Source organism: Klenkia taihuensis (assembly GCF_900112525.1).
In the GTDB taxonomy this organism is placed as follows: Bacteria; Actinomycetota; Actinomycetes; order Mycobacteriales; family Geodermatophilaceae; genus Klenkia; species Klenkia taihuensis.
The window spans coordinates 451,041-504,896 of the sequence record NZ_FOMD01000002.1 but is presented as its reverse complement, the minus strand read 5'-3'; the positions used below and the strand labels follow the sequence as shown (position 1 = coordinate 504,896).

General features: G+C 76.5%; 65 protein-coding genes and 1 riboswitch (2 of these 66 running past the window's edge). Of the genes, 32 read left to right on the top strand and 33 right to left on the bottom strand.

The window, feature by feature from the left end:
• A protein-coding gene (gene bagA / locus BM158_RS10420; protein WP_207506374.1) for an ATPase BagA crosses the window boundary here: on the bottom strand, window positions 1–562 show its 5' portion. Its footprint begins 410 nt before the window's first position; 562 of the gene's 972 nt are visible here — the first part of the coding sequence; it begins with the start codon at window positions 560–562; its stop codon lies off the left edge, out of view.
• A 68-nt stretch (window positions 563–630) separates the two neighbouring features.
• On the opposite strand from bagA, the gene sp36 reads away from it, so the two are divergent.
• From sp36 to BM158_RS10405, 3 genes are read left to right on the top strand one after another with little or no spacing between them, the layout of a single operon-like run.
• Window positions 631–798, top strand: coding sequence for a Sp36 family protein (gene sp36 / locus BM158_RS21770; RefSeq protein WP_091058056.1), 168 nt, complete (start codon window positions 631–633; stop codon window positions 796–798).
• On the top strand, window positions 795–1,262 hold the full coding sequence (locus BM158_RS10410; protein WP_091557616.1) for a RidA family protein: 468 nt from the start codon (window positions 795–797) through the stop codon (window positions 1,260–1,262). The genes sp36 and BM158_RS10410 overlap by 4 nt, the downstream gene beginning before the upstream one ends.
• Before the next feature lie 5 nt (window positions 1,263–1,267).
• Window positions 1,268–2,083: an NUDIX hydrolase gene (locus BM158_RS10405; RefSeq protein WP_091557615.1), complete on the top strand. Its 816-nt coding sequence runs from the start codon at window positions 1,268–1,270 to the stop codon at window positions 2,081–2,083.
• Between the two features lie 51 nt (window positions 2,084–2,134).
• Here BM158_RS10405 and BM158_RS10400 read toward each other — a convergent pair whose 3' ends face one another.
• Window positions 2,135–2,809, bottom strand: a complete 675-nt coding sequence (locus BM158_RS10400; protein ID WP_091557612.1) for a Crp/Fnr family transcriptional regulator — start codon at window positions 2,807–2,809, stop codon at window positions 2,135–2,137.
• A gap of 127 nt (window positions 2,810–2,936) precedes the next feature.
• Window positions 2,937–3,194, bottom strand: coding sequence for a hypothetical protein (locus tag BM158_RS10395; protein ID WP_091557609.1), 258 nt, complete (start codon window positions 3,192–3,194; stop codon window positions 2,937–2,939).
• A gap of 114 nt (window positions 3,195–3,308) precedes the next feature.
• Here BM158_RS10395 and nth point away from each other — a divergent pair, with 114 nt between their 5' ends.
• The 5 genes from nth to BM158_RS10370 are packed head-to-tail and all read left to right on the top strand — an operon-like array spanning window position 3,309 to window position 7,061.
• The gene (gene nth / locus BM158_RS10390) at window positions 3,309–4,088 is read left to right on the top strand and encodes an endonuclease III (protein WP_229827703.1); all 780 of its coding nucleotides are present in this window, start codon (window positions 3,309–3,311) and stop codon (window positions 4,086–4,088) included.
• Window positions 4,085–4,666 (top strand): TlpA family protein disulfide reductase, encoded by a 582-nt coding sequence (locus BM158_RS10385; RefSeq protein WP_091557607.1) that lies wholly within the window; start codon window positions 4,085–4,087, stop codon window positions 4,664–4,666. Before nth ends, BM158_RS10385 begins: the two co-directional genes overlap by 4 nt.
• Window positions 4,663–5,412, top strand: a complete 750-nt coding sequence (locus BM158_RS10380; RefSeq protein ID WP_229827704.1) for an NUDIX hydrolase — start codon at window positions 4,663–4,665, stop codon at window positions 5,410–5,412. The genes BM158_RS10385 and BM158_RS10380 overlap by 4 nt, the downstream gene beginning before the upstream one ends.
• Window positions 5,409–5,876: a plastocyanin/azurin family copper-binding protein gene (locus tag BM158_RS10375; protein WP_091557604.1), complete on the top strand. Its 468-nt coding sequence runs from the start codon at window positions 5,409–5,411 to the stop codon at window positions 5,874–5,876. The genes BM158_RS10380 and BM158_RS10375 overlap by 4 nt, the downstream gene beginning before the upstream one ends.
• 3 nt (window positions 5,877–5,879) lie before the next feature.
• A complete protein-coding gene (locus BM158_RS10370; protein ID WP_091557600.1) occupies window positions 5,880–7,061 on the top strand; it encodes a MarP family serine protease in 1,182 nt (393 codons plus the stop codon).
• On the opposite strand, the gene BM158_RS10365 is transcribed toward BM158_RS10370, so the two are convergent.
• The 5 genes from BM158_RS10365 to BM158_RS10345 all read right to left on the bottom strand — a co-directional run bounded on the left by BM158_RS10365 (window position 7,062) and on the right by BM158_RS10345 (window position 11,746).
• Entirely contained in the window at window positions 7,062–7,973 is a 912-nt protein-coding gene (locus tag BM158_RS10365; protein WP_091557597.1) for an alpha/beta fold hydrolase, read from the bottom strand.
• Window positions 7,970–8,473 carry a phage holin family protein gene (locus BM158_RS10360; protein ID WP_229827705.1) on the bottom strand — a complete coding sequence of 168 codons (504 nt, stop codon included), beginning with the start codon at window positions 8,471–8,473 and terminating at the stop codon, window positions 7,970–7,972. The genes BM158_RS10365 and BM158_RS10360 overlap by 4 nt, the downstream gene beginning before the upstream one ends.
• 124 nt (window positions 8,474–8,597) lie before the next feature.
• Complete coding sequence (gene acs, locus BM158_RS10355; RefSeq protein ID WP_091557591.1) at window positions 8,598–10,559, bottom strand: acetate--CoA ligase; 1,962 nt, start codon at window positions 10,557–10,559, stop codon at window positions 8,598–8,600.
• Window positions 10,560–10,701: 142 nt separating this feature from the next.
• Window positions 10,702–11,166, bottom strand: a complete 465-nt coding sequence (locus tag BM158_RS10350; protein WP_091557588.1) for a hypothetical protein — start codon at window positions 11,164–11,166, stop codon at window positions 10,702–10,704.
• Window positions 11,167–11,170: 4 nt separating this feature from the next.
• Window positions 11,171–11,746 carry a hypothetical protein gene (locus tag BM158_RS10345; protein WP_091557584.1) on the bottom strand — a complete coding sequence of 192 codons (576 nt, stop codon included), beginning with the start codon at window positions 11,744–11,746 and terminating at the stop codon, window positions 11,171–11,173.
• Between the two features lie 163 nt (window positions 11,747–11,909).
• Here BM158_RS10345 and BM158_RS10340 point away from each other — a divergent pair, with 163 nt between their 5' ends.
• Both BM158_RS10340 and BM158_RS10335 read left to right on the top strand, forming a co-directional pair.
• Window positions 11,910–12,755 carry a hypothetical protein gene (locus tag BM158_RS10340; RefSeq protein WP_091557581.1) on the top strand — a complete coding sequence of 282 codons (846 nt, stop codon included), beginning with the start codon at window positions 11,910–11,912 and terminating at the stop codon, window positions 12,753–12,755.
• Window positions 12,739–13,362, top strand: a complete 624-nt coding sequence (locus BM158_RS10335) for a class F sortase (protein WP_165628887.1) — start codon at window positions 12,739–12,741, stop codon at window positions 13,360–13,362. The genes BM158_RS10340 and BM158_RS10335 overlap by 17 nt, the downstream gene beginning before the upstream one ends.
• On the opposite strand, the gene cobA is transcribed toward BM158_RS10335, so the two are convergent.
• The 7 genes from cobA to BM158_RS10300 all read right to left on the bottom strand — a co-directional run bounded on the left by cobA (window position 13,359) and on the right by BM158_RS10300 (window position 21,107).
• On the bottom strand, window positions 13,359–14,594 hold the full coding sequence (gene cobA, locus BM158_RS10330; protein WP_091557576.1) for a uroporphyrinogen-III C-methyltransferase: 1,236 nt from the start codon (window positions 14,592–14,594) through the stop codon (window positions 13,359–13,361). The two genes, BM158_RS10335 and cobA, sit on opposite strands and share 4 nt — an antisense overlap.
• Complete coding sequence (cobT, locus tag BM158_RS10325; RefSeq protein ID WP_091557573.1) at window positions 14,594–15,646, bottom strand: nicotinate-nucleotide--dimethylbenzimidazole phosphoribosyltransferase; 1,053 nt, start codon at window positions 15,644–15,646, stop codon at window positions 14,594–14,596. The genes cobA and cobT overlap by 1 nt, the downstream gene beginning before the upstream one ends.
• Window positions 15,643–16,647, bottom strand: coding sequence for an Rv2231c family histidinol phosphate aminotransferase CobC (gene cobC, locus BM158_RS10320; RefSeq protein WP_191328691.1), 1,005 nt, complete (start codon window positions 16,645–16,647; stop codon window positions 15,643–15,645). The genes cobT and cobC overlap by 4 nt, the downstream gene beginning before the upstream one ends.
• Complete coding sequence (locus tag BM158_RS10315) at window positions 16,644–16,985, bottom strand: cobalamin biosynthesis protein (RefSeq protein ID WP_091557569.1); 342 nt, start codon at window positions 16,983–16,985, stop codon at window positions 16,644–16,646. Before BM158_RS10315 ends, cobC begins: the two co-directional genes overlap by 4 nt.
• 110 nt (window positions 16,986–17,095) lie before the next feature.
• Complete coding sequence (locus BM158_RS10310) at window positions 17,096–18,466, bottom strand: cobyrinic acid a,c-diamide synthase CobB (RefSeq protein ID WP_091557566.1); 1,371 nt, start codon at window positions 18,464–18,466, stop codon at window positions 17,096–17,098.
• Entirely contained in the window at window positions 18,463–19,077 is a 615-nt protein-coding gene (gene cobO / locus BM158_RS10305) for a cob(I)yrinic acid a,c-diamide adenosyltransferase (protein WP_091557563.1), read from the bottom strand. The genes BM158_RS10310 and cobO overlap by 4 nt, the downstream gene beginning before the upstream one ends.
• Entirely contained in the window at window positions 19,077–21,107 is a 2,031-nt protein-coding gene (locus tag BM158_RS10300; RefSeq protein ID WP_091557561.1) for a putative cobaltochelatase, read from the bottom strand. The genes cobO and BM158_RS10300 overlap by 1 nt, the downstream gene beginning before the upstream one ends.
• A gap of 32 nt (window positions 21,108–21,139) precedes the next feature.
• A riboswitch (cobalamin riboswitch) is annotated at window positions 21,140–21,268 on the bottom strand.
• Window positions 21,269–21,306: 38 nt separating this feature from the next.
• Between BM158_RS10300 and BM158_RS10295 the strand changes: the two genes are divergently transcribed.
• Genes BM158_RS10295 through BM158_RS10285 form a run of 3 tightly spaced genes read left to right on the top strand, consistent with a single transcriptional unit; the run spans window position 21,307 to window position 22,471 of the window.
• Window positions 21,307–21,759 (top strand): hypothetical protein, encoded by a 453-nt coding sequence (locus tag BM158_RS10295; RefSeq protein WP_091557557.1) that lies wholly within the window; start codon window positions 21,307–21,309, stop codon window positions 21,757–21,759.
• Window positions 21,756–22,181: a hypothetical protein gene (locus BM158_RS10290; protein ID WP_091557554.1), complete on the top strand. Its 426-nt coding sequence runs from the start codon at window positions 21,756–21,758 to the stop codon at window positions 22,179–22,181. The genes BM158_RS10295 and BM158_RS10290 overlap by 4 nt, the downstream gene beginning before the upstream one ends.
• A complete protein-coding gene (locus BM158_RS10285; RefSeq protein ID WP_091557550.1) occupies window positions 22,178–22,471 on the top strand; it encodes a transcriptional regulator in 294 nt (97 codons plus the stop codon). The genes BM158_RS10290 and BM158_RS10285 overlap by 4 nt, the downstream gene beginning before the upstream one ends.
• Here the strand turns inward: BM158_RS10285 and BM158_RS10280 are convergent.
• Window positions 22,428–22,964: a DUF1990 family protein gene (locus BM158_RS10280; RefSeq protein WP_091558764.1), complete on the bottom strand. Its 537-nt coding sequence runs from the start codon at window positions 22,962–22,964 to the stop codon at window positions 22,428–22,430. The genes BM158_RS10285 and BM158_RS10280 overlap by 44 nt on opposite strands.
• A gap of 52 nt (window positions 22,965–23,016) precedes the next feature.
• On the opposite strand from BM158_RS10280, the gene BM158_RS10275 reads away from it, so the two are divergent.
• The 3 genes from BM158_RS10275 to BM158_RS10265 all read left to right on the top strand — a co-directional run bounded on the left by BM158_RS10275 (window position 23,017) and on the right by BM158_RS10265 (window position 25,320).
• Window positions 23,017–24,060: an AbrB family transcriptional regulator gene (locus tag BM158_RS10275; RefSeq protein WP_091557546.1), complete on the top strand. Its 1,044-nt coding sequence runs from the start codon at window positions 23,017–23,019 to the stop codon at window positions 24,058–24,060.
• Window positions 24,061–24,160: 100 nt separating this feature from the next.
• Window positions 24,161–24,604 carry a DUF2243 domain-containing protein gene (locus tag BM158_RS10270; RefSeq protein ID WP_091557542.1) on the top strand — a complete coding sequence of 148 codons (444 nt, stop codon included), beginning with the start codon at window positions 24,161–24,163 and terminating at the stop codon, window positions 24,602–24,604.
• Window positions 24,601–25,320, top strand: coding sequence for a cytochrome c oxidase assembly protein (locus BM158_RS10265; protein WP_165628886.1), 720 nt, complete (start codon window positions 24,601–24,603; stop codon window positions 25,318–25,320). The genes BM158_RS10270 and BM158_RS10265 overlap by 4 nt, the downstream gene beginning before the upstream one ends.
• Window positions 25,321–25,324: 4 nt before the next feature.
• Here the strand turns inward: BM158_RS10265 and BM158_RS10260 are convergent, their stop codons facing one another.
• Window positions 25,325–25,891: a type II toxin-antitoxin system PemK/MazF family toxin gene (locus BM158_RS10260; protein ID WP_229827707.1), complete on the bottom strand. Its 567-nt coding sequence runs from the start codon at window positions 25,889–25,891 to the stop codon at window positions 25,325–25,327.
• Window positions 25,892–26,062: 171 nt separating this feature from the next.
• Here BM158_RS10260 and BM158_RS10255 point away from each other — a divergent pair, with 171 nt between their 5' ends.
• Window positions 26,063–26,284: a hypothetical protein gene (locus BM158_RS10255; protein ID WP_091557530.1), complete on the top strand. Its 222-nt coding sequence runs from the start codon at window positions 26,063–26,065 to the stop codon at window positions 26,282–26,284.
• Here BM158_RS10255 and BM158_RS10250 read toward each other — a convergent pair.
• The gene (locus BM158_RS10250; protein WP_091557527.1) at window positions 26,277–26,702 is read right to left on the bottom strand and encodes a VOC family protein; all 426 of its coding nucleotides are present in this window, start codon (window positions 26,700–26,702) and stop codon (window positions 26,277–26,279) included. The genes BM158_RS10255 and BM158_RS10250 overlap by 8 nt on opposite strands.
• A 67-nt stretch (window positions 26,703–26,769) precedes the next feature.
• Here BM158_RS10250 and BM158_RS10245 point away from each other — a divergent pair, with 67 nt between their 5' ends.
• On the top strand, window positions 26,770–27,279 hold the full coding sequence (locus BM158_RS10245) for a class I SAM-dependent methyltransferase (RefSeq protein ID WP_091557523.1): 510 nt from the start codon (window positions 26,770–26,772) through the stop codon (window positions 27,277–27,279).
• Here the strand turns inward: BM158_RS10245 and BM158_RS10240 are convergent.
• The gene (locus BM158_RS10240) at window positions 27,276–27,866 is read right to left on the bottom strand and encodes an MSMEG_1061 family FMN-dependent PPOX-type flavoprotein (protein WP_091557520.1); all 591 of its coding nucleotides are present in this window, start codon (window positions 27,864–27,866) and stop codon (window positions 27,276–27,278) included. The two genes, BM158_RS10245 and BM158_RS10240, sit on opposite strands and share 4 nt — an antisense overlap.
• Window positions 27,867–27,895: 29 nt before the next feature.
• Between BM158_RS10240 and BM158_RS10235 the strand changes: the two genes are divergently transcribed.
• Together BM158_RS10235 and BM158_RS10230 are read left to right on the top strand one after the other, a co-directional pair.
• Window positions 27,896–28,279, top strand: coding sequence for an acyl-CoA thioesterase (locus BM158_RS10235; RefSeq protein ID WP_091557517.1), 384 nt, complete (start codon window positions 27,896–27,898; stop codon window positions 28,277–28,279).
• Window positions 28,280–28,428: 149 nt separating this feature from the next.
• The gene (locus BM158_RS10230; RefSeq protein ID WP_091557514.1) at window positions 28,429–30,930 is read left to right on the top strand and encodes a lamin tail domain-containing protein; all 2,502 of its coding nucleotides are present in this window, start codon (window positions 28,429–28,431) and stop codon (window positions 30,928–30,930) included.
• 87 nt (window positions 30,931–31,017) lie between these two features.
• Here the strand turns inward: BM158_RS10230 and BM158_RS10225 are convergent, their stop codons facing one another.
• The 4 genes from BM158_RS10225 to yczR all read right to left on the bottom strand — a co-directional run bounded on the left by BM158_RS10225 (window position 31,018) and on the right by yczR (window position 35,076).
• Window positions 31,018–31,425 carry a DUF1810 domain-containing protein gene (locus BM158_RS10225; RefSeq protein WP_091557510.1) on the bottom strand — a complete coding sequence of 136 codons (408 nt, stop codon included), beginning with the start codon at window positions 31,423–31,425 and terminating at the stop codon, window positions 31,018–31,020.
• Window positions 31,422–32,918 carry a cobyric acid synthase gene (locus BM158_RS10220; protein ID WP_229827708.1) on the bottom strand — a complete coding sequence of 499 codons (1,497 nt, stop codon included), beginning with the start codon at window positions 32,916–32,918 and terminating at the stop codon, window positions 31,422–31,424. Before BM158_RS10220 ends, BM158_RS10225 begins: the two co-directional genes overlap by 4 nt.
• Window positions 32,915–33,559, bottom strand: coding sequence for a lysophospholipid acyltransferase family protein (locus BM158_RS10215; protein WP_091557506.1), 645 nt, complete (start codon window positions 33,557–33,559; stop codon window positions 32,915–32,917). Before BM158_RS10215 ends, BM158_RS10220 begins: the two co-directional genes overlap by 4 nt.
• Window positions 33,560–33,633: 74 nt before the next feature.
• Entirely contained in the window at window positions 33,634–35,076 is a 1,443-nt protein-coding gene (gene yczR / locus BM158_RS10210) for a MocR-like transcription factor YczR (RefSeq protein ID WP_091558756.1), read from the bottom strand.
• Window positions 35,077–35,137: 61 nt separating this feature from the next.
• Here yczR and BM158_RS10205 point away from each other — a divergent pair, with 61 nt between their 5' ends.
• On the top strand, window positions 35,138–35,362 hold the full coding sequence (locus BM158_RS10205) for a hypothetical protein (protein ID WP_131802015.1): 225 nt from the start codon (window positions 35,138–35,140) through the stop codon (window positions 35,360–35,362).
• A 114-nt stretch (window positions 35,363–35,476) separates the two neighbouring features.
• On the opposite strand, the gene BM158_RS10200 is transcribed toward BM158_RS10205, so the two are convergent.
• Complete coding sequence (locus tag BM158_RS10200) at window positions 35,477–36,382, bottom strand: cobalamin biosynthesis protein (RefSeq protein ID WP_091557499.1); 906 nt, start codon at window positions 36,380–36,382, stop codon at window positions 35,477–35,479.
• A gap of 33 nt (window positions 36,383–36,415) precedes the next feature.
• Between BM158_RS10200 and def the strand changes: the two genes are divergently transcribed.
• The 6 genes from def to BM158_RS10170 all read left to right on the top strand — a co-directional run bounded on the left by def (window position 36,416) and on the right by BM158_RS10170 (window position 40,957).
• The gene (gene def, locus BM158_RS10195) at window positions 36,416–36,973 is read left to right on the top strand and encodes a peptide deformylase (protein WP_091557496.1); all 558 of its coding nucleotides are present in this window, start codon (window positions 36,416–36,418) and stop codon (window positions 36,971–36,973) included.
• Window positions 36,970–38,163, top strand: a complete 1,194-nt coding sequence (gene cbiE, locus BM158_RS10190; RefSeq protein ID WP_091557493.1) for a precorrin-6y C5,15-methyltransferase (decarboxylating) subunit CbiE — start codon at window positions 36,970–36,972, stop codon at window positions 38,161–38,163. The genes def and cbiE overlap by 4 nt, the downstream gene beginning before the upstream one ends.
• A complete protein-coding gene (cobM, locus tag BM158_RS10185; protein WP_091557490.1) occupies window positions 38,160–38,900 on the top strand; it encodes a precorrin-4 C(11)-methyltransferase in 741 nt (246 codons plus the stop codon). Before cbiE ends, cobM begins: the two co-directional genes overlap by 4 nt.
• On the top strand, window positions 38,897–39,607 hold the full coding sequence (locus BM158_RS10180; protein ID WP_091557487.1) for a cobalt-precorrin-6A reductase: 711 nt from the start codon (window positions 38,897–38,899) through the stop codon (window positions 39,605–39,607). Before cobM ends, BM158_RS10180 begins: the two co-directional genes overlap by 4 nt.
• Window positions 39,595–40,242 carry an HAD hydrolase-like protein gene (locus BM158_RS10175; RefSeq protein WP_091557485.1) on the top strand — a complete coding sequence of 216 codons (648 nt, stop codon included), beginning with the start codon at window positions 39,595–39,597 and terminating at the stop codon, window positions 40,240–40,242. The genes BM158_RS10180 and BM158_RS10175 overlap by 13 nt, the downstream gene beginning before the upstream one ends.
• Window positions 40,243–40,348: 106 nt before the next feature.
• Window positions 40,349–40,957, top strand: a complete 609-nt coding sequence (locus BM158_RS10170; protein WP_131802014.1) for a PilZ domain-containing protein — start codon at window positions 40,349–40,351, stop codon at window positions 40,955–40,957.
• Here BM158_RS10170 and BM158_RS10165 read toward each other — a convergent pair.
• Window positions 40,944–42,140, bottom strand: coding sequence for an MFS transporter (locus tag BM158_RS10165; protein WP_091557478.1), 1,197 nt, complete (start codon window positions 42,138–42,140; stop codon window positions 40,944–40,946). The genes BM158_RS10170 and BM158_RS10165 overlap by 14 nt on opposite strands.
• Window positions 42,141–42,323: 183 nt before the next feature.
• On the opposite strand from BM158_RS10165, the gene BM158_RS10160 reads away from it, so the two are divergent.
• Window positions 42,324–43,265 carry a hypothetical protein gene (locus BM158_RS10160; protein WP_229827709.1) on the top strand — a complete coding sequence of 314 codons (942 nt, stop codon included), beginning with the start codon at window positions 42,324–42,326 and terminating at the stop codon, window positions 43,263–43,265.
• A gap of 55 nt (window positions 43,266–43,320) precedes the next feature.
• Here the strand turns inward: BM158_RS10160 and BM158_RS10155 are convergent, their stop codons facing one another.
• Genes BM158_RS10155 through cobG form a run of 3 tightly spaced genes read right to left on the bottom strand, consistent with a single transcriptional unit; the run spans window position 43,321 to window position 46,618 of the window.
• On the bottom strand, window positions 43,321–44,853 hold the full coding sequence (locus BM158_RS10155) for a precorrin-2 C(20)-methyltransferase (RefSeq protein WP_091557475.1): 1,533 nt from the start codon (window positions 44,851–44,853) through the stop codon (window positions 43,321–43,323).
• The gene (locus tag BM158_RS10150) at window positions 44,850–45,473 is read right to left on the bottom strand and encodes a precorrin-8X methylmutase (RefSeq protein WP_091557472.1); all 624 of its coding nucleotides are present in this window, start codon (window positions 45,471–45,473) and stop codon (window positions 44,850–44,852) included. The genes BM158_RS10155 and BM158_RS10150 overlap by 4 nt, the downstream gene beginning before the upstream one ends.
• A complete protein-coding gene (cobG, locus tag BM158_RS10145) occupies window positions 45,470–46,618 on the bottom strand; it encodes a precorrin-3B synthase (RefSeq protein WP_091557470.1) in 1,149 nt (382 codons plus the stop codon). The genes BM158_RS10150 and cobG overlap by 4 nt, the downstream gene beginning before the upstream one ends.
• Window positions 46,619–46,743: 125 nt before the next feature.
• Between cobG and BM158_RS10140 the strand changes: the two genes are divergently transcribed.
• Entirely contained in the window at window positions 46,744–47,067 is a 324-nt protein-coding gene (locus BM158_RS10140) for a tetratricopeptide repeat protein (protein ID WP_091557467.1), read from the top strand.
• A 1-nt stretch (window position 47,068) separates the two neighbouring features.
• Here BM158_RS10140 and BM158_RS10135 read toward each other — a convergent pair whose 3' ends face one another.
• Window positions 47,069–47,611 (bottom strand): TIGR03086 family metal-binding protein, encoded by a 543-nt coding sequence (locus tag BM158_RS10135; RefSeq protein WP_091557465.1) that lies wholly within the window; start codon window positions 47,609–47,611, stop codon window positions 47,069–47,071.
• A 38-nt stretch (window positions 47,612–47,649) separates the two neighbouring features.
• Here BM158_RS10135 and BM158_RS10130 point away from each other — a divergent pair, with 38 nt between their 5' ends.
• Complete coding sequence (locus BM158_RS10130) at window positions 47,650–48,480, top strand: helix-turn-helix domain-containing protein (protein ID WP_091557462.1); 831 nt, start codon at window positions 47,650–47,652, stop codon at window positions 48,478–48,480.
• On the opposite strand, the gene BM158_RS10125 is transcribed toward BM158_RS10130, so the two are convergent.
• Together BM158_RS10125 and BM158_RS21765 are read right to left on the bottom strand one after the other, a co-directional pair.
• Window positions 48,481–48,768 carry a hypothetical protein gene (locus BM158_RS10125; protein ID WP_091557458.1) on the bottom strand — a complete coding sequence of 96 codons (288 nt, stop codon included), beginning with the start codon at window positions 48,766–48,768 and terminating at the stop codon, window positions 48,481–48,483.
• 124 nt (window positions 48,769–48,892) lie between these two features.
• Window positions 48,893–50,539, bottom strand: coding sequence for a SigE family RNA polymerase sigma factor (locus BM158_RS21765; RefSeq protein ID WP_091557455.1), 1,647 nt, complete (start codon window positions 50,537–50,539; stop codon window positions 48,893–48,895).
• A 68-nt stretch (window positions 50,540–50,607) separates the two neighbouring features.
• Here BM158_RS21765 and BM158_RS10115 point away from each other — a divergent pair, with 68 nt between their 5' ends.
• Together BM158_RS10115 and BM158_RS10110 are read left to right on the top strand one after the other, a co-directional pair.
• The gene (locus BM158_RS10115; protein ID WP_165628884.1) at window positions 50,608–51,978 is read left to right on the top strand and encodes a DUF2254 domain-containing protein; all 1,371 of its coding nucleotides are present in this window, start codon (window positions 50,608–50,610) and stop codon (window positions 51,976–51,978) included.
• Window positions 51,975–52,724: a putative protein N(5)-glutamine methyltransferase gene (locus BM158_RS10110; RefSeq protein WP_091557449.1), complete on the top strand. Its 750-nt coding sequence runs from the start codon at window positions 51,975–51,977 to the stop codon at window positions 52,722–52,724. The genes BM158_RS10115 and BM158_RS10110 overlap by 4 nt, the downstream gene beginning before the upstream one ends.
• Here the strand turns inward: BM158_RS10110 and BM158_RS10105 are convergent.
• Together BM158_RS10105 and BM158_RS10100 are read right to left on the bottom strand one after the other, a co-directional pair.
• The gene (locus BM158_RS10105) at window positions 52,711–53,622 is read right to left on the bottom strand and encodes an NAD(P)/FAD-dependent oxidoreductase (RefSeq protein ID WP_091558741.1); all 912 of its coding nucleotides are present in this window, start codon (window positions 53,620–53,622) and stop codon (window positions 52,711–52,713) included. The genes BM158_RS10110 and BM158_RS10105 overlap by 14 nt on opposite strands.
• A gap of 74 nt (window positions 53,623–53,696) precedes the next feature.
• On the bottom strand, window positions 53,697–53,856 hold the end of the coding sequence (locus tag BM158_RS10100; protein WP_091557445.1) for an acyl-CoA dehydrogenase family protein. The gene runs 1,076 nt beyond the window's last position; the window shows 160 of its 1,236 coding nt (coding positions 1,077–1,236); the start codon falls outside the window, past its right edge; its stop codon occupies window positions 53,697–53,699.

Genomic DNA, 53,856 nt, shown 5'->3' with positions numbered 1-53,856 from the left:
GCGGCGAGCGCAGCACGGCCATCACGCCGTCGCTCTGCGCCTTGATCGGGCCGGAGCGGGCCAGCCCGGCCACCTCGTCGGTGACGTTGAGGAAGCGGGTGATGCGCCCGGTGGGCGGGGCGTCGACGACGACGGCGTCGTAGACCCGGCGGCCGTCGACCTTCCGGGTGACCGCCTCCTTGATCTTCCCGGTGAGCAGCACGTCGCGCAGGCCCGGGGCGATGGTGGTGGCGAAGTCGATGGCGCCCATCCTCCGCAGCGCCCGGCCGGCGCGCTTCATGGAGTAGAAGAGCTCCAGGTACTCCAGCAGCGCCTCGTCCAGGTCGATGGCCAGCGCCTTGACCTCGCCGCCGCCGCGGGCGACGGCGACCCGGCGCTCCTCGTAGGGCAGCGGCGGGGTGTCGAACAGCTGGGCGATGCCCTGCCGTCCCTCGGTCTCCACCAGCAGGGTGGTCCTGCCCTCGGCGGCCAGGGCGAGGGCGAGGGCGGCGGCGACCGTGGTCTTGCCCGTGCCCCCCTTGCCGGTGACGACGTGGCAGCGCACGGGCGGGTCGGACGTCACGGGGACGAGCCTACGAGCGCGGGGGCCGTCCGGGCACGTCGCGGGCAGGGAGGCTAGCGTCCCGGGCCATGAGCGAACGGACCACGTGGGAGTACGCGACCATCCCGCTGCTGACGCACAACACCAAGGCCATCCTCGACTCCTGGGGCGTCGACGGCTGGGAGCTGGTCACCGTGCTGCCCGGCCCCGGGGGCGGCGACCAGCTGGTCGCCTACCTGAAGCGGCCCTCGGCGTGAGCGAGCCGCAGAGCTGGCACGCCCGCCTGGCGGAGCTGGGCCTGCGGCTGCCGCCGGTGGCCGCGCCGGTCGCCTCCTACGTCCCCGCCGTGCGCATCGGCAACCTGGTGATGACCAGCGGTCAGCTGCCCTTCGTCGACGGCGGCCTGCGCCGCACCGGCAAGGTCGGCGGCTCGGTCGAGGCCGAGGACGCCGCGCACGACGCCAAGGTCTGCGCGCTCAACGCGCTCGCCGCCGTCGACGACCTGGTCGGCCTGGACTCCGTCGCCCGGGTGGTCCGGGTGGTGGGCTACGTGGCCTCCGCGGAGGGCTTCACCGGCCAGCCGCGGGTGATCAACGGCGCCTCGGAGCTGATCGGCAAGGTCTTCGGCAAGGACGGCGAGCACGCGCGGTCCGCGGTCGGCGTGGCCGAGCTGCCGCTGGGCGCGCCGGTCGAGGTCGAGCTCACCGTCGAGCTGCGCTGACCCCGGTGGCGCCGGCCGGGCAGACCCCCGCGCAGCCGCGCCAGGCGGCCACCGTGCTGCTGCTGCGCGACGGCGCCGACGGCGTCGAGGTGCACCTGCAGCGGCGCACCCGCGGCATGCCCTTCGCCGGAGGGATGACCGCCTACATCGGCGGCGGCGTCGACCCGCGCGACGGCGGGGCCGACCTGGACTGGGTCGGGCCCGGGCCGGCCGACTGGGCGCGCACCTGGGGCTGCGACGAGCCCACCGCCCGGCAGCTGGTCTGCGCCGCGGTCCGGGAGACCTTCGAGGAGGCCGGTGTGCTGCTGGCCGGGCCGGCGTCCGGCGGCGTGGTCCCCGACGTGTCGGGGCCGGCGTGGGAGGCCCAGCGCCGGGCGCTGGTGACCCGCGAGCTGGCCCTCTCGGAGCTGCTGGCCGACCGCGGGCTGGCGCTGCGGTCGGACCTGCTGCGGCCCTTCGCGCACTGGATCACCCCGCCGGTGGAGCCCCGGCGCTACGACACCAAGTTCTTCGCCGCGGCGCTGCCGGTGGGCCAGGAGGCCCAGGACGTCTCCGGCGAGGCCGACGAGGCGGGCTGGTCCACCCCCGCCGCCGCGCTGGCCGAGCACGAGGCCGGGCTGCGGCCGATGCTGCCGCCGACGATCCACACGCTGGGCCAGCTCGCCGCGTTCCCCGACGTCGCGGCGGTGCTGGCCGGGTGCCCGCCGGCCCCGCTGGAGCCGATCAGCCCGACGTTCGCCGAGGACGCCGACGGCCAGAAGTGGGCGCTGCTGCCCGACGGCACGCGCATCCGCGTCGTCGTCCCGCTGCCCGGGGTGTGAACGCAGGAGGCCCAGGACCCGACGGGTCCTGGGCCTCCTGCGTACCGGGGGTCAGCGCGCGCGACGGCGCAGCCGGTCCTCGTCGAGGACGACGACGGACTTGCCCTGCAGCTGGATCCAGCCGCGGTGCACGAAGTCGGCCAGCGCCTTGTTCACCGTCTCGCGGGAGGCGCCGACCAGCTGGGCCAGCTCCTCCTGGGTGAGGTCGTGCTTGACGCGCAGGCCGTCGTTCTCCCGCGACCCGAAGCGGTCGGCCATCTGCAGCAGCGCCTTGGCCACGCGGCCGGGGACGTCGGTGAAGATCAGGTCGGCGACGGAGTCGTTGGTGCGGCGCAGCCGGCGGGCCAGCACCTGCAGCAGGCGCTCGCCGACCTCGGGGTGCGCCTCGATCCAGGGCCGCAGCATCTGCTGGGGCATCTTGGCCAGCCGGACGTCGGTCACCGCGGTGGCGGTCGCCGTGCGCGGGCCGGGGTCGAACACCGAGAGCTCGCCGAACTGGTCGGAGGGGCCCATCACGGCCAGCACGTTCTCGCGGCCGTCGGGGGAGCGGCGGGAGAGCTTGATCTTGCCGGACAGCACCACGTACAGGCTGTCACCGGGCTCGCCCTCGTTGAAGACCACCCGCCCGCGGGGCAGGCTCACGGTCTCCAGGCCGCTCGCCGTGGGCTCCGCGGCTTCGGCCGACAGCCCCTGGAACAGACCGGACTGGGCAAGGACCTCGTCCACCAGTGCACCTCTCGTACGACGTCATGGCGGGTGCAGTGATCACCCACGTCCGGGGCGAGTCTAGGGCCTGTGGGCAGACCCACAATGCGGAGCGTCACCGGACTGCCCACGACGGGTGGGCCGGGGGTCAGTCCGACGAGCGCTGCGCGGTGACCGCCTCGGTGCTGCGGACCACCCGGCCGGAGCGGCGCCCGCGCCAGCGGTCCATCGCCCGGCGGATGCCCGACGTGGCCAGCGCGTCGACGTCCCCCGGGGTGGCGGTGGCGAGGAACTCCTCGACCTGGCGCTGCGAGGTCGGCCGCCGCAGCGGCTCCTCGACCCGCTCCATGACCAGCAGGAACGCGATCACCAGCGGGGGGAACAGGATGACGATGAGGGCGACCACCCAGCACCTCCTCGGATCGGGACGGCGGGCCCACCCAGTCGGTGTGACGGAAGGGCCCGGTGGGTCAAGGATGACAGAACCGCGCTGTCGGTGCCCCCGCCTACCCTCGACCGCGTGTCCGCACCCGCTCCTCCCGTGCCGTCCCGGCCGGCCCGCGCCGTCCGGCTGGGCCTGTCCCCGTACGACGACGGCGAGACCCCGCTGGGCCGTACCCGGCGGGCCCGGCGGATGGCGCGGGAGCTGGCGCTGATCCACCCCGACGCGCACTGCGAGCTCGACTTCACCACGCCGCTGGAGCTGCTGGTGGCCACGGTGCTGTCCGCGCAGACCACCGACCGCACCGTCAACACCGTGACGCCGACGCTGTTCGCCCGGTACCGCACCGCGGCCGACTACGCCGGTGCCGACCGGCTGGAGCTCGAGGCGATCCTCAAGCCCACCGGTTTCTTCCGCGCCAAGGCCAACTCGGTGCTGGGCCTCGGCCGGGCGCTGGTCGAGCAGTTCGACGGCGAGGTGCCGGCCCGGCTGGAGGACCTGGTCACCCTCCCCGGCGTGGGCCGCAAGACCGCCAACGTGGTGCTCGGCAACGCGTTCGGGGTCCCCGGGCTGACCGTCGACACGCACTTCGGCCGGCTGGTGCGCCGGTTCGGCTGGACCGCCGAGGAGGACCCGGTCAAGGTCGAGACGGTCGTGGCCGGGCTGGTCCCGAAGAAGGAGTGGACCGACTTCTCCCACCGGGTGATCTTCCACGGCCGCCGGGTCTGCCACGCCAAGAAGCCGGCCTGCGGGGCGTGCGGGCTGGCCCGCTCCTGCCCGTCCTTCGGCCTCGGCCCGCTCGACCCGCAGGCCGCGGCGAAGCTGGTCAAGGGCCCGGCCGCCTCGGACACGCTGTGAGGCGCGCCCTGCTGGCCCTGGCCGGGGCGCTGCTGCTGGCCGGGTGCACCGGCGTCGACGCCCCCGACGCCGCCCGGCCCTCGGCCGACCCCGGGGTGCAGGACGTCGACACCGCGCTGCAGTCGTGCCCGGAGCAGACCGGCGACACCGTCGAGGCGGCCGACGCGTTGCCGCCGCTGAGCTTCGACTGCATCGGCGGCGGCACCCTCGACCTGTCGCGGGCGCCCGGCGTGCCCACGGTGGTCAACGTGTGGGGGTCCTGGTGCGGGCCGTGCCGGGAGGAGCTGCCGCACGTGCAGGAGCTCGCCGACCTGGCGGGTGACCGCGTGCAGGTGCTGGGGGTGGTCACCCTCGACACGCTGACCGCCGCCGACTCCTTCGCCGCCGACGCCGGTGTCACGTTCCCCAACGCCTTCGACCAGCAGAACGACCTGCTGGCCGAGGAGGGCCTGCGCGGTGCGCCCTACACGTTCTTCGTCGCCGCCGACGGCACGCTGGCCTACACCCAGCTGCGACCGGTGCAGTCGGTCGACGAGTTCCGGCAGCTGGTGGCCGACCACCTCGGCGTCACCCTGTGAGCCCGGACCTCACCGGCGTCCCCGAGCACGTGCGGGCGCTGCTCGCCTCCGCCGACGACCTGCCGCTGCGGCACCGCATGGGCGGGGCGACCGGGACGGCCCGGCGCTCGGCGGTGCTCATCCTGTTCGGGGAGACCGCGCACGGCCACGACGTCCTGCTGATCGAGAAGTCCGACCGGCTGCGCACCCACGCCGGCCAGCCCGCCTTCCCGGGCGGCGGCGCCGAGCCGGGGGAGGACTACCCGGTGGGCACCGCGCTGCGCGAGGCGCACGAGGAGGCCGGGGTGGACCCGGCGTCGGTGCGCGTGCTGGGGGTGCTGGCCGAGCTGTACCTGGGGCCCAGCGACAACGTCGTCGTCCCGGTCGTGGGCTGGTGGGACGACCCGCGGGAGACCGTCACCGGCGACCCGTTCGAGGTGGCGCAGGTGGCCCGGGTGCCGCTGGCGCAGCTGGTCGACCCGGCCCGCCGGTTCCGGGTCCGGCACCCGTCGGGCTACACCGGCCCGGCCTTCGAGGTCGCGGGCATGGTGGTGTGGGGCTTCACCGCCGGGGTGCTGGACGCCGTCCTGACCGCCGCCGGGCTGGCGCGGCCCTGGGACACCGCCGACGTCCGCGACCTGGCCGCCGAGCAGGAGCGGGTGCGCGGGCGGGGCGACGTGGTCGAGGGGCCCGCCGACCGCGCCGCGCCGACGGTGGCCGACGAGGGGCCCTCCACAGCTGCGCCGCGTACGGTCCTCGGGCGATGACTGCGAACCGGACACGCCTGCTGGTGGCCGCCGTGCTGCTCGCCCTCGGCCTCGTGGGGTGCAGCAACCGCACGCCCGCCACGCCCGAGGCGACCCGCACGCCCGACGCCGGCGTGGGCGAGGTGACCACCGACGCCGAGGGCGTGCAGGAGGTCACCATCGAGACCGGGGACGACTACGTGTTCACCCCCGACGCCTTCACCGTGGCACCCGGGACGGTCCGGCTGACGGTCACCAACACCGCCACGCAGCTGACCCACAACTTCATGTTCACCACCGGGGCCGGCCCCGCGGAGATCACCGAGCAGATCCCGCTGCTGGCGCCGGGGCAGAGCGAGACCATCGAGTTCGAGGTCACCCAGCCCGGCGACTACCCCTTCGAGTGCACCTTCCACACCGCGCTCGGGCAGGTCGGGACGATGACCGTCAGCGGCGGTGCCGCGACCCCCACCGCGAGCGGCTGAGCGGTGTCCCTCGTCGACCTGGTGCTCATCGCGCTGGCCCTGCTGTTCGCCCTGTCCGGGTTCCGGCAGGGCCTCATCGTCTCCGCGGCGTCCTTCATCGGGTTCTTCGGCGGCGCCGTCGCCGGCGCGCAGCTGTCCGGCCCGGTCGCCGACGAGCTGGGCGGGTCGACCCTCTCGCGGGTGTTCGTGGCGCTGGTCGTGGTGCTCGCCGGCGCACTGCTGGGGCAGCTGCTGGCCGGCTACCTGGGCCGGGCGATCCGGCGGAAGGTGACCTGGGAGCCGGCGAAGATCGTCGACTCGGTGGCCGGGGCGCTCATCTCCGCCGTCGCGGTCCTGCTGGTCGCCTGGATGGTGGCCACCCCGCTGGCCAACTCCGCGTTCCCGGCGGTGGCCAGCCAGGTGCGGCAGTCCACGCTGGTGCAGGCCGTCGACCGCGGTGTGCCGGCCGGCGTCCGGTCGCTCTACGACTCGCTGCGCGAGGCCATCGACCGGCGCGGGCTGCCCGACGTCCTCGACCCGCTCACCCCCACCCAGGTGCGCGACGTGCCGGTGCCCGACCAGACCCTGGCGCAGAGCGCGGTGGTCGGCCAGGTGCAGGGCTCGGTGGTGAAGATCAGCGGGGTGGCGCCGTCGTGCTCCCGGCAGATCGACGGGTCGGGCTTCGTGTTCGCCCCCGAGCGGGTGATGACCAACGCGCACGTGCTGGCCGGGGTCGCCGACCCGACGGTCACCGCCGAGGGCGAGACCTACGACGCGGTCCCGGTCTACGTGGACGAGGAGACCGACGTCGCCGTCCTCTACGTGCCCGGCCTCCCGCAGGTGCCGCTGGACTTCGCCGCCGACCCGGTGGGCTCGGGGTCCGACGCGATCATCATGGGCTACCCCGGCGGCGGTGGGCTGTACGTCGGCGCGGCCCGGGTGCGCGACCGCGGGGCCATCAGCGGCCCGGACTTCCGGTCGCAGCAGACGGTGGTCCGCGACGTCTACGCCCTGTACGGCCAGGTCCGGGCGGGCAACTCCGGCGGTCCGCTGCTGGCGTCGGACGGGTCGGTGCTGGGCGTCGTCTTCGCCTCCGCGGTCGACGACCCCGACACCGGCTACGCGCTGACCGACGCCGAGGTGGCCGACGCCGTCACCCAGGGCTCGGGCGCCAGCACCCCGGTCGACACCGGCCCCTGCGAGTGATCAACGGGCCCAGGCGGCGATGGCCTCGCTGACGACGTCGGGGGTCTCCTCGTGCGGGAAGTGGCCCACGCCGGCCAGCTCGCGCCACTCGTACGCCCCGGCCACGTAGCGGCCGGACCCGGCTGCGGTGCGGGGCAGCACGCACGGGTCGAGGGTGCCGTGCAGCTGCAGGGTGGGTGCGGTGACCGGCGCGGTCATCCGGCGGGCGTAGCGCAGCCCGTCGGGCCGGAACTGCGAGCGGAAGGCCCAGCGGTGGAACTCCATCGCGCCGTAGGCGGCCTGCGGGATGCGGGCGGCGTCGCGGTAGCGGGCCACCGCGTCGGCGAAGTCGGTGGTGTGCACCCACGAGGGCCCGGCCCAGCGGCGCAGCAGGTCGGCCACCGGGTCGTCGTCGTCGCGCGTGAGGCGGCGCTCGGGGAGGCGGGGCAGCTGGTAGCGCAGCGCGTAGCGGGAGGCGTGCCGCTGCGCGGCGTCGGTCATGCCCGCGCGCAGCTCCCGGGGGTGCGCGGAGGACACCACGACCAGGCCGCGGACGGTGCGGGGGTGCAGCGCGGCCATCGTCCAGGCCACCAGCCCGCCCCAGTCGTGGCCGACGACGACGGCGTCGGGCTCGCCCAGGGCGCGCACCACCGCGGCGACGTCGGCCGACAGGGTGGGCAGGTCGTACCCGCGGGGTGGCTTGTCGCTGCCGCCGTAGCCGCGCAGGTCCACGGCCACCGCGCGGAAACCGGCCTCGGCCAGGGCGGTGAGCTGGTGCCGCCAGGCCCACCAGAACTGCGGGTAGCCGTGCACGAGCAGCACCAGCGGGCCCTCACCGGCCTCGGCGGCGTGCAGCCGGACGCCGTTGGCGGAGATGTCCCGGTGCCGCCACGGCCCCGGGACCAGCGCGCTGGTCGCGTCCGGTGCGCTCACCCCAGCCGGGCGTGCGGGGCGGCGCGCTCGATGTGCCCGTCGCGGACCACCGGCAGGTCGTGCTGGCGCTGGCCCGGGGCCTCGCGGCGCATGACGTCGGGCAGGTCCTTGAGCGTCTCGATGGTGCGCTCGGGCTTGCGGAACTTCTTGGTGAACCGGATGCCGACCAGCACCAGCAGGCCCGCCAGCAGGAGCAGCGCCCCGAACACGATGAAGTAGGACACGAAGCGGGGCAGCCCCAGCCAGGTGAGCAGCTCGGCGATGCCGATGAACAGGAAGATCGAGCAGTACAGGGCCATGACGCCGCCGACGGCGATGAGCCCGCCGCCGATGCCGACCTTCTTGACCGAGCCGCCGATCTCGGCCTTGGCCAGCTCGACCTCGTTGCGGATCAGCGTGGAGACGTCGGACATGGCGCTCTGCACCAGCGAGCCGACGGAGGGCTCCACGGGGCCGGCCGGCTGACCGGACAGGCGAGTGGTGGGGGCGCTGTGGGCCACGGGTTCTCCTCGGTGGTGCGACGCGGCGGGACCGCGCTCTCGAACCATGATCGTGCCTCATCCGGCCCCCACCGGCCCGACGTGGAGTGCGCAGGGGCAGGAATGCTGCCCCTGCGCCCCCGCGTCAGTCCTCGGAGGAGGCGGGCATCCGCTGCCCGATGAGGTCCATCACCGAGGAGTCGGTGAGGGTGGAGACGTCGCCCAGCTCGCGGTTCTCGGCGACGTCCCGGAGCAGGCGGCGCATGATCTTGCCCGAGCGGGTCTTGGGCAGCTCGGCCACCACCATGATCTGCCGCGGGCTGGCGATCGGGCCGATCTCCTTGCGCACGTGCTGGCGCAGCTCCTTGACCAGGTCGTCGCCGGAGTCCTCGGCCCCGCCGCGCAGGATGACGAAGGCGACGATGCCCTGCCCGGTGGTGGGGTCGGTGGCGCCGACCACCGCGGCCTCGGCGACGGTCGGGTGGCTGACCAGCGCGGACTCCACCTCGGTGGTGGAGATGCGGTGCCCGGACACGTTCATCACGTCGTCCACCCGGCCCAGCAGCCAGATGTCGCCGTCCTCGTCGAGCTTGGCGCCGTCGCCGGCGAAGTAGACCTCCTTGCCGTACCGGGACCAGTAGGTGTCCACGTACCGCTCGTCGGAGCCCCAGATCGTGCGCAGCATCGACGGCCACGGCTCGGTGAGCACCAGGTAGCCGGTGGCGCCGGGCTCGACCGGCTTGCCCTCCTCGTCGACCACGGACGCCGAGATGCCGGGCACCGCGCGCTGCGCCGAGCCGGGCTTGGTGGCCACCACGCCGGGCATCGGGGCGATCATGTGCGCGCCGGTCTCGGTCTGCCACCAGGTGTCCACGACCGTCGCCGTCCCGCCGCCGACGTTCTTGCGGTACCAGAGCCACGCCTCGGGGTTGATCGGCTCGCCGACCGAGCCGAGCACCCGCAGGGTCGAGGTGTCGAAGGGCTCCAGCTCCTGGGCGCCCCACTTCATGAAGGTGCGGACGACGGTCGGGGCGGCGTAGAGGATCGTCACGCCGTACTGCTGGACGATCTCCCACCAGCGGCCGCGGTGCGGGGTCTCCGGGGTGCCCTCGTACATCACCGAGGTGGCGCCGTTGGAGAGCGGGCCGTAGACGATGTAGGAGTGGCCGGTCACCCAGGCCACGTCGGCGGCGCACCAGAAGACGTCGGTGTCGGCCTTGAGGTCGAAGGTGCCCCAGTGGGTGTACGACACCTGGGTCAGGTAGCCGCCCGAGGTGTGCAGGATGCCCTTGGGCTTCGCCGTCGTGCCCGAGGTGTACATGATGTAGAGCGGGTGCTCGGCGTCGAAGGGCTGCGCCTCGTGCTCGGTGGACTGCCCGTCGACCAGGTCGTGCCACCACTGGTCGCGGCCCCCGGTCCAGTCGACGTCCTGCTCGGTGCGCTTGACCACCAGGACGTGCTCGACGCCGCCGACCTTGGTCAGCGCCTCGTCGACGGCGGGCTTGAGCGCGCTCGGAGCGCCCCGGCGGAACCCGCCGTCGGCCGTGACGACCACGCGCGCGCCGGCGTCCTCGATGCGGGAGGCCAGCGCGTCGGGGGAGAAGCCGCCGAACACGACCATGTGGACGGCGCCGATGCGGGCGCAGGCCAGCATCGAGATGACCGCCTCGGGGATCATCGGCAGGTAGATCGCCACCCGGTCGCCGGCCTGCACGCCGAGGGAGAGCAGCGCGTTCGCGGCCTTGCTGACCTCGTCCTTGAGCTGGGCGTAGGTGATGGTGCGGGTGTCACCGGGCTCGCCCACCCAGTGGTAGGCGACCTTCTCGCCGTTGCCGGCGGCGACGTGGCGGTCCACGCAGTTGGCCGCGACGTTGAGCTCGCCGCCCACGAACCACTTCGCGAAGGGCGGGTTGCTCCAGTCCAGGACCTCGTCCCAGGGCCTGGACCACTCCAGCCGCCGGGCCGCCTCGGCCCAGAAGCCCAGCCGGTCCTCCTCGGCCCTCCGGTAGGTGTCGGCCGTGACGTTGGCGTGCTGGGCGAGCTCGGCGGGCGGCTCGAACACGCCGCCGGCGGGGATCTCGTCGGTCAGGCTCTGGGCGTCGCTCATCGCTTCCTCGCATCGGTCGACGGGTCGGGCGTCGGCCGGCGGGGACCGGCGACGCTGCCTCGCGCACGACCCTAGTGACCGCCGTGACCCCCGTCTCCCCGGGCGCAGCGCGGGCGCAACCCCTTCTGCGCGCGCCCTGGGCTCAGCGCAGGCCGGAGTTGTTGTGCACGACCTCGGTCAGCACCCAGTCGAGTTCCGTCATCGAGGTCCTCATCACGAGAGGTAGCTGATGGAAGTCCTGCTGGACTGCATGATCCGAAAACTGGTCGTGGAGGTAGAAGGCCCCGAACAGCGCATCGCACGTCTGGCACCCGTGTGACAGGTACGAGGACTGCGATCCGGCGCTGCGGCGTACGCGGATGGAGCTCGCAGCGGGATGAAAACCGATGGCAAGCAGTTCAGCAACCACCGAGGCAAGGTGCCCCTCCGCAGCGTCGAAAACGCTGAACGGGTCGAACTGTTCGGTCCGGTTCAATACAGCGGGCACGATCTGGGGTGCTCCGCATCTGTGGCAGTCATAGGGGTAGGCACGCACATCGACCTCGACGGGCTCGACCAGTAGGCGCCGCGCGGTGATCGTCGAGGCTGCAAGAAGCTCCTGCCCCATGGGATCAGCCGGTGCGTCGTGAGGGATCGCGCTCGACGATCTCCAGGTAGGCGTCGCTGTAGCACTGCAGACCGGCCGCGACCCGCGACGCCTCGGCGGCGACGGACCCGTGCGCGGCCGGCAGCGCGGCGCTGGCCCGCACCGCGGCGGTCACCTCGCCGACCGCCGCCAGGTGGGCCCGGGCGGCGTCGGCCAGCCGCGGGCCCTGGGCCGACGGCGCGCGCACCTCGGCGCGCAGCGCCCGCGACAGCGCCGATCCCTCGCCGACGAGCTGGGGCAGCACGTCGGGCACCTCGCCCAGGTGCACCCCGGCCCGGCGGGCCGCGTCGACCTCGCGCTGCAGGGTCATCGACGCGGCGGTGAGCCGGGCGGCCAGCGCGGCGGCGGTGCGGTCGGCCCGGGCGGGGTTGCGGACGACGGCGACCGCGGTGCCGGCGAACTGCGACAGCTCGCGGCCGTGCCGCACCGCCCGGCTGCCCTGCACGGCGCGCACCGCGCGCCGGGTGGCCAGCACCAGCACCGTGGTGACCAGGCCGGCGAGGACCGCCAGCACCACGACCAGGGTGAGCACGAACTCCACGGGGCACCTCCGCCTCGAGCACACCCGGCGACGGCGTGCCCCTCCGACCATAGCCGTCCGGTCGAGCCGGGAACGGTCCGTCACGCCTACCCGTAACCTCCCGTCACGGGTGTCGTTGTCCGGTCACCCGCTCCCGCCAGCACGACCAACGGAGGTCGCCGCCGTGCCCCAGCTCCACCTGTCCCGCCGCACCGGCCGGCGGCTGCTCGCCACCGGCGCGATCGCCGCCGTCGCCGTCCTCGGCACCCCGGCCGTCGCCTCCGCGGAGGACAACCCGCTCTCCGACGTCCCGGTGATCGGCAGCCTGGTGCCCGGTTCCGGCAGTTCGGGGTCGAGCGCGCCGTCCTCGGTCGTCCCCGGCTTCCCCGGTGGCCTGCCCAGCATCCCGGGCGCCCCCGGCGGTGGGTCGACCCCGGACCCGACGGAGATCATCTCGGGCGGGGCGGCCTGCGTGCAGGGGCTGGTCACCGGCATCCAGGTGTCGGTGACGGGCCTGGCGACCGGGCTGACCGAGGCCCTCATTGGTCTGCTGGGCGGCGGTACCAGCACGGCACCTGTCGAGGGCGGCGAGGCGACCACGACGATCCCGGTCACCCAGGCCCAGCTGCTGGACCTGCTCGACCTGAGCCCCGAGCAGCTGGCCGACCTGTTCGAGAACGGCCAGGAGTCGCTGACCATGGCCGTCCAGGTCGTCGTCGACGGCGTCACGAAGACCGTGCAGGTGGTCCTGGACTTCGTCGACTGCCTGGCCGCGCTGATCCCGACCCCGGCCCCCGCGGCGCCGACCACCACCACGCCGCCGCCCTCGACGGCTCCGGTGTCCAGCGCCCCGGCGGTCACGACCAGCGCCGCGCCGACCCAGGCCGTGGCCTACCCCGGCTACGCGCCGACCGGCGGTGCCCCGTCCGACGACTCCTCCCCGGCCGGGCTCATCGGCCTGGGTGCGCTGGTCGCCGCGAGCGGGGGCGGCGCGCTGTGGCTGCGGGCCCGCCGTGGCGTCGCCGGCTGACCGCGCCGCCGGGTCGTCGTCCGGCCTGGTCGTCCTGCTGGTCCTGGTCACCCTGCTGGCCGGCGGCTGGTGGTACGGCTACGGCCGCGACGACACCCCGGCGGTGCCCGCCACGTCGGCGGCCGAGGTGCCGCTGGTCCCGGCTGCGCTGAGCGTGCCCTCCATCGGCGTGCAGGCGCCGGTCGAGCAGCGGGGCACGGTCGAGTACACCAACCCGTTCACCGGCCAGCAGGTCGCCGGCTACGGCGTGCCCGAGGACATGGCGGTGACGTCCTGGTGGTCCGACGGGCCCGAACCGGGCTCGGGGCAGATGGCGGTGGTGCTCGGGCACGACGTCCCCGGTGACGACCCGGGCGTGTTCGACCGGCTCGCCGAGCTGCAGGTGGGCGACCCCGTCGTCCTCACCTCGGCCGACGGCACCGAGCTGCAGCTGCAGGTGATCGAGGCGCCGCTGACCGGCCTGGACAAGTCGACCTCCGACCTGTCCGACGCGCTGAACGGCCACCCCGAGGGCGCCGACGTCGCGCTGGTCACCTGCGGCGGGGAGTACGACTCCTCGGCCGGTGCGAGCGAGGAGAACGTGGTGGTCTTCGCCTCGGTGGCCTAGGCACCCAGGCCGACGACGTCGCCGACCACCCAGACGGCGGGCGGGCGGACGCCTTCCTCGGCGATGGTCGCGCCCAGGCCGGCCAGCGTGGTCCGGTACAGCCGCTGGGCCGGGCTCGCGCCGTCGACGACCACGGCGACCGGGGTGTCGGCGGCGCGGCCGTGCTCGACCAGCGCGGCGGCGATGGCCGGTGCGGTCTCCACGCCCATGAGCACCACCAGCGTGCCCCGGAGCCGGCCCAGCGCGGCCCAGTCGACCAGCGACGCGGGGTGGTCGGGCGGCACGTGCCCGGAGACCACGACGAACTCGTGGGTCATCCCGCGGTGGGTCACCGGGACGCCGGCCAGGCCGGGGACGCCGATCGCGCTGGTCACCCCGGGCACCACCTCGACGGGCACCCCGGCGGCGGCGCAGGCCTCGAGCTCCTCGAAGCCGCGGCCGAAGACGAACGGGTCGCCGCCCTTGAGCCGGACCACCCGCTTGCCGGCCCGGGCGTGCTCCACCAGCAGCGCGTTGATCTGCTCCTGGGCCATCGACCGGCCGCGGGGCAGCTTCGAGGCGTCGACGACCTCGACGTGCGGCGGCAGCGAGGCCAGCAGCGACTGCGGTGCCAGGTGGTCGGCGAGCACGACGTCGGCGGTGGCCAGCGCCTGCCGGCCGCGCACGGTCATCAGGCCGGGGTCACCGGGGCCGCCGCCGACCAGCACGACGCTGCCCTGCCCGTCCCGCGGCCGGGAGACCGTGTCGGCCACCGTCCCGTCGGTCAGCCCGGCCAGCACGGCGTCCCGGATGCCGACGGCGCGCTGGGGGTCGCCGCCCCCGTGCACGCTCACCACGACGTCGCCGACCCGGCCGACCGCCGGGGTCCAGACGCTGGACCGGGAGCGGTCGTCGGCGCGGGCGCAGAAGATCCGGCGGGACTCCGCCTCGGCGGTGACCGCGGCGTTGACGTCGGGGTCGTCGGTGGCGGCGACGGCGTACCAGGCGTCGGCGAGGTCGCCGTCGGCGTACCGGCGCCGCTCCCAGGTGACCGAGCCGGGCTCGACCAGCGCCTCGAGGGCGGGGGTGAGCTCCGGGCTGACCACGGTGACGACGGCGCGGGCGTCCAGCAGCCCGGCCACCCGGCGGTGGGCGACCTGGCCGCCGCCGACGACCACGACGCGCTTGCCGGTGAGCCGCAGGCCCACCGGGTAGACCGACCCGGTCGCCGGGTCGACGGGGGTGGCGGGCATCAGGACTTCTCGGTGACGCCGGCGGAGTCGAAGGTGGCGACGTCGGCCAGCGCGCGGGCGGCCGCGGCGACCAGCGGCGAGGCCAGCAGCGCGCCGGTGCCTTCGCCCAGGCGCAGGTCGAGCCCCAGGAGCGGGCGCAGGCCCAGGTGCCGCAGCGCGAGGGCGTGGCCGGGCTCGGCGGACACGTGACCGGCCAGCGCGTGCTCCACCGCGGCCGGGCACAGCGCCGCCGCCACCAGCGCGGCGGACCCGGCGATGACGCCGTCGAGCACCACCGGCACCCGCGCGGCCGCGGCGCCCAGCACGAAGCCGGCCAGCGCGGCGTGCTCCAGCCCGCCGACCTCCGCCAGCACGGTGAGCGGGTCGCGCCCGCCGTCCAGCCGGGCCAGCGCGCGCTCGACGACGGCGACCTTGCGGGCCAGCGTGGGGTCGTCGACGCCGGTGCCGCGGCCGGTGGCCTCGGCGGGGGCGGCACCGGTGAACGCGCAGACCAGCGCGGCCGAGGCGGTGGTGTTGGTGATGCCCATGTCGCCGGTGACCAGGCAGCCGTGGTCGGCGGCGAGCTCCGCGGCCACCCCGATGCCGACCTCCACGGCCCGGCGGGCCTCGTCGAGGGTCATGGCGGGCCCCTCGGCGAGGTCGGCGGTGCCGCGCCGGACGTTGCGGTCGAGGAACCCGGGGGCGGGCGCGGACGGCGACGCCACCCCCACGTCGACCACGACGACGTCGGCGCCCAGCTGCGCGGCGAACGCGTTGACCACGGCGCCGCCTGCGGCGAAGTTGGCCACCATCTGCGCGGTGACCTCCTGCGGCCACGGGGTGACGCCCTGGGCGTGCACGCCGTGGTCGCCGGCGAACACCGCGACGGCGGCGGGGACCGGCAGCGGCGGCGGGCAGGCCCCGGCGGTGCCGGCCAGCTGCGCGGCGACGTCCTCCAGGACGCCGAGGGAGCCCGGCGGCTTGGTCATCCGGTCCAGCCGCTCGCGGGCGGCGTGCTCGGCGGCGTGGTCGCGCGGGGTGATCGCGGCGACGGTCTGGTCCAGCAGGGTCATGGTCGCTCCAGGATCGCAGCCAGGGCCGCGGCGAAGGCGGCGGAGGTCGCCGGGTCGCGGACGGCGACCCGCAGGTGGTCCGGGTCCAGCCCGGGGAAGGTGTCGCCGCGGCGGACGGCGAACCCGGCCTCGCGCAGCCGCAGCCGGACCGCCTCGGCGCCGGGCACCCGCAGCAGCACGAACGACGACGCCGGGGTGCCCACGGGGGTGACCCCGGGGGGGAGCAGGCCCAGCAGGGCGGCCCGGTCGGCGGCGAGCTCGTGGGCCCAGCCGGTCGTGTCCGCGCCCGCGCAGGCCTCCAGCGCGGCCAGCGCCGGGGTGGAGACCGGCCAGTGCGGCTGGGCGGCGGCCAGCGCGGCGACCAGGTCGGCGGGGCCCAGGGCGTAGCCGACCCGCAGGCCCGCCAGCCCCCAGGTCTTGGTCAGGCTGCGCACCACCAGCAGGCCCGGCAGGTCGCGGCGGGCGGCCAGCGACTGCGGCTCGCCGGGGTCGGTGTCGGCGAAGGCCTCGTCGAGCACCACGGTGCGGCCGGGCCGGCACAGCGCGGCGACGTCGGCGGCGGGGTGCAGCACCGAGGTCGGGTTGGTCGGGTTGCCCAGCACCACCAGGTCGGCGTCCTCGGGCGGCGGGGTGAGCCGGTAGGACGGCGGCACGAGCAGGTGCCGGTGCACCGCGTGGCCGTGCGCGCGCAGCGCCGCCTCGGGCTCGGTGAAGGACGGGTGGACCACGACCGCGTGCGCGGGCCGCAGGGCCCGGGCAACCAGGGTGAACGTCTCCGCGGCGCCGGCGGTGAGCAGCACCTCCTCGACCGGCCGGCCGTGCGCGGCGGCGACGGCGGCCCGGGCGCGGGTGGGGTCGGGGTAGGCCGCGCTGCCGTCCACCGCGGCGTGCAGCACCTCGCGCAGCCACGCGGGGGGCGCGTCGGCGCGCACGTTGACCGCGAGGTCGACCAGGCCGGGGGTGGCCTCGACGTCCCCGTGGTGGTGCAGGTCCGTGGTCACGGCGCCGCGACGGCCACGGTGACCGGACCGCGGACGGTCTTGGGCACCACCAGCCGGCCGCCGTCGGCGAGCGCGGCGGCCTCGGCGACCGAGGGCGTGCCCAGCGCGGCGGCGACCCGGGCCGAGACCGACGGCACGGGGACCGCGGCGAGCGCCTCGACCGGGAACGCGACCAGCGGCCAGCCCCGCGCGGCGGCGGCGTCGCGCACCCCGGGCTCGGCCGCGCGCCGGTCCACGGTGGCCAGCGCCCGCACCCGGGCGCCGGCCGGCAGCACGGCGTCGACGGCGGCCAGCACGAGGTCGGCGCTCACCCCCGGCCGCGCCCCGACCCCGACCACGACCTCCTGCTCAGCGTTGATCAGGGAGGTTGGTCGAACTCCGTCCTCCTGCACCAGATCTGGTGCAGGAGGACGGACGTCGATCAGGTCCCCTGATCCAGGCTGCGCGGTCACGAGGGCACCCCGGCACGCGCCCGGGCCGCGGCGGCGACGAAGCGCGAAGCCATCTGCGGCGACCCGGCCCAGTTCAGGTGCAGGTAGGAGGCGTGCACCCCGCCCTGCACGAACCCCTCCGGCCCGTCGGCGCTCCACTGCCACGCCGGCGTCGGCCCGGCGCCGGGGGAGGTGCGGGTGCGGTGGAACTCGTGCCCGCGCACCCGGGTGCCCGCGGGGGCCAGCACGCTGTCGGTCATCGCCACCGCGGCGCGGTAGCCCAGCGTCAGCCGCGGGTGCATCGCCGCCTGCGCGTCGAGGACCCCGCACATCGGCTCGCCGTCCAGCGCGCCGGCCAGGTAGAGCAGCCCGGCGCACTCGGCCGCGACCGGCGCCCCCGAGGCCGCGAGCTCGGCGATCGCCGTCCGCAGCCCGACGTTGGCCGCCAGCGCCGACGCGTGCACCTCGGGGAAGCCCCCGCCGACCACCAGGCCCGCGGTGCCGGCGGGCAGCGCGGAGTCGCGCAGCGGGTCCACGGTGACGACGTCGGCGCCCGCGGCGGCCAGCAGCTCGGCGGTCTCGGCGTAGCCGAAGGTGAACGCGGGTCCCCCGGCGACGGCGACCACCGGCCGGCCCTCGACCCGCTCGACCTCCGCGGCCGGGTCCCACGGCTGCGCGTCCAGGTCGGGGGCGCTGCGGGCCAGCCGCAGGACGGCGTCCAGGTCGACGGACGAGCCGACGACGGCGCCCAGCGCGCGCACGGTGCGCACCGCCTCGGCCGACCGCTCGGCGGCGGGCACCAGCCCGAGGTGGCGGGACGGCGTCTCCAGGTCGGCGATCCGGCGGACCGCGCCCAGCACCGGCACCCCCGCCGACCCCAGCGCCTCGCGCAGGATCGCCTCGTGCCGGTCGGACCCGACCCGGTTGAGGACCACCCCGCCCAGCCGCACGGTGGGGTCGAAGGTGGCGAACCCGTGCACGACGGCGGCGACGCTCCGGGCCTGCGCGGAGGCGTCGACCACCAGGACCACCGGCGCCCGCAGCTGGGTGGCCACGTGCGCGGTGGACCCGAAGCCGGGCTCGACCGAGGGGTGGCTGGCGCCGTCGAACAGGCCCATCACGCCCTCGACCACGGCGACGTCGGCGCCGCGGGCGCCGTGCAGGAACAGCGGCGCGATCCGTTCCTCGCCGACCAGCCAGTTGTCGAGGTTGCGGCCCGGGCGCCCGGCGGCCAGCGAGTGGTAGCCCGGGTCGATGTAGTCCGGGCCCACCTTGTGCGGGGAGACCGCCAGCCCGCGGTCGGTGAGCGCGGCGATCAGCCCGGTGGCGATCGACGTCTTGCCCGCGCTCGACGACGGCGCGGCCAGCACGACGCGCGGGATGCTCACCACTCGATGCCCCGCTGGCCCTTCTGGCCGGCGTCCATCGGGTGCTTGACCTTGGTCATCTCCACGACCAGGTCCGCCGCCTCGACCAGCGCCGGGTGGGCGTCGCGCCCGGTGATCACCACGTGCTGGTTGCCCGGCCGGGTGCGCATCGTCTCGACCACGTCCTCGACGTCGACCCAGCCCCACTTCATCGGGTAGGTGAACTCGTCGAGCACGTAGAAGCGGTGCGCCTCCGCGGCGAGGTCCCGCTTGATCTGGGCCCAGCCCTCGGCGGCGTCGGCGGCGTGGTCGGTCTCGTCGCCCTGCTTGCGCGACCAGGACCAGCCCGAGCCCATCTTGTGCCAGACCACCGGCCCGCCCTCACCGGTCTCGGTGTGCACCCGGCCCAGGGTGGTCAGCACGTTCTCCTCGCCGACCTTCCACTTCGCGCTCTTGACGAACTGGTAGACCGCGATCGACCAGCCCTGGTTCCACGCGCGCAGCGCCATCCCGAACGCGGCGGTGGACTTGCCCTTCATCGTCCCGGTGTGCACCGCCAGCAGCGGCCGGTTGCGGCGCTGCTTGGTGGTCAGCCCGTCGACCGGGACCGCGGTGACCTGTCCCTGCGGCATCAGGCAGCCGCCTTCACGTCCTGCACCAGGGCGCCGAGGTCCTCCATGCGGAGCACCTGCCCGCCCAGGTGCGCGCCCAGGACCTGCGCGAGGCCGAGCTTCACGAAGCCGGTCTCGCAGTCCACGACCACCGACGCCGTGCCGGCGGCCTGCAGCAGCGCGGCCGCGCGGTGCGCCTGGCCGAGGTGGTCGGTGCCGCGCTCACCGGTCGCCCGGCCGTCGGTCACCACGACCAGCAGCGGACGGCGACGCGGGTCGCGCACCCGCTCCACCCGGAGCACCTCGTGCGCCCGCAGCAGCCCGGCGGCGACCGGCGACCGGCCCCCGGTGGGCAGGTCGGTCAGCCGGGCTGCGGCGGCCTCCACCGACCAGGTCGGCGGCAGCGCCACCTCGGCCCCGGCGCCGCGGAAGGTCACCAGGCCCACCTTGTCCCGCCGCTGGTAGGCGTCGGTGAGCAGCGAGAGGACCGCACCCTTGACCGCGGCCACCCGGCTGCGCGAGCCCATGGAGCCCGACGCGTCGAGCACGAACAGCACCAGGTTGCCCTCGCGGCCCTCCAGCTCGGCCTGGCGCAGGTCGTCGCGCTCCAGCCGCAACCCGGGGCCGGTGCGCCCGCGCCCGCGCTGGTGCGGCGCGGCCGCCACGACGGTGTCGACCAGGTGCAGCCGGGTCACCGTGCCCTCGGGACGGCGGGAGCCGACCACGCGGCCGCGTTCGCTGCGCGCCTTGGACCGCCGGCCGGCCACGCCCGCGCCGATGCCGGGCACCTCCAGCCGACGGGCCCGGAAGGCCGGGTCGGGGGCGACGGCGGCCCGCTCGGGCGCGGCGCCGGTGGGCTCCCCGCCGTCCGCCTCGTCCGACGGGGGCCGGGGATCCCCTCCACCGCTCGGCGGCCCGGACCCCGGGGGAGGGGATCCCGCGCCGTCGCGGGGTGGGCCGTCCGGGGCGCCGTCGTCCGCGCCGCCGTCGTCGGCCGGGCCGCGGGAGCCGCCCTCGGGGGGCGTGGGGTCGTCCTCGGGGTCGGGGCGGGCGTCGTCCAGCGCCTGCTCGAGGGTCTCCTCGTCCAGGCCGGGGGCGTCGAAGGGGTTGCGCCGGCGGCGGTGGGGGAGCGCCAAGCGGGCGGCCACCCGGACGTCGTCCTCGGTGACCTCCGCGCGGCCGGACCACGCGGCGTGCGCGATGGCGGCGCGGGCGGTGACGATGTCGGCGCGCAGGCCGTCGACGCCGAAGGCGGCGCACACCGCGGTGACCTGGGCGAGTGCTGCGTCGCCGAGCACGACACCGGGCAGCAGGGCGCGGGCGGCGGCGATCCGGTCGGCGAGCTCGCGCTCCTCGTCAGCCCAGCGGGCCCCGAAGCCGGCGGGGTCGGCGTCGGCGGCGAACCGGCGGCGCACCACCTCCGCGCGCAGCGCGGCGTCGCGGGGGGCGGCGACCTCGACGGTGAGCCCGAAGCGGTCCAGCAGCTGCGGTCGGAGCTCGCCCTCCTCGGGGTTCATCGTGCCCACCAGCAGGAACCGGGCGGCGTGCTGCACCGAGACGCCCTCGCGCTCGACGTAGGCCCGGCCCAGCGCGGCGGCGTCCAGCAGCAGGTCGACGAGGTGGTCGTGCAGCAGGTTGACCTCGTCGACGTAGAGGACGCCGCGGTGGGCGGCGGCCAGCAGGCCGGGCTCGAAGCTCTTCACGCCTTCGGTGAGCGCCCGCTCGATGTCCAGCGAGCCCACCAGCCGGTCCTCCGAGGCGCCGACCGGCAGCTCGACCAGGCGGGCCGGCCGCTGCGCCGCGGGGCCGTCGGCCGGGTGCGGGCCGTCGGGGCAGGCGGGGTCGGGGGCGGCGGGGTCGCAGCCGAACCGGCAGCCGGGGACGACGTCCACCGCGGGCAGGACGGCGGCCAGCGCGCGCACCGCGGTGGACTTGGCCGTGCCCTTCTCCCCGCGCACCAGCACCCCGCCGACGGCGGGGGAGACGGCGTTGAGCAGGAGGGCCAGGCGCATGTCGTCCATGCCGACCACGGCGCTGAAGGGGTAGACCACGCTGGTTCCTCTCCCCGGGTGTCCGCGCCCGGAGGTGGCAGGTGGCGACGGCGGCAGTTCCTGGCTCGCCCCGGGGGGCTGACAGTGGCGGGACCGCGCCGGAGTCGCACCGGCTTCCTGCACTGCCGTCGCAGTTCGGGACCATCTCACCACGCCCGCGACTTGACGGATCGGAAAGTCGTCCCGCAGACTTTCCGACATGGAAAGTCGAGACGACGTCGCGGCCTCGCTGGCCGCGCTGGACACCGACCGTGCGGCGCTCGCCGACCGCGTCCGGCAGCCCGGCTGGTACGACCCCGCGCTGGGCGTGCTGGTCGCCGGCTTCTTCGCCAGCTACTCCTTCGCCTTCCCCTGGGCCACCCTCGCCGCGGCGCCGGTGTTCGCGATCGGCGTCGGCCTGCTGGTGGCCGCCTACCGCCGGCACACCGGGCTCTGGGTGAGCGGCTTCCACGGCAGCCCGTCGACCAAGCCGCTGGTCCGCGCCTGGGCGCTGGCCTGCGCCGTCGTGCTGGTCGTGGGCCTGGTCGCCGAGCTGGTGCTCGACGTCCGGTACGCGATGGTCGGGGCCGGCGCCCTGCTCGGCGCCGGGGCCGCGGTGCTCAGCTCCCGGTGGACGACGGCCTACCAGCGCGACCTGCGGAGCGGGCGGTGACCGCCGACCGCGAGCGGGCCGCCGCCGACCTCGCCGCGCTGTCCGCCGACCGGGCCGCGCTGGCCGACCGGGTCGCCCCGCCCCGCTGGTTCGGCCCCGCGCTCGGGCTGCTGCTGTTCTGCTTCATCGCTTCGAACGCGGCGGACTCCTCGTGGGTGAGCGGCGTTGCGCTGCTGGTGTTCGCCGTCGGCCTGGCCCTGCTCGTGCGGGGCTACCGCCGCTCCACCGGGGTCTGGGCGACCACGCCGCCCCGGCAGCTCGCCGGGTGGGCGGTGTTCGTGGTGGTCGTGCTGGTGCCGGCCTACGTGGTCGACCGGCCGGCGGCGTTCCTGGTGGCCGGCGCGGTGCTCGGGGTGGCGGTCGCCGTCCTGTGCGACCGGTGGACCAGGGCCTGGCAGCGGGAGCTGCGGGAGGGCGTGTGACCACCGTCGAGCCCAGGTTCGACCAGGTCGTCCACGCCCCGCCCCGGCTGCAGGTCTGCGGCCTGCTCGCCGCGGTCGACACGATGGACTTCGCCGCCGTCCGCGACACCGTCGGGGTCAGCGACTCGGTGCTGTCCAAGCACGTCAAGCAGCTGGAGGACGCCGGCTACGTACGCGTCAGCAAGGCCACCGTCGCCTCGCGGCAGCGCACGTCGCTGTCGCTGACCCGGGCCGGCCGCGCGGCGTTCACCGCCCACGTCGCCGAGCTCCGCCGGATCGCGGGTCTGTGACCAGCGCCCGCCGGTAGCGGTGCCGGTAGAGCCGCTGGGCCACCAGCAGCCCCGGGAACAACGGGCGCCACACCCCGCTGCCGGGCCGGGTCAGCGACCTCAGCGTCAGCCACACCGCGCCGTCGGGGTCCCGGTGGACGACGAAGGCCTCCTCGCCGCTGACGGGGTGGCCCGGCCGGGTCGCGTAGGCGAAGCCCCGCCGGTCGGCGGTGTCGACGACGGCCACGACGCGCACCGGTTCGGTGATCCGCAGCGGGCCGACCGCCGCGACCAGCTCGAGGTCCGCGCCCTCGCGGACCCGGCCGGGCGGACGGACGGCGAAGCCGCTGCGGGTCTTCACCGCCCACTCCAGCACGGCCCCGGCCCGCACCCACGCGTCCGGCCCCCGGCCGATCGGCACGGTCTCGGCGTGCACCCGCCAGCCCGGGAGCGCGGCGGACCAGTCGGCGTCGGCGGGCCGGGTCGTGCCCGGCGGGAGGGACGGGGTGGCCACGTCGCCATCGTGCACCGACGTGACCTGGGACCCAGGAGCAGAGTGGGCCCCGATGAACCGGCGGCTGCTCCTCGACTGGCTGGCGGTGCTGGCCGTCGCCGTCCTCCTGTCGGTGGGGCTGGAGCTGCTGTCGGTTCCCTCGGCCACGCTGTTCGCCGGGCTCGTCGCCGGGCTGGGCCGGGCGCTGCTGGTGGCCCGCCCGCTCGGGGCGCCCAAGCAGGCGATGACCGGCGCCCAGGCCGTGGTCGGGGTGTCGATCGGCGCGCTGGTGTCGCTGTCGACCCTGGAGACCATCGCCGCCGACTGGCTGCCGGTGGTCGCGGTGACGGTCGGGACGCTGCTGCTCAGCGTCCTCGCCGGCCGGCTGATGGCCCTGCAGCCCGGGGTCAGCCGGGTGACCGGGGCCTTCGCGATGATCGCCGGCGGCGCCTCCGGGATCACGGTGATGGCGCGCGAACTGGGCGCCGATGCCCGGATGGTCGCCGTCCTGCAGTACCTGCGGGTCCTGCTGATCGTGGTCACGATGCCGGTGGTCGCCGCCGTCGCGTTCGGCGCCTCCGGCGGCGGGACGGCCCCGGCCGACACCGGGCCGGGGCTGTGGGCCGGGCTGCTGTTCACCCTGGTCAGCGCCGCGGTGGGCTACCCGTTGGCGCGTCTGGCCCGGCTCCCGGTGGCCGCGCTGCTCGGCCCCATGCTCGTCGCGGCCACCCTGGACCTCACCGGGCTGTCGCGCGGGGCCTCGGTGCCGGCCCTGCTGGAGGCCGCGGCGTTCCTGGTCATCGGCCTGCAGGTGGGGCTCTCCTTCACCCGGGACAGCCTGCGGGTGGTCGGCCGGGCCCTGCCGCTGGCCCTGCTGCTCATCGTCGCGCTGGTCGTCGCCTCGGCGGGCCTGGGCCTGGTGCTCTCGGCCACCGCCGACGTCAGCCCGCTCACCGCCTACCTGGCCACCACCCCGGGCGGGCTCTACGCGGTGCTCGCCACCGCCACCGGCAGCGGTGCCGACGCCACGGTGGTCCTCGCCGTCCAGGTGCTGCGGCTGTTCGTCATGCTGCTCACCGCGCCGCTGCTGTCGCGCTGGCTGCGCCGCGCCGGCTGAGCCCCGGGGTGTGGGCCCGGGCCGTGCCCGGGTAGGCCCGGGCGGCCACCGACCGGTCGAGCCCCGGTCCAGGTCCGTGGCCGACCCCGGGAGTCGCCCCGTGACGTCGGAACCGCGCACCGCACCCGCCGCCGGCCGGTCACTCGGCGCCGGTCTGCTGGTCGGCACCGGCCTGACCGCCACCGTCGACGAGGTGGTGTTCCACCAGCTGCTGCACTGGCACCACTTCTACGACCGGGGGACGTCGTCGGCGGGGCTGGTCTCCGACGGGGTCTTCCACGCCTTCGGGACCGTCGCGCTGGTGGCCGGGGTCTTCCTGCTCGCCGACCTGCGCCGGCGGGGGGACGGCGTGCCGCGGCGGGCCTGGGCGGGGGTGCTGCTGGGCGGCGGGGTGTTCCAGGTCTACGACGGGCTGGTGCAGCACAAGCTGCTGGGCCTGCACCAGATCCGCTACGACGTCGACCTGCTGGCCTACGACCTGGTCTGGAACGGGCTCGGCGCGCTGCTTGCGGTGGTCGGCGCCCTGCTCCTGCTGCGCCGGTGATCACCGCCGCCGCTGCGGTGCTGCTGGCGGCCGGGTACCTCGCCGGCGTCCTGCGACTGGCCCGGCGCGGGGTGCCGCCCACCCCGGGGCGGGTGCTGGCCACGGTGCTCGGGGTGGCCCTGGTGGTCGCCGGGTCGGCACCGGCGTGGGCCGGCCACGGGGCGCCCACCCCGGCCGCGGTCACCGGGCACCTGCTGGCCACGATGGCCGGGCCGCTGCTCCTCGCCCTGGGTGCGCCGCTCACCGTGGCGCTGCGCGCACTGCCCCGGTCGCCGCGCCGCAGGCTGGTGCGCGGACTGCACTCGGTGCCGGTCCGGCTGCTCGTGCGGGCGCCGGTGGTCGCCGTGCTGGCGGTGGTCGGGACCGCGGTGGCGTGGCTGGTGCCGCTGCCGCACGCCTGGCACGCGGTGTGGCACGCGCACATGGTGGCCACCGGGTTCCTGCTGGCCGCGGTCGTCACCGGGGTCGACCCGGTGCGCCGCGACCTGTCCGTGCCGGCGCGGCTGGCGGTGGTGGTGGCCACCGGCGCCGGGCACGACCTGGTCGCCCGCCTCGCCTGGGCGCGGGCCGACAGCGGGTCCGCCCGGGCCGGCGCGGAGCTGCTGGCCACCGGGGGTCACCTGGTCGACGCCGCGCTCGCGGTCGTCGTGCTCGCCGGCTGGTACCGGCGGGAGGGTCGGCGTCAGGCGGCGGTGCGGCGGCGCACCGCGGCCTGAGGCCTCACCAGCCCAGGACGCGGTGGGCCTCGGTGGCGACCCGGTCGAACCGGCGCCGGTCGAGGACGGCGCCCTCGCGGCGGATGTCGTCGGTGCCCATGAGCAGCACGCGGTCGACGCGGACCTCGCTGGGCCGGCCCTGCCGGTCCCAGTCGCCGCTGCCGATGTCCACCCAGACCCGGCCGTGGCGCGCCTCGTCGGCGGCGTCCCGGTCGTGGTCCTTGCTGGTGAGCATCAGCCCGAGCAGGTCGTCGCCGTGCCGGCCGACCACCAGCACCGGCCGGTCCTTGCCGCGTCCGTCGCCCTCCTCGAAGGGCACCCAGGCCCAGACGACCTCGCCCGGGTCGGGGCGGCCGTCGTCGCGGGGGGCGTAGGAGATCTCGCCGCGGCCGGTGAACTCGCCGGCCGCGGACCGGCGGGCGGGTGCCGGCGAGGGCGGCAGCGGCGACCGCCGGGGGGTGGTCTCGGCCGCCGCGGGGCGTCGGCGCGCGGGTCGGGACGCCGTCCGGGTGGCCTCCCGCACCACGGTCGACACCACCTGGGACAGCAGGGACTTCCAGCCGCTCGCCACGGGGCCACCGTAGAGCTCCGGCGCGCCGTGCCGACACGCCGCCTCGCCCGTGACCTGCGTTGCGGCTGTCACCCGGTGGGACGACCATGGGTGATGACACGGTTGCAATTCGGCCGTTCGGGTCATGGAATGGGTCCGGGCGCGGCGAGCGCCCGCACGGGGAGGTGCCACATGACCAGTGCGGAGCCGGTCCGACCGGCGACCACCAACGGCCTGTTCGGGACCTCGAGGGTCCGCGCCAGCGCCCTGGCCTCCTACCAGCTGGTGGAGGACGCCCGGGACCGCACGCCCGAGCACGTGCGCAAGCGGCAGCGCGCCCGCGCCCGCAACGAGCAGGCCGTGGCCGCGCGCCGGGTGGCCCTGGAGTTCGGCCGGGACGACCCGGTCAGCTGACGCAGAGCTCGTTGCCCTCCGGGTCGGCGAGCGTCACCCACCGGTGCGGCCCCTGGCTGGCCCGGTGCAGTTCCGTCGCGCCGGCGGCGACCAGCCGGGCGACCTCGGCCTCGACGTCGGCCGGGGCCACCCGGAGGTCGAGGTGCACCCGGTTCTTCACCGTCTTGGCCTCGGGCACCCGCTGGAAGAGCATCCGCGGCATCGTGCCGTCGGGGTGCACGATCGCCGCGCCCTCGGCCCAGACCAGCTCGCCGCGGTGGGTGGTGGTGTCGGACCCGCTCGCGTGGCCCTCGGCGACCATCCGGCGGATGAACGCCTCGTCACTGGGCTCGCGCCGCCAGCCCAGGGCCTCGGCCCACCAGTCGGCGAGCGGGTGCGGGTCGGTGCAGTCGACGGTGACCTGGAAGGTGTGCGCCATGGCGGCACGCTAGGCCCGGGGCCCGACAGTTCTGCGGCAGCCGCGGACCACCAGTAGGTTCCCGACGGTGCCGATCAGCTCGCCCGAGGGCAAGGACTGGACCCGCAAGAAGATCGTCGACCTGGCGCCGGGGTCGCTGCTGGACGTCGGGGCTGGGGCCGGCACCTACGCCAAGCTGCTGGCCGGCGACCGGCCGGCGCGGCTGACCGCGCTCGAGGTGTTCGAGCCCTACGTGGAGACCTACGGCCTGCGCGACCTCTACGACGAGGTCGTGCTCGGCGACGCCCGGACGACCGAGCTGCCCGCCGCCGACGTCGTCGTCCTGGGGGACGTGGCCGAGCACATGACGGTCGAGGAGGCGCAGGACCTGTGGCGGCGGGCCGGCGAGGCCGCCGGGCGCGCGGTCTACATGTCGATCCCGATCGTGCACTACCCGCAGGGCGAGCTGGAGCACAACCACCACGAGATCCACGTGGTCGACGACTGGGACCACGACAAGGTGCTCGCCGCCTTCCCGGGGATCACCGACTTCTTCCGCGGCGAGGTCGTCGGGGTCTACGAGCGCCGCACCGGCTAGAGCTCGCCCGCCAGCTCGGTGCGCATCTCGTCGTCGGGCTGGGCGGGGGTGTCCGCGGCGGTGTGCTCGCGCCACACCTGGCCCATGGGCGGGAAGACCGACCGCTCCACCCGGCCGTCGGGGTCCCACAGCCGCGAGCGCATGACCGCCTTCGCGCAGTGGAAGTAGGCCCGCTCGACGTCGACGAGCAGCACCGACAGCGGCGGCTTGCCGAACTCCACCAGGTCCAGGTCGACGTCGGTGGTGGGCGCCAGCCGGGCGCGGCCGTACACCCGCAGCACCTCGTCGATGCCCGGCACCAGGAACATCAGCGCCGCCTGCGGGTTGGCCTGCAGGTTGTGCAGGCTGTCGAGCCGGTAGTTGCCCTCCCGGTCGGGCAGCACCAGCGTGCGCGGGTCGAGCACCCGCACGAACCCGGGCACGCCGCCGCGGGGCGAGACGTCGGGGGACCCGGCGGCGTCGGCGGTGGACAGCACCGCGAACGGGGAGAGCCCGATGAAGGCCGCGCAGTGGTGGTCGACGTGGTCGATCACCTTGTCGACGGCCCGGGCGTTGGGTCCGCGGTAGTGGTCCAGGGTGCCGTCCATGCCCCCCAGCCTCCCCTACGATCGCGCCCGTGTCGGTCACCTGGAGCTCGGCGGTCCGGTACAGCGAGTGCGACGACCAGCGCGTGGTCTTCAACGCCCACTACCTGGTGTGGGCCGACGAGGCATCCAACGCGTGGTGGCCCTCGGTGGGGCTGCGCTGGGACCCCGACGGCGTGTGCGGGGTGCAGCCGCTGGTCAAGGCGTCGAACCTGGAGTGGTCGTCGTCCGCGGTGTGGGGCGACACCGTCGACGTCGTCTGCGACCTGGCGGAGCTGGGCCGCACCAGCCTGACCCTGGTCTTCGAGGTCCGGGTCGGTGACCGGCTGTGCTGCACCGTGCGGTCGACCTACGTGGCCACCCGGGACGGCGTGCCCGTGCCGTGGCCGGACGAGGTCCGTGCCGCCGTCTCCTGACGCAGCGTCACCGTTCGGTCGCCCGGGTGCGCCCAGGCTCCGGCGTGTCGGGGGTCGGCGGGTCCTGGTCGCTTCCCGTTCACCTCCGGGTCGTCGGACCGCGCTTCCGTCGCCCGGTCCTGACCCCGGCGAACGGATCCCCCGCCCCCATGCGCTCGTCCACCGCCCGCCTCGGCGCCCTCGTGCTCGCCGCGGCCTGCGCCGCCGCCGGCACGCTGCTGCTGGCCCCCTCCGCCTCGGCCGCCGACGCCGACCTGTCCTCGATCCGGGTCAACGAGGTCGAGTCCCAGGGCGGCGACCCCGACGACTGGGTGGAGCTCGCCAACGCCGGCACCACCGCCGTCGACGTCGGGGGCCTCGTGCTCACCGACGACGACCCGGCCGACCGCTACGAGCTGCCCGCCGGGACCACCATCCCGGCCGGTGGGTACCTCGTGCTGGACAAGGGTGCGGACTTCACGTTCGGCCTGGGCGGGTCCGACGCCGTCCGGCTGCTGCGCGCGGACGGCACCGTCGTCGACGAGCACGCGTGGACCTCCCACGCCGCCACCACCTACGGCCGCTGCCCGGACGCGGCCGGCGCCTTCGCCACCACGACGACGCCGACCCGGGGCACCGCGAACGACTGCTCCACCCCGGACCCCGACCCGGTCCCGGTCGCGTCCACGGTCGTGGTCAACGAGGTCGAGAGCAACGGCGACGACACCGACTGGGCCGAGCTCCACAACACCGGCACCGCGGACGTGCCGGTCGGCGGCTGGACCTTCCGCGACTCCGACCCGACCAACCCGGCGTACACGCTGCCGGCCGGGGCCGTCGTCCCCGCCGGGGGCTTCTACGTCGTCGACCAGGCCCAGGGCGGCCAGCCCGGCTTCACCTTCGGCCTGGGCGGCGCGGACGCCGTCCGGCTGTCCGACCCCTCGGGCGCACTCGTCGCCGAGTACGCCTGGGCGGAGCACGCCACCGTCACCTGGGGCCGCTGCCCCGACGGGACGGGGGAGTTCACCGACACCACCCGCTCGACCAAGGGGACGGCGAACAACTGCCTGCCCCCGGTGGTGGTGAACGAGGTGGAGTCGCAGGGCGGCACCCCGGGTGACTGGGTGGAGCTGTTCAACGTCGGCACCACCCCCGTCGACCTGACCGGTGCGGTCCTGGCCGACGCCGGCGGCGGCAGCTGGACCCTGCCCGCCGGCAGCGAGGTGCCCGGCCGCGGCTACCTGGTGCTCGACGAGGCGCAGTTCGGCTTCGGCCTCGGCGGCGCGGACACCGTCACCCTGAGCTCGCCCGGGGGCGTGGCCTACGACAGCCACAGCTGGACCCAGCACGCGAGCACGACGTACGGGCGCTGCCCGAACGGCGTGGGGGACCTGACCACCACGTCCGAGCCGACCAGGGGCTCGTGGAACGCGTGCGCCGGCCACCCGGTCCCCGCTCCGTGGCCCGGCGGCCCGGACGAGACCGCGGTCGACGACGAGGCCACCTTCACCGGTGACCTGAGCGGGCTGGACGTCGAGCCCTCGGGTACCTCGGCGCCCGGGACGCTGTGGGCGGTGCAGAACGGCGACGGCCTGCTGTACCGGCTGGTCGACGACGGGGCCGGTGGCCGCACGGTCGCGGGGGAGTGGACGCTGGACTACCCGGGCGGGCCCGGCGGCGTCGTGGACGCCGAGGGCGTCACCGTGGCCGGTGACGACTCCGCGGGCGGGGTCTACGTCTCCAGCGAACGCGACGACCGTGCCGACGACGTCAGCCGCCCCTCGGTGCTGCGCTACCTCCCGACCGGCACCGGCGGCACGCTGACCGCCACCACGGAGTGGGACCTGGCGGCGGACTTCCCGGGACTGGGCGCGAACTCCGGCCTCGAGGGCATCACCTGGGTGCCCGACGGCTACCTGCTCGACGGCGGGTTCGTCGACGAGCGGACCGGGCGCGCCTACGACCCGGCCGGCTACCCGGGCCACGGCGACGGCCTGTTCCTCGTCGGCGTGGAGGGCACCTCGAGCGTCCACGCCTACGCGCTGGCCGAGGACGGCGGGTTCGCCCGCGTCGCGACCGTCCCGGTCGACCTGTTCACCCCGTTCGGTACCGACGACGAGCCGGTGGTCGCCGACGTCCAGTTCGACGCCGACCTGGGCGCGCTCTGGGTGGTCTGCGACGAGGTCTGCGGGGGCCAGACGGCGCTGTTCGCCCTCGACGCATCAGGGACCTTCGCCGCGGTGGACACCTTCCTGCCGCCCGCCGGTGCCGACCCGACCTTCGCCAACGAGGGGTTCGCGATCGACACCGGGGCGACCTGCGTCGACGGGTACCGGGCGACCTTCTACGCCGACGACAACGACACCGACGGCTTCTCCCTGCGCACCGGGACCTTCCCCTGCGCCGAGGACGGCACCGACCCCGGGCCCGGCACCGGGCCGGGCCCCGGCACCGGTGCGCCGGGCCCCGGCACCGGTGGGCAGGGGACGCACCCGGGCACCCAGCCGGTCGCCGGTCCGGGCGCCGGCGGCGGTTCCGCGGGCGGGACGCAGCCGACCCGGACGGCGCTGGCGCAGACCGGCGCCGAGGTCGGCAGCTGGACGGCGCTGGCCGCCGGCCTGCTGGTCGCCGGCGGTGCTGCGCTCATCGTGGGGCGGCGCCGGCACGCCTGACCCGGGTCGCCGTCCATCCCCGACGGTGGCCGGCCGTGGCGCCGGCCGGCCACCGTCAGGGATGCCGGGCCACCCCGTCCCGGTGGGTCAGGTGAGCAACCGGACGGTGCGGTCGTCGGGGCCGTCGTACCACTGGGTGAGGACGGCGGGGAACCGCGGCTCGACCGGGTCCGCGGCGGCGAACAGCGTCATCGACGAGCGCAGCTTCACGTCGTCCGGGGAGCCGAGCACCGCGTGCGCCGTCGTCCCCTCCAGCTCGAGCAGCAGGTCGCAGGCCTGCCGCAGCCGCGCACCGAGCACCGGGTGCTCGAGGTAGGCGCGGGCCTCGGCCAGGTCGGCGACGGCGTAGTGCTGCGCGGTCGACGAGCGCCCCAGCCCGGCGACCTGCGGGAAGACGAACCACATCCAGTGCGTGCGCTTGCGACCGGCGCGCAGCTCCGCGAGGACGTCGTCCCACACCTCGTCCTGCGCCTGGACGAACCGCTCCAGCGTCATGCCCCCCAGCCTGCCCCGGGTGGCAGCAGCGGCAACCCGGGCGGCGCGCCCTGCTCCAGCAGCCGCCACAGCGCGGCGGTGTCGGCGTGCTCGGCGACCAGGTCGCCCAGGGCGTCGAGCCGGCGCTCCCGCACCGCGGCGAAGTCGGTGTCCGGCGCGACGGTGAACCGCCGTCCCGTGGTCGCCGCGACGTCGGCGAGGAACGCCCGGCGGAACCCGTCGTTCTCCAGCGCGCCGTGCCACGTCGTCCCGCTGACCGACCCCACCCGGACACCGTCCAGGAACGGCTCGCCGGAATCGGGGGTGACCACGCCGTGGTGGATCTCGTAGGCGTGCACCGCGTGCCCGCGCCAGGCCCCGGTCGGCCGGGCCAGCACCTTGACGGCCCCGAACACGACGTCGGTGGGCAGCAGGCCCAGCCCCTCGATCGCGCCGGCCCGGGACTCGACGTCGTCGGTGATGGTGCGGGCGAGCATCTGGTGGCCGCCGCAGATGCCCAGCACCGGCCGGCCCTCCGCGGCCCGGCGGGCGATCGCGGTGGCCAGGCCCTGCTCCCGCAGCCAGGCCAGGTCGGCCACCGTCGACCGGGTACCGGGCAGCACGACCAGGTCGGCGTCGGCGAGCTCCGCCGGGCTCGTCGCGTACCGGACCAGGACGCCGGGCTCGGCGGCGAGGGCGTCCAGGTCGGTGAAGTTCGACAGCCGGGGGAGGCGGACCACCGACACCCGCAGCACGTCCTCGCCGACCGGGGGCAGCGCCTGGCCGCGGTCGCCGTCCAGGTCGAGGGAGTCCTCGACGTCCAGCCAGAGCCCGGGCACCCACGGGAGGACGCCGAGGGTGGGCCGGCCGGTGAGGTCGCGCAGCTGGTCCAGGCCGGGGGCCAGCAGCCGGGGGTCGCCGCGGAACTTGTTGACCACGAACCCGGCGACCAGCGCCTGGTCGGCCGGCGGCATCAGCGCGACCGTGCCGTAGAGGGCGGGGAAGACGCCGCCGCGGTCGATGTCGCCCACCACCACGACGGGCAGCTGCGCCGCGGTGGCCAGGCCCATGTTGGCGATGTCGGTGTCGCGCAGGTTGATCTCGGTGGGGGAGCCGGCACCCTCGCAGACCACCACGTCGAATCGGCTCCGCAGGTCGGCGAGGGAGGCCAGCACCTGCTCGAACAGCTGCGCCTTCAGGCCGCGGTAGCTCATCGCCGTCACGTCGGTGACCGCCCTGCCGAGCACGACGACCTGGCTGGACCGCTCGCCGCCGGGCTTGAGCAGCACCGGGTTCATCGCCGCCTCGGGCTCCACCCGCGCGGCCGCGGCCTGGAACACCTGCGCCCGGCCGATCTCCGCGCCGTCGGCGGTGACCCAGGAGTTGTTGCTCATGTTCTGCGCCTTGAACGGCGCGACCGACACGCCCTCGCGGGCCAGCCAGCGGCAGATGCCGGCGGTGACGACGGACTTGCCGGCGTCGGACGTGGTGCCGGCGACCAGCAGCGCGCTCACCAGCCGGTCTTCTCCTGGCCGCTGAGCCCGTGGATCGCCGTCATGATCGCGTCGGTGACCTCGCGGCGGGCCTTGCCCTTGCCGGCCAGGCCGCGGTGCGCGGGGAAGGTCAGCGGCTCGCCGAAGGTGATGGTGACCTTGGCCGGGCGGGGCCAGGGTGCGCCGACCGGCTGCACCCGGTCGGTGCCGTGGACGGCGACCGGGACGACGGGGCAGTCGGCGGTCAGCGCGAGCCACGCGACACCGGTCTTGCCGCGGGCGAGCTTGCCGTCGCGGGAGCGGGTGCCCTCGGGGTAGATGCCGAAGGCGTCGCCGTCGTTGAGCGCGTGCAGCACGGTGTCCAGCCCGGCCTGCGCCGCGCGCTGGGCCTGCCGCTCGACCGGCCGCGCGCCCAGCGCGGTGAACAGCACCTTGGTCAGCCAGCCCTTGGGCCCGGTGCCGGTGAAGTACTCGGACTTCGCCAGGTAGCCCACCTTGCGCGGGGCCATCAGCGGGATCGCGATGGAGTCGATGAAGGACAGGTGGTTGCTGGCCAGCAGCACCGGCCCGGTGCGGGGCACCCGGTCCTTGCCGATCACCGTCGGCCGGCAGGTCAGCACGAACAGCGGCCGCAGCACGAACCTGGCGAGGAAGTAGAACACCCTGCGCTCCTCCCTCGGGACCCGACGACCGGGGCATCATCCCCCGGCGGCACCGCCCCGCCCGGACGGGGGGCTCAGACGGCCCGCACCGGGGCCGACCCGCCGCGGCCGGCCAGCCGGTCGGCGACCCGGGCCAGCACGGCCAGTGCGGCGCGGACCTCCGCGGCCGGGCGGGTGAACGGCAGGCGCAGGTGGTCGTCGAAGGCCGCGCCGGTGCCGAACGCCCGGCCCTCGGCGACCCGGACGCCCTCGACCAGCGCGGCCCGGGTCAGCGCCGCCGAGCTCAGCCCGGCCGGCAGCCGGCACCAGGTCGCCAGCCCGCCGGTGGCCGGGTAGGGCGACCAGTCCGGCAGCAGCTCGGCCAGCGCCGCGGTCAGCACGTCGTGGCCGGCGCGCAGCTCCGTGCGGCGGTCGGCGAGCACCCGGTCGAGGTCGGCGACGAGGAAGGTGGCGGTCAGCTGGTCCAGCACGCCGACGGTGAGCTGGCGCTGGCCGTAGGTGTCGGCCAGCCGGGCGGCCAGGGCGGCGTCCGTGCGCAGCCAGCCCACCCGCAGCCCACCCCAGACCGACTTGGACAGCCCGCCGACGGTGACGGTGGCGGCGTCGGGCACCCCGGCGGCGAACGGCGGCGGGGCGGCGGCGTCCTCGTCCAGGTGCAGGCCGGTGGTGACCTCGTCGACCAGGGTGAGCGTGCCCTGCTGCCACAGCGTCGCGGCCAGCTTGCGGCGGCCGGTGGCCGACAGCGTCGCGCCGCTGGGGTTGGAGTGGTCGGGCATCAGGTACGCCAGCCGCGGCGCGCTCTGCCGGGCGGCGGTGTGCGCGGCCTGCACCAGCGCGTCGGGGTCGGCCGGGTCGACCGGCACCGGCACGGGGACCGCGCCCAGGTCGGTGACCAGCTGGACGGCGCCGGGGTAGGTGGGGTGCTCCATGAGCACCCGGTCGCCGGGGGACAGCAGCGCGGTGGTGATCAGCCCGACGGCGTCCATCACCCCGGCGGTGACGACGACCTGGTCGGGCTCGGTGGGCAGGCCGCGGGCGCTGAACCGGTCGGCGACCGCCTGGCGCAGCGCCGGCAGCCCGTCGGGGTGGTAGCCGGAGTCGCCCAGCGCGCCGGGCAGCAGCTCCAGCGCGCGGGTGTAGGCCGGCAGCAGGTGCGGGGACGCCGGGGGAGCGGCGTGCGCCAGGTTGACCACGCCGTCGCCGTCGCGGGGCAGCGGCCACTCCACGCCCGGGCCGTGCGGCAGCTCGGTGACGGTGCCCGAGCCGTGCCGGGTGCGGGCGTAGCCCTCCTCGCGGAGCGTCCGGTAGGCGCTGGCGACGGTCACCCGGCTGACACCCAGGGCCTCGGCGAGCTCGCGCTCGGCCGGCAGCCGGGTGCCCACCGGGAGCGCGCCGGTGCCCAGCAGCTCCTGCACCCGGGCGGCCAGCGCGGCGTAGCGGGGGCCGGTGCCGCCCGGCGCGCCCAGCAGCGCGGCGAGCTCGTGCGCCCGGGTGGACTGGTCGGTGGACACTGGCATGCGGTCCACCATGCCCGACTGGACCGTTCTGCACCAGACCACCCGCTGCCACGGTGGTGCCATGAACCCCGGTGGAGTCCTCGTCCTGCTGGTCCTGCTCGCGCTGCTGGTCGCGACGCTGGTGGTCACCCTGCGCGGTGGGCGCGGCCCGGCCGACCCGCCGCGCAGCCACCCGGGCGCCGGCTGGCCCGCACCCCGCGGCGTCCTGCACCGCCGCGGCGCCGCACCCGCCCGCACCCCGCGGCGGCCGGTGACCCTGCACCGCCTCCGCCCGGTCCGGCACTGACCAGCCCAGCCGGCCCGGACGTCGATCAACCCCCCTGATCCACGTCCGGCCTCCTGCACCAGATCTGGTGAGGGAGGACGGAGTTCGACCAGGGGACCTGATCGACGCTGGGCCCTACCGGCGGCGGAGGAGGCGGGCGGTGACCGCGAGGGCGGCAGCCGCCGTCCACACCGCCCGCGACAGCGCGACCGCCCGGCCGATGTCGGCGCGGACCGGTGGCTCGCCGTCGCCCATCGTGGGCCGGTCCTCCACCCGGGTGCCGTAGACGTTGCGCCCGCCCAGCCGGACGCCGAGCGCGCCCGCGGCCGCGGCCTCGCAGCGGCCGGAGTTCGGGCTGGGGTGGGCGCCGCCGTCCCGCCGCCACGCGGCCAGCGCGCCGGACGCCGACCCGCCCACCAGCGGGGCGACCGCCACGGTCAGCGCGGCGGTGAGCCGGGCCGGCACCCAGTTGGCGACGTCGTCCGCCCGCGCCGACGCCCAGCCGAAGCGGGCGTAGCGCTCGGACCGGTAGCCGACCATCGCGTCGAGGGTGTTCACCGCGCGGTAGGCCAGCAGACCCGGGACCCCGGCCACCGCGCCCCACACCAGCGGCGCCACCGCGGCGTCGGAGGTGTTCTCCGCGACCGACTCCACGGTGGCCCGCACCAGCTCGGCCCCGCCCAGCGACGACGGGTCCCGGCCGGCCAGGGTGGGCAGGTGCGCGCGGGCCGCGGGCAGGTCGTCGAGCAGGTCGTCCATCCGCGTCCCCGCACGGCCCAGCGAGGTGCCCCCGAGCACCGCCCAGGTCGCCACCGCGGTGACCAGCACCCGGTGCGGGAGGACCACCCCCAGCGCGGCGACCGGGACCACGCAGGCCGCCCAGTGCAGGGCCCCCGCCGTCCGGCTGTCGCGGTAGGTCCTCTGCTCCAGCGCCGCGGCCGCCCGGCCGAAGCCGGCGACCGGGTGCCCGCGCCGCGGGTCGGCGAACACCAGGTCGGCGGCCGCGCCCAGCGCGATCCCGGCTGCTCCCGCGACGTCCACGGGGCCTGATGGTGCCAACTACGATCGGCCCCCATGCGCCTGCCCGGCCGTTACGACGGCGTCGCCCGGCCGATCGTCACCTACGGCAGCAACCCGGTCCTGCACCGGCGCTGCGCCGACGTGACCACCTTCGACCGCGAGCTGCGGCACCTGGTGCTGGACATGTTCGCCTCGATGCAGGCCGCCGACGGCGTGGGCCTGGCCGCCAACCAGATCGGCGTCGACGCCCAGGTGTTCGTCATCGACTGCCCGGACGCCGAGGGCAACGACGTGGTCGGCTACGTGGTCAACCCCAAGCTCACCGTGCTCGAGCCGCTGGAGGGCGAGCCCGAGATCGAGCGCACCGAGGAGGGCTGCCTGTCCGTCCCCGGCCCCTACGCCGAGCTCGACCGCGCCTTCCGCGCCCGGGTGGACGGCGTCGACGTGCACGGCGACCCCACCTCCATCGAGGCCACCGGCATGGCCGCCCGCTGCCTGCAGCACGAGTGCGACCACCTCGAGGGCACCGTCTACGTCGACCGGCTGCCCGCCGAGCAGCGCGAGCAGCTGCTGGCCGAGGCCGCCGGGCCGCAGGGGGACCTCCCCGCGTGACCGTCGTCGTGGTCGGCATCGGCGCCGACGGGTGGGACGGCCTCCCGCCGCTGTCCCGCGCCGCGGTCGAGGCCGCCGACGTGCTGGTCGGCAGCCCCCGCCAGCTCGAGCTCGTCCCGGTGGACGCCGAGCGCCGGCCGTGGCCCTCCCCGCTGGTCCCGGCCGTCCCGGGCCTGTTCGCCGAGCTCGCCGGCCGCTCCGTCGTCGTCCTGGCCTCGGGCGACCCGATGCTCTCGGGCGTGGGGACGACGCTGGTGCGCGAGCTGGGCACCGACGCCGTCCGGGTGCTGCCGGCGCCGTCCTCGGTGTCGCTGGCCTGCGCCCGGCTGGGCTGGGCGGTGGAGGACACCCAGGTGGTCTCCCTGGTCGGCCGGCCGCTGGAGCTGCTGCACCCGCACGTGCACCCCGGCCGCCGGCTGCTGGTCCTCGGGTCGGACGGCGGCACCCCCGCCGCCGTGGCCGGGCTGCTCACCGCCCGGGGCTACGGCGAGTCGGTGGTCACCGCGCTGGCCTCCCTCGGCGGACCCGAGGAGAGCATCACCTCCGGGACGGCGGCCGACTGGGGCGCGCAGCCGCAGCCACTGGTGGTCACCGCGGTGGAGTGCCGCGCGGTCAGCGGCACCGCGCCGCTGCCGACCACCCCCGGCCTGCCCGACGACGCCTACGAGCACGACGGCCAGCTGACCAAGAACGAGGTCCGCGCGGTCACCCTGGCCCGGCTCGCCCCGGTGCCCGGCCAGCTGCTGTGGGACGTCGGCGCGGGCTCGGGCTCCATCGGCATCGAGTGGATGCGCGCCCACCCGGGCTGCCGCGCGGTCGCCGTCGAGGCGGTCGCCGAGCGGGCGGAGCGGATCGCCCGCAACGCCTCGCGGCTGGGCGTGCCCTACCTGCGCGTCGTGCACGGCAGCGCCCCCGAGGTGTTCGGCCGGCTGCCGCAGCCCGACGCGGTGTTCGTCGGCGGCGGCGCCACCACCCCGCTGCTGCTGGACGCCTGCTGGGACGCCCTGCCCCCCGGCGGGCGGATGGTGGTCAACGCGGTGACCGTGCAGAGCGAGGCCGAGCTGGCCGACTGGCAGTCCCGGTTCGGCGGCTCGATGGTGCGCCTGGCGGTGCAGCGGGCCGAGCCGGTCGGCGGGTTCCTCGGCTGGAAGCCGGCCATGCCGGTGACCATCTGGAGCGGCACCCGGTGACCGTCCACTTCATCGGCGCCGGCCCGGGCGCCGCCGACCTGATGACCCTGCGCGGGGCCCGGCTGCTGGCCGCGTGCCCCGTGGTGCTCTACGCCGGCGCGCTGGTGCCGCGCGAGCTGCTGGACACCGCCCGCGCCGACGCCCGGCTGGTCGACACCGCCGACCTCGACCTGGACGCCATCACCGGCGAGCTCGTCGCCGCGCACGAGGCCGGCCACGACGTCGCCCGGCTGCACTCCGGCGACCCCTCGGTGTGGAGCGCGGTGGCCGAGCAGATGCGTCGGCTGGACGCCGCCGGGGTGCCCTACGACGTCGTCCCCGGGGTGCCGGCCTTCGCCGCCGCGGCCGCCTCGCTCAAGCGGGAGCTCACCGTCCCCGGCGTCGGCCAGACCGTGGTGCTCACCCGGACGTCGGCCCGCTCCACGCCCATGCCGCCCGGGGAGGAGCTCGCCGCCTACGCCGCCACCGGCGCGACGATCGTGCTGCACCTGGCCGTGCAGCGGATCGCCGAGCTGGCCCCGCAGCTGGCCGAGCACTACGGCGCCGACGGCCCGGTCGCGGTGGTCGCCCGCGCGTCCCGGGACGACGAGCTGGTGCTGCGCGGCACCCTCGCCGACATCGCCGACCAGGTCGCCGCGGCCGGCGTCGTCCGCACCGCCGTGGTGGTGGTCGGCCCGGTGCTCACCGCCGCCGCCTTCCCCGACAGCCACCTGTACTCGACCGCCCGACCGCGATGATCCTGGTCCTGGGCGGGACCGGGGAGGCGCGCGAGCTGGCCGCCGTCCTCACCGCCCGGGGCGAGCACGTGGTGTCCTCCCTCGCCGGCCGGCTGGCCGACCCCGTGCTCCCGGACGGCGAGGTCCGCGTGGGCGGGTTCGGCGGCGTCCCCGGGCTCACCGCCTGGCTGGCCGGGCACCGGCCGACCGCGGTCGTCGACGCCACGCACCCCTTCGCCGCCGGGATCACCGCGAACGCGGCGGCCGCCTGCGCCCGGGCGGCCACCCCGCTCCTCCGGCTGCAGCGGCCCGGCTGGACGCCCGGGCCCGGCGACGACTGGCGGTGGGTCGCCGACCTGGCGGAGGCGGCCGCGGTGGTCCGGGGCACCGCGTTCCTCACCACCGGGCGGCAGGGGGTCGGGGCCTTCGCCGCGCTGCCGGGCCGGGTGCTGGTGCGCTGCGTCGACCCGCCGACCGAGCCACTGCCCCCGGGCGCCACCCTCGTGCTCGCCCGGGGGCCGTTCACCGTGGCCGACGAGCTCGCCCTGATGCGGGAGCACGCCGTCGACGTCGTCGTCAGCAAGGATTCGGGAGGGCACATGACAGCGGCCAAGCTGGTCGCCGCGCGGGAGCTCGGCATCCCGGTGGTGCTGGTCCGCCGGCCCCCGCTGCCCGCCGGCGTCCCCGTCGTCGGCACCGTGGCGGCGGCGGTCGCGTGGCTGTCCTGACCCTCTTCGACCTGGACGGCACCCTCGTCGACTCCGCGCCCGGCATCCACGCCTCGATCCGGGTCGCCGCCGCCGAGCTGGGCCTGCCCGAGCCCACCGCCGACCAGCTCACCGCCATGGTCGGCCCGCCCCTGCAGGACGGCTTCGCCTCCCTCTTCGGGCTCGAGGGTGCCGACGTCGACCGCGCGGTGGCCGCCTACCGCGCGCACTACACGGCCGGCTCGATGCTCGACGCGCCCGTGTACGCCGGCGTCCCGGAGCTGCTGACGGCACTGCAGGAGGACGGCCAGCTGCTCGCCGTCGCCACCTCCAAGCCCGCGACGTTCGCCGAGCGGATCCTCGGGCACGCCGGGCTGCTGGCCGCCTTCGCCGGCGTGCACGGCGCGACGCTGGACGGCCGGGTCCGGCACAAGCAGCAGGTCGTCGGCCTCGCGCTGGCCGCCCACCCGGGGGAGCGGCCCGTGCTGGTCGGCGACCGCGCGCAGGACGTCGTCGGCGCACGGGTGCACCACCTGCCGTGCGTCGGCGCAGGGTGGGGCCCGGCCCGGCCGGGCGAGCTGGAGCAGGCCGGGGCGGCCGTCGTGGTCGGGCACCCGGGCGAGGTGCCGGCGGCGCTGGCGCGGCTGCGCAGCTGACCCGGGCGGGTGATCACCCTCCCGAGGGCTCATCAGGGAGACCACCCCGGCCGATCACCCTGCTCAGACGGCGCACCAGCGCCGCACGGACGGACGAGGAGTGGACGTGGCCGTGGAGCTGCCGGTGCCGGGGGCGCTGGTCGACGTCGTCGCGGGGGCCGAGGTGGTCACCGGGCGGGTCGCCCAGCGGCACGCCGACGGCGTCGTCGTCGAGCTCCCGGTCGCCCCCGCGGCCACCGAGCCGCTGCGCCTCTACTGGACCGCGCCCGAGGGCGTGCACACCGTGCTGGCCCGGGTGGCCATGCGCTGGCCGGTCCGCACCGGCGTCCGCTGGCAGCTGGTGCCCGTCGGCGCCGCCGAGCGGGGCAACCGCCGGGACGCCGTCCGGGCGCCGCTGCGGCTGCGGATGCAGCTCGCCCAGCGGGGCACCCGGTCGGTCTTCCGGGGCCGCACCACCGACCTGAGCGAGGCGGGCCTGCGCGGCCGGCTGGAGCCGGGCCCCACCGCGCCCGTCGAGGGCGCGGAGGTCGACGTCGGCCTGCTGCTGCGCGGCGCGGTCTTCCCGCTCCCGGGGACGCTGCAGACCGCCATCGGCGACGAGACCGGCTGGGACGTGACCGTCGCCTTCGTCGACCTCGCCGAGAGCCTGCAGGACCTCATCCGCGCGCAGGTGTTCGCCGCGCTCCGCGAGCAGCGGCGGCTCAGTCTGCTGTGACCGGCACCGGCCGGCGGTCGCGCACCAGCCCGGCCACCGCGGTCAGCGCCAGCAGCACGACCACCGCGCCGTAGACCTCGGCCGTCGTCGTCAGCCCGAGCGGGCCGGCGGCGAGCCCGGCGGCGATCGCCGGCAGGCTGAAGGCCAGGTAGCTGACGGTGAACACCGCCGACAGCAGGCCGGCGCGCTGCGCCGGGTCGACCCCGGTGGTGACGGTGGCCATCGCGCCCAGGAACGCCGAGCCGAAGCCGAACCCGCTGACCACCGCGGCGACGTAGAACAGGCCCAGCGACCCGGCGGCCAGCGCGGCGACCGTGCCGCCCACGCCGACGACGAAGACCAGTGCGCCGGCGACCATCCCGGTCGCGGGGGCCAGCCCGCGGGTGACCAGCGAGCCGACCAGGCCGGTGCCGTTCAGCGCCAGGATGAGCAGCCCCCCGGCCACGTGGTTCTCCACCCCGAACACCCCGGCCACCAGTGACGGGCCGAGCGAGGCGTACAGCCCGCCGAGGGCCCAGGTCGCGGCCAGGCAGGGGAGGGCGACGAGGAACGCCCGCCGACTGGCGCGCGGCACGTGCACGCTGGGGCGCAGCGACGCCAGCGCGCCCGGCACCCGCGGCGAGGACTCCGGCAGCGCCACCCAGGTGACGACGCCGGCCACGACGAACACCGCGCCCAGGACGCCGAACACCCACTCACCCGGCTGCACCAGGACCTGGACGGCGACCGACGCCCCGAGCGCACCCGCCGACAGGCCGAGGCCGGGCGAGGCGGAGTTGATCAGCGGGCCGAGCGGCTTGGCCGGCCGCTGCAGGTCCAGCAGCGCGGCCCCGAACGCCCCGGTCATCGCGCCGGTGGCCAGGCCCTGCACCACGCGCGCGGCGATCAGCCAGGCCACCCCGTCGGCGAGGACGAACAGGCCCATCGCGGCGGCCTCGACCAGCAGCGCCACCGCCAGCACCGGCCGGCGTCCGACGTGGTCGCTGAGCGCGCCGACGGTGAGCAGCGCCAGCAGCAGCGCGAAGGCGTAGACGGCGAAGACCAGGGTCAGCGTGCCGGTGCCGAACCCGAACTCCTCGGCGTAGACCCGGTAGAGCGGGGAGGGGACGCCGGAGGCGGCGAGCACCAGGACCAGCAGCACCGCCACCGACCAGAACGCCGCCGGCCGCGAGAGTGTGCGCACAGCAGGCGACAAGTCGTTGCGCACCCCACCTGTTCCCGCGGCCGCCCCGCCGTCGCGGCCCTCCGCCTGGTCGACTGTGCAGCCACGGCCCCGATGAGGTGCTCCGGAGGGCCATGGGTGCACAGTCGACGCAGCCTGTGGACGGCGTCAGCGCGATGCCGTCCCGTCGGGCAGCCTGCGGGCGTGCTGGCCACCGACGAGCTCCTCGCCGTCCCCTTCCGGGGGTCCGACGCCGTGGCCCACGGGCTGCTCACGCCCAAGCAGCTGCGCGGCCCCCGCTGGCGGCGCGTGCTCCGCGACGTCTACGCACCCGCGGCCGCGCCGCTGGACCACGAGCTGCGGGCCCGCGCTGCCGCCGTCCTGCTCCCCGAAGGGGTGGTGACCGGCCGGAGCGGGGCCTGGCTGTGGCGGGTCGACGTCGACGGCCCGGACGGCGCGGCCGCCGCCGAGGAGGTCGAGGTCTCCGTCCCGTCGAACCGCAGCGTGCGCACACCCGGCCTGGTCGTGCGCCGACGGTCGTTCGCCGACCACCAGATCGGCTGCCCGCCCTGGCTGCGTGACGTCCCGACGCTGTGGCCCGACCACGCCGCGCTGGACCTGGCGTCCGACCCGCGCCGCGGCCTGGTCGAGTCGGTCGTCGTGCTCGACCAGTTCTGCGCCGCTGGCCTCACCAGCCTCAGCTCGCTGCGGTCGGCCGCGCGCTGGTGGACCGGACGTGGCAGCCGGGGCATGCAGGCTGCGCTGCGCGATGCCGACGGCCTTGCGGGCTCGCCACCGGAGACCAGGTTGCGGCTGGGTCTGTACGCCGGCCCGTGGCCGCGGCCGGTCGCGCAGTACCGCCTGGTGCGCGCCGACGGCCGGCGGGTCAAGGAGCTGGACTTCGCGTGGCCGCACCTGCGGTTCGCCGTCGAGTACGACGGTGCGCCGCACGTCGCGACGTCGCTCCGACCGGAGGCCGGGTTCCGGCTGCCGAAGGACCGGCGGGTGCTGAACGAGGTGCAGGGGCTCGGCTGGCAGCTCTTCTACGTCACCGCGCCGGACCACCACGACATGACCGGCCTCGTCGACCGCATCGGTGCCGCACTGCTGGCACGGTCCGCGGAGCTGGGCGTGCCGCTCGGCTGATCGAGTGTGCAGCCAGCGTCCCCAGAACGGCCGTCCAGGGGCGCCAGCTGCACGGTCAGGGGTAGGTGCGGCTGGTGTAGACCTGGCCGGACGGGGTCACCCGGGTCCGGGTGCTGCCGATGATCACCAGGCAGCGCATGTCCACGGTGCCGGGGTTGAGGTCGCCCAGCGTGGTCACGGTCAGCGACTCCTCCGGCCCGCCGACGTCGCGGCCGACCACCACCACCGTCCCCGGGTCCCGCACCTCGAGCAGCGCCTCGCGCGCGGCGAACAGCTGGTGCGGGCGCGCCTTGGACCGGGGGTTGTAGAGCGCGACCACCAGGTCGGCGGCGGCGGCGTGGCGGAGCCGGTCGAGGACGACGTCCCACGGCTTGAGCACGTCCGACAGCGACAGGATGCAGAAGTCGTGCCCCAGCGGCGCCCCCACCTTCGACGCCACGGCCTGCGCGGCGGTGATGCCGGGGAGCACCCGCACCGGGACGTCGGGGAAGTCCGCCGCGGCCACCTCGAGCACCGCGGCGGCCATCGCGAAGACGCCGGGGTCGCCGCTGGACACCACCGCCACCCGGCGCCCGGACCGGGCCATCGCCAGCGCCGCGGCCGCGCGCTCGGCCTCCACCCGGTTGTCGCTGGGGTGCTTGACCTGCCGAGGGTTGGCCGGCACCCGGTCCAGGTAGGGGCCGTAGCCCACCAGGTCGTCGGCCTCGGCGAGCGCGGTGGCCGCCTCGGGCGTCGTCCACCAGCGGGCGCCGGGCCCGAGCCCGACGACGGTCACCGAGCCGCCCTGAGGGGCAGGTGGCGGGGGCTCCACCCCGGTCACCGCGGCCTCCGGTACCGGGAGCTGGAGGTCGGCGGCGTCGTTGCCCGGCCCGGTCAGCTCCGAGGGCAGCAACGCGAGGGAGAAGTAGGGCACCGTCTCCGGGTCGACATCGGCCAGCGGGAGCACCCGCTGCCGGTCGGTGGTCGCCCGCTCCACGTACCAGGCGCGGTCCAGCACGCCCGCGACGGAGAAGGCGTCCCGGACGGCGGGGAAGGTGCGGCCCAGCTTCATCACCGCGGCCGAGTCGGCGGTCTCCAGCCAGGCGGCGAGCTCCTCGGTGGGCAGCGTGCCGGGCAGCACGGTCAGCACCTCGTCGCGCTCGACCAGCGGCCGGCCCAGCACCGCGGCGGCCCCGCTCACGCTGGTCACCCCGGGCACGACCTCGGTCGGGTACCGGTGCGCCAGCCGCTTGTGCATGTGCATGTAGGAGCCGTAGAAGAACGGGTCGCCCTCGGCGAGGACGACGACGTCGCGGCCGGCGTCCAGGTGCGCGGCCAGCCGCTCGGCGGCCGCGGCGTAGAACTCGTCGATCGCGCCCTGGTAGCCACCGGGGTGGTCGGTGGCCTCGGTGGTCACCGGGTAGACCAGCAGCTCCTCGACCTGGCCCGCCCGCAGGTAGGGCTCGGCCAGCCCGCGGGCGACCGAGCGCCCGTGCCGCGCGGCGTGGAAGGCGACGACGTCGGCCGCGCCGATGAGCCGGGCCGCCTTGACCGTCACCAGCTCCGGGTCGCCGGGCCCCAGCCCGACCCCGTACAGCCGCCCGGTCATTCGGCGGTGCTCGCCAGCGCGTTGACCGCGGCGGCGGTGATCGCGGAGCCGCCCCGGCGGCCGCGGACGACCAGGAAGTCCAGGTCGGAGGCGGCGAGGGCGTCCTTGCTCTCCACCGCGCCGATGAAGCCCACCGGGATGCCGACCACCGCGGCGGGGCGCGGGGCGCCGGCGGCGACCATCTCCAGCAGGTGGAACAGCGCGGTCGGGGCGTTGCCGATGGCGACGACGGCGCCGTCCAGCTTGTCGCCCCACAGCTGCAGGGCGGCCGCCGTCCGGGTGGTGCCCAGGGCCGCGGCGAGGTCCGGCGTCCGCGGGTCGTTGAGCGTGCAGACCACCTCGTTGTAGGCGGGCAGCCGCTTGCGGGTGACGCCGGCGGCCACCATCTGGGCGTCGCAGAGCACCGGGGCGCCGCGCTCGAGCGCCGCGCGGGCCTTGCCGACCACGCCCTCGGACCAGGCGACGTCGTCCACCAGGTCGACCTGGCCGCAGGCGTGGATCATCCGCACCGTCACCTGCGCGACGTCGGCCGGCAGCCGGTCCAGCGCGGCCTCGCGGCGGATCGTCGCGAAGGACTGCCGGTAGATCTCGGCGCCGTCGTGCTCGTACTCGTAGCTCACCCTGCTCCGATCTCGTAGCCCTGACCGGTGGCCAGGACGTCGACCGATCCTGCCGGGCGCCCGCAGCGCCGCTCGCACCCGGCCCAGTGCTGGGGGCCGGGGACCGGCAGCGTGCCGGTGGCCACCGCCCGCGCGGCGTCGGCCCGGACGTCGGCCCGCGACTTGGCGCACCCGGGCAGCCCGGCGCACGCGGTGACCTGCGCCCAGGGGCTCGCCGCGTCGAAGACCAGGCCCGCGGAGTGCAGCGCGGTGGCGACGTCGTCGACGTACTCGTCGGGCAGGTCGGGGACGGCGACGCTGCGCCACGGCGTCAGCTGCACCTCGCTGCCCAGCGCCGCGGTGACCTGCACGAGGACGTCGAGGGCGGCGGTGGTCAGCCGGCCCAGCGGCACCAGCCCGACCAGCGCCACCCGGCCGTCGCCCTGCTCGAGGGAGCCGACCGGCGGGTCCGCGGCGGGCACCGCCAGCGGCACCACCGAGCTCCCGAGGCGGGCGGCCACCCGCGCCGGGCCGTCGTCCAGCTCGTGCACCCGCCAGGCCTGCGAGCCCTGGGCGGCCCGCTCGTCGAGGAACGCGCGGGCCGCGCGCAGCAGAAGGTCGTGCGCCTGCGCCGGGGCCGCGCGGAGCCCGGAGCCGTGCCCGGCGAGGACCAGCGCGAGGGCGTCGGGCGCCACCGCGACCAGGCCGGCGTCCCCCGCGAGGCCGTGCACGTCGCCGCGGCCGTCGTCCACGGTGACCAGGAAGCGGCCGGGCAGCGCGGCCAGCGACGGGTCGGCGACCAGCCCGGCGTCCAGGGCCTGCACCACCGGCCGGACGTCGACCAGCCCGCCGGACCGCCCGGACAGCACGCTGGCCACCACGTTGCGGGCGGTCTCGTGGGCCTCCGAGGGCAGCAGCCCGGCGTCGTGCAGCCGGCGGGCCAGCTCGGGCGGGGCGTCGTCGGCCAGGCCGCGCAGCTGCACGTTGCCGCGGCTGGTCAGCTCCAGCGCGCCGTCGGCCAGGTCGACCGCGGCCTGCGCGAGCACCAGCAGCTGCGCACCGGTCAGCAGCCCGCCGGGCACCCGGACCCGGGCCAGCCGGCCGTCGGCGGCCAGGTGCGTCTGCACCGCACCCGGGCAGGCGTCGGCACGGTCGCGGGGAGTCATGGCGGCCCGAGGTTACGTGCGGCCCACCTCGACGTGGGCCGCGCGGGGGCGGATCCTGCACCTGGGCGGCCGGGAAGCACGAGAGGTGCCCGTGCGTTCCACCGGCCGCCTGAGAGGAGGCCACGATGACCACCATCGACCTGCACTCCGAGTTCCTCCGCGCCGAGCTGTTCCTGATCAGCGGGCAGCCGACCGAGGCCGTGGCGATCCTGGCCCCGGTCGTGGCGGCCTACCCGCAGGACATCGCGGTGCTCGAGCTGCTCGGCCGGGCCTGTTTCGAGTCCGCGCAGCTCGCCCGCGCCGAGGAGGCGTTCGGCCAGCTGGTCGAGCTGGCCCCCGCCGACGGCTGGGCCCGCCGCGCGCTGGCCCGCACGCTGGAGCGGCAGCACCGCCCCGCCGAGGCGGCCACCCACCACCGGGTGGCCGACGCCCTGGGCGCGGCGAGCTGAGTCAGGCCCGGCGACCGAGCCGGGCCAGCAGGGCCGTCTGCCGGTCGGCGTCCGCGCCGACCGGCAGTGCCGGCCCGCAGATGCCGTCCATGTGCAGCGCGTCCCCGAAGGAGTCGGCGCCGGCCTCGATGCGGTCCAGCTCGGCGTCGGCGAGGGTCTCGTCGCCGCCGGTGGCCCGGGCGACGTCCCAGCGGTGCACGACCAGGTCCCACACGTAGAACTGCTCCAGCGTGGCGCCGACGGTCGTGGGGCCGAAGAAGCCGTCGTAGGCGGTGTCGAGCAGCCCGTCGGTGAGCAGGTCCCGGACGGTGCCGGTGTGCGCGCGGAAGGCAGTGGCCGGGTCGGCGAGGTCGGGGCGGGGGCCGACGTCCGCGCCGTGCGTGGTGAGCAGCTCGCGCTGGGTGTCCACGACGTGCGCGACGACGTCGCGGGCCGTCCAGCCCTCGCATGGGGAGGGCCGGTCCCACCGGTCGGCGGGGACGGCGTCGAGGACGGCGGTCAGGGCTGCGGCGGCGGCCCGGTGGGCGGCGGCGGTCCGGTGCATGCCCACCACCCTGGCGGGGTGCGGCAGGGTGGGTCTTGATGGAACCCGACACGACCGACGCGGTGGAGCGGGCGCACCTGCGGGCCCCGGACGACCGCTCGCACACCATGTTCCGGTACGCGCCCCCGCCGGACCTCGTCCCGCTGGTGCAGCGGTTCTGGATCCCCGTGTGGTCGGTGCCGCCGGGGCAGGAGTCGGTGCAGCGGGTGCTGCAGTACCCGGTCGGGCTCGTCGTCGTCAGCCCCGACTACGCCCGGTTCTACGGCGTCGTCACCGGGCTGTCGGAGACCGTGCTCGCCGGCGACGGGTGGGCGGTCGGGGTGATGCTGACGCCGGCGGCCGGGTCGCTGGTGTCCGGTGTCGACATGTCGACCCTCACCGACCGCCATGTCGACATCGGCGAGCTGCTCGGCGACCCCGGGAGGGAGCTGGCCGACCGGGTGCGGACGGCGATGGGCCCCGACCCGCGCGCCCCGGCGGCGCACGCCGTGGCGGTGCAGGCCTTCGCCGACCTGCTGCGCCCGTCCCTGCCGGTGGACGCCGAGGGCGAGCTGGTGGACCGGGTGGTCGGGCTGGTCGAGTCGCGCCCGGACCTGGTGCGGGTGGCCCAGCTGTGCGCGGCGACCGGGCTGGGCGAGCGGGCGCTGCAGCGGTTGGTCGCGCGCCGGCTGGGGCTCACGCCGAAGTGGTTGGTGCAGCGGCGCCGGCTGCACGAGGCGGCCGAGCGGCTGCGGGCCGGGGACGGATCGCTCGCGGAGACCGCGACTCTGCTGGGCTACGCCGACCAGGCGCACTTCACCCGTGACTGGGCCGCGGTGGTCGGCACCCCGCCGGGGCGGTTCGCCGCGGAGCACCGCCGTCCGGGCTGATCAGGCGATGTCGACGTCCACGCCCTCGTCGGCGAGCAGCTCGGCGACGGTCTGCACGACCAGGCCGTGCTCGGTGGGGTCGCCGTCGGCCGGGTCGGCCAGGTGGTCGCAGAACTCCTCGTAGCGCTGCTCCCCGCCCAGGGTCAGGTACTCGACCCACAGGACCTTGGTCGAGACCGGGCACAGCCGGGCGGCCTCGAGCAGGCTCAGGGTCAGCCTCGGGGGGACCAGGCGCAGCGCGGGCCGGTCGTGGTCGTGGCCGTCGGCGGGGGAGAGCGCTGCGGTCATGGGAGGCCTTCCGGGGAGCCCTGGGTTGGGTGCAACCGAACCTAGGGCCATGTACCAGCTGGTCACCACGGCGCGACCTGATACGTGCGCGTTCCGGTTGTTGGCAACTTCATCCCGCGTGTTGTCAGAAGTCCTCGAGGGGCCCGTCGCCGGCCCGGGCCACGGCCCCCGACGCGGCGCCGGCCCGGAACACGGAGAGGTCGTCGGCGCCGTCGACCTGGAAGCCCCAGCCGGCGTCCAGCGCCGGGACCGTCAGCGCTCCGCCGGCGCCGGTGTTCAGCTCGACCGGGGTCCCCGGTGGCGCGGCGACCACCAGCGTGGCCCCGAAGGTGGAGGAGTCACCGGCGTAGGAGGCGCAGCGGGCCACGACCACCAGGGTGGCCGGGTCGGTGCCGGCCGGGTGGGTCGACGTGCCGCAGGGCTGGGCGGCGAAGCCCGTCCCGGCGACGGTGCTGGTGGCCACCGCGCCGGTGGGCAGCACGACCGCGACGGTCACCGCCTGCGCGGTCGTCCCACCGGGGGCCGGGAAGGTGCCCGACCCGAGCACCGTCACCGCCAGGTCCTGCGGCCGGCGTCCGGTCGGACCGGTGACCTGCTCGACCGCGACGCGGTAGGCGAACGGGTCGACCGGGTCGGTTCCCGAACGGGCGGCCAGCGGCGTCCCCGCCCAGCTGGCCGACGTCTGCAGCAGCACCGGCCGGTCGGTGGTCACCGGGGTGCCGTCCCGGCTGACCCGGGCCACCACCCCGCCGCCGCCGGCGCGGTCCAGCCGCACGGCCGACACCCCGTCGGCGGTGCCCACCGGCCGGGAGGTGCGCGCCGCCGTGCCGTCGGCGGCCACGTCGAACCCGGCGGACACCTCGACCTCGTCCCCGGGCGCGGCGACCAGCAGCAGGGCCGCGCCGCGGTCGTCCTCGACGGTGGCCGAGAAGACGGTCGAGGAGGCGCTGCTGCGGGCCGTGACCTGGGAGCTCATCGCCGCCGCGGGGGACCCGGTCGGGCCGGTGAACCAGGTGGCCGTCGTCCCGCCGTCCTCGACCTGCACCAGCAGCGCCCAGCGGTGGCCGACCGCGTCGCCGGCGTAGAGCAGCCGGGCCCGGTCCGGTGCCGGCGCCATCTGGTCGCGCAGGTCGGCGACGAACTCCGTGTCCCCGGCCAGCGACCCCCGCGCCGGGCCCAGCGGGACCGGGGGCGCGCCGGTCGCCGGGGGCTCCGCGGGGCGCACCAGGTCGGGCAGGGCGGTGACGCCGACGGCGAGGACGGCGACCACCGCGACGGCGGCGCCCGCGATCGCCCACCGGCCCCGGCGCACGGCGCGCACCCCGTCGGCGACGGCGGCGTCGTCCAGGTCGGCCAGCTGCGCGGTCCCGGCCAGCACCTCCAGCCGGGCCGGCAGCTGCTCCGCCGGCACCCCGAGCCGGCCCGGCAGGCCCGCCAGGTCCACGCCGGGCACCCGCCGCGCGACCTCGTCGGCCGGGCGGTCCTCGAACCAGCGCAGCACCACCGCCGCGCGCTCGGCGCGGGTCAGCCCGGCGAGCCCGGCGGACAGCTCGGCCGCGGCCGCGGCGTCGGCGGGGGAGACCCACCACGGCGTCCCCGGGGAGCCGCTGAGGACCACCTCGCGGCCCACCCGGCGGCGCAGGTGGGCGCGCACGAGCGCGTCGACCCCGCCCCCGCGGGCCAGGGCGCGCGCCAGCAGGTCGCGGGCACCCGCGTCGCTGCCGGCCAGCAGGAACGCCGTCGGCAGCAGCTCCCGCCAGTCGTCGGTCACCGGCACAGTGAACCCCCGATCGGGTTCGTCCGGTGCCCGGCGGGGCACGGTGCCGCGGTGATCACCACGTGAAGCGCCGGACGTCCTGGCCGCGCCGCCTGTGGCGCGCCGCCCGCGGGTCGCTGTGGCCCCTCCCGGTGGTCGGGGTGGTGGTCGCCATCGGGCTCGGCGTCGCCCTCCCGGCCCTGGACGAGGCGCTGGAGGGAGCCGACGGGAGCAGCCCGCTCACCTTCGTCTTCGGCGGCGGGCCGTCCGCGGCCCGGGACGTGCTGGCCGCCATCTCCGGGTCGCTCATCTCCGTCACCGGGCTGGTCTTCTCGCTGACCGTCGTGGCCCTGCAGCTGAGCAGCAGCCAGTACAGCCCGCGGGTGCTGCAGACGTTCGTGACCGACCGGGTGGTGCAGCTGACGCTCGGCCAGCTGGTGCTCACCTTCGTCTACGCCCTGTCGGTGCTGCGCACGGTGCGGACCGAGGACGCCGGGACGTCGGCGCAGGCCTTCGTGCCGCGGCTGTCGATCACCGTGGCCTACGTGCTGACCCTCGGCGCGGTGGTCGCGCTGCTGCTGTTCCTCGGCCACCTCGCCCGGTCGCTGCGGGTCGAGACCATGCTGCGCGACGTCCACGACGAGGCCATGCGGACCTACGACGAGGAGCTCGGCAGCGACCCCGACGGCCCGGGCCCGGTGCTGCCCGGGGGGCGGCCGGAGCCGGTGGTCGTCGGCTCCAGCGGGTTCCTCGTCGACGTCGACGACCGGGTGGTGGCCCGGGCGGCGGAGCAGGCGGGCGCGGTGGTGCTGCTCGAGCCGTGCATCGGTGATCCCGTGCTGGCCGGCGTGCCGGTCGCGCACGTCTGGGCCCCGCCCGGCAGCGACCTCACCCCGGTCCGGGTGGCGGTCGAGGCCGGCCTGCGGCTGCACCACGAACGCTCCGCCGACCGGGACGTCGCCTACAGCCTGCGCAAGGTGGTCGACATCGCCGCCCGCGCGCTGAGCCCGGGTGTGAACGACCCGACGACGGCGGTCCACGCCCTCAGCCACGTCTCGGCCCTGCTCGGGGACCTGGCCCACCGCCCGCTGGGGCCGGCGGTCACCGTCGACGAGCAGGGCGGCACCCGGCTGGTGGTGCCGCAGCGGTCCCTGGAGTCGCTGGTCCGGCTGGGCCTGGAGGAACCGGTGCAGTACGCGGAGGGCTCGCCCGCGGTGCTGCGCCGGCTGGCCGGGGTGCTGCGCGAGCTGGCCTGGCGCGCGCCCGACGGGCGGCTGGACACGGTGCTGCGCACCTGGCTCGACCGGGTCTGCGCGGTGGCCGGGCGGACGGCGGACCTGGACGCCGAGGAGGTACGGGGCTGGCGGACCGACGTGGAGGACGCGCTGGCCGGGCGCTGGCGGCGGGCCTGGCCGGAGGGGGCGGCCGCCACGGAGCGCACACTCCAGGGGTGAACCCGGCCGAGGTCGTCGCGCGGCTGCGCGCCGCCGGGTGCGTGTTCGCCGAGGAGGAGGCCGCGTTGCTGGCCGCCGACGGCCGCGACCTCGACGCCCTGGTCGCCCGGCGGGTGGCCGGGGAGCCGCTGGAGCAGGTGCTCGGCTGGGTCGCCTTCTGCGGCCTCCGGGTGCTCCTGGACCCCGGCGTCTTCGTGCCGCGCCAGCGCACCGCGCTGCTGGTCGAGGAGGCGGTCGCGCTGGGCGGCCGGGTGGTCGTGGACCTCTGCTGCGGCTCCGGTGCGGTCGGCCTCGCGGTGGCCGCGGGGCTCCCGGACGCCGAGCTGGTCGGCGCGGACGTCGACCCCGCCGCGGTCGCCTGCGCCCGGCGCAACGGCGTGGGTGCCCGGGCCGGGGACCTGTTCGACGCCCTGCCGGAGCACCTGCGCGGGCGGGTGGACCTGCTCTGCGTGAACGCCCCCTACGTGCCCACCGACGCGATCGCCGACATGCCGCCGGAGGCCCGCGACCACGAGCCGGCCACGGCGCTGGACGGCGGGGCGGACGGGCTGGACCTGCACCGCCGGGTGGCCGCCGGCGCCCGGGGCTGGCTGGCCCCGGGCGGCTCCCTGCTGCTGGAGACCAGCCGGCGGCAGGCGCCCGGCACGCTGGCCGCGGTGACCGCCGGCGGGCTGGCCGCCCGGCTGGTCACCGACGACGACCGCGGTGCCGCGGTCGTCGTCGGCACCCGGGTCAGGGGTTCGTGATCAGGTCCATGTTCAGCTGGGCGCCGGCCATCAGCCCGGCGGCCATCGAGGCGACCACCTGGCCCATCGGCTCGACCGCGTTGCCCGCCGCCCACACCCCCGTCACCGGCGTCCTCCCGGTGGGCTCGGCGACGATCTTGGTGCCCAGCACCAGGTCGCCCATCCGCAGCTCCTCGACCGGCAGGTCCAGCCCGGCCAGGTGGTCGGTGCGGGCCCGCACGAAGGAGGTGACGACCAGCGCCTCGCGGGCGACCACCTCGCCCGAGGCCAGCCGGACCCCGGAGAGGCGGTCGTCGGTCACCTCGACCCCGGCCACCGCGCCCTCGACCACCTGCACGCCGCGCGCGTCCAGCGTCGCCCGCTCCTCCGCGGTCGGGGAGTACCCGTGCGCGAAGAGGACGACGTCCGGGCTGAGCTGGGAGAACATCAGCGTCGAGTGCACCGACACCGGGCTGGTGGCCAGCACCCCGATCGCCTGGCCGCGCACCTCGTAGCCGTGGCAGTAGGGGCAGTGCAGGACGTCGCGGCCCCACCGCTGGGCCAGGCCGGGGACGTCGGGCAGCTCGTCCACCCCGCCGCCGGCCAGCAGCAGCCGCCGCGCGGTCAGCGCCCCGCCGTCGGCCAGCTCCACCACGAACCCGCCGTCGGTGCGCCGGGCGTCGACCACCCGCCCGTCCACCACCCGGCCGCCGTAGCCCTCGAGCTCGCGCCGGCCGATCGCCAGCAGGTCACGGGGCGCGATGCCCTCGTGGCCCAGCACGTTGTGCGCCCCGTCCGCCGGGGCGTTGCGCGGCCGGTCGTCGTCCACGACCACCACCGACCGCAGCGAGCGGGCCAGCGCCTTAGCCCCGCTCAGCCCCGCCGGACCCCCACCGATGACCACCACGTCCGCATCCATGCCGACGACGATGCGGCCCACCGCGCCGGTACCGCAACGATCCGTGCCGATCCGGCAAACCGTCGACGCGACCCTCAGACGGTGACCCGGGCCAGCGGGACCAGGGGCTCGCGGCCCAGCTCGCTCCTGGCCAGCGACCGCAGGTGCACCTCGTCGGGCCCGTCGAACAGCCGCATCGCCCGGTGCCAGCCGGCCATCGCGGCCAGCGGGGTGACGTCGGTGACCCCCGCGCCG

Coding starts and splice junctions, on each gene's coding strand:
- sp36 (WP_091058056.1), top strand. CDS start 631: ATGAGCGAACGGACCACGTGGGAGTACGCGACCATCCCGCTGCTGACG.
- BM158_RS10375 (WP_091557604.1), top strand. CDS start 5,409: ATGACTGCGAACCGGACACGCCTGCTGGTGGCCGCCGTGCTGCTCGCC.
- acs (WP_091557591.1), bottom strand. CDS start 10,559: ATGAGCGACGCCCAGAGCCTGACCGACGAGATCCCCGCCGGCGGCGTG.
- BM158_RS10350 (WP_091557588.1), bottom strand. CDS start 11,166: ATGGGGCAGGAGCTTCTTGCAGCCTCGACGATCACCGCGCGGCGCCTA.
- cobA (WP_091557576.1), bottom strand. CDS start 14,594: ATGCCCGCCACCCCCGTCGACCCGGCGACCGGGTCGGTCTACCCGGTG.
- cobT (WP_091557573.1), bottom strand. CDS start 15,646: ATGACCCTGCTGGACCAGACCGTCGCCGCGATCACCCCGCGCGACCAC.
- cobO (WP_091557563.1), bottom strand. CDS start 19,077: ATGCCGCAGGGACAGGTCACCGCGGTCCCGGTCGACGGGCTGACCACC.
- BM158_RS10295 (WP_091557557.1), top strand. CDS start 21,307: ATGGAAAGTCGAGACGACGTCGCGGCCTCGCTGGCCGCGCTGGACACC.
- BM158_RS10275 (WP_091557546.1), top strand. CDS start 23,017: ATGAACCGGCGGCTGCTCCTCGACTGGCTGGCGGTGCTGGCCGTCGCC.
- BM158_RS10255 (WP_091557530.1), top strand. CDS start 26,063: ATGACCAGTGCGGAGCCGGTCCGACCGGCGACCACCAACGGCCTGTTC.
- BM158_RS10250 (WP_091557527.1), bottom strand. CDS start 26,702: ATGGCGCACACCTTCCAGGTCACCGTCGACTGCACCGACCCGCACCCG.
- BM158_RS10240 (WP_091557520.1), bottom strand. CDS start 27,866: ATGGACGGCACCCTGGACCACTACCGCGGACCCAACGCCCGGGCCGTC.
- BM158_RS10230 (WP_091557514.1), top strand. CDS start 28,429: ATGCGCTCGTCCACCGCCCGCCTCGGCGCCCTCGTGCTCGCCGCGGCC.
- BM158_RS10225 (WP_091557510.1), bottom strand. CDS start 31,425: ATGACGCTGGAGCGGTTCGTCCAGGCGCAGGACGAGGTGTGGGACGAC.
- yczR (WP_091558756.1), bottom strand. CDS start 35,076: ATGCCAGTGTCCACCGACCAGTCCACCCGGGCGCACGAGCTCGCCGCG.
- BM158_RS10205 (WP_131802015.1), top strand. CDS start 35,138: ATGAACCCCGGTGGAGTCCTCGTCCTGCTGGTCCTGCTCGCGCTGCTG.
- def (WP_091557496.1), top strand. CDS start 36,416: ATGCGCCTGCCCGGCCGTTACGACGGCGTCGCCCGGCCGATCGTCACC.
- BM158_RS10180 (WP_091557487.1), top strand. CDS start 38,897: ATGATCCTGGTCCTGGGCGGGACCGGGGAGGCGCGCGAGCTGGCCGCC.
- BM158_RS10155 (WP_091557475.1), bottom strand. CDS start 44,853: ATGACCGGGCGGCTGTACGGGGTCGGGCTGGGGCCCGGCGACCCGGAG.
- cobG (WP_091557470.1), bottom strand. CDS start 46,618: ATGACTCCCCGCGACCGTGCCGACGCCTGCCCGGGTGCGGTGCAGACG.
- BM158_RS10140 (WP_091557467.1), top strand. CDS start 46,744: ATGACCACCATCGACCTGCACTCCGAGTTCCTCCGCGCCGAGCTGTTC.
- BM158_RS10135 (WP_091557465.1), bottom strand. CDS start 47,611: ATGCACCGGACCGCCGCCGCCCACCGGGCCGCCGCCGCAGCCCTGACC.
- BM158_RS10130 (WP_091557462.1), top strand. CDS start 47,650: ATGGAACCCGACACGACCGACGCGGTGGAGCGGGCGCACCTGCGGGCC.
- BM158_RS10125 (WP_091557458.1), bottom strand. CDS start 48,768: ATGACCGCAGCGCTCTCCCCCGCCGACGGCCACGACCACGACCGGCCC.
- BM158_RS10105 (WP_091558741.1), bottom strand. CDS start 53,622: ATGGATGCGGACGTGGTGGTCATCGGTGGGGGTCCGGCGGGGCTGAGC.